Here is a 57671-nt window from a genome sequence, read left to right on the forward strand (position 1 = left end):
AGCTGACTAATACTAATCGGTCGAGGGCTTAACCAAAAGGTTTAGGGGAAAAGAAGGAAGTTTCAATTCGGTTTTCAATATGTGGTTTTGAAGGTATGTATGATACCTGATAACTAAATAATAAGTAAATGCGCGAGTGGCTCAGTGGTGGAGTATCGCCTTGCCAAGGCGAGGGTCGCGGGTTCGAATCCCGTCTCGCGCTTTTTTTGTTTACTGGAATTTCTTGATTATTAAGAAATTCCAGTTTTTTATTTGCCTAGTTTTCTTGCTTAATTCTTGCTCATTTGATTGCCCACGTTACCTCATAAAAATAATTTATTATGGTAGTTTTTCCTTCACAAAATCAATGGTTTACATAAATGTATAAGATGCATAAAATTTTCTTTTATTTGGTGATAATCAGAATTATTTGGTTTTTTGGTCAACAATAAAATATAATTTAAAGAGAGATGATATAAAAACGTAAATATTGCACATTTTCAGTAGACATAAACCATTTTTATATGGTATAATTTTGAACATAACTTTCATCATAAGAAGGGGCGAAGAAAAAGCTTTGTAACCTGCTTGGAAAAGTTAGAAGAAAATGTTTATTAAAAGGAGAGAGAGCATGAAAAAAAGATTACTGAGCCTTACACTGGCGGCCGCTATGGCATTCTCACTGGCAGGATGCCGTAGCGCAGAGCCTGCAGCAACTGAGGCGCCAACCACAACCGCAGCTCCTGCAACCACTGCAGCAGAAGGCGGAGAGACGGACGCAGCTGAGGGAACTGAGACAGAAGCGCCTGCTGCCGATTTTAAGATTGGTATCATCACAGGTACTGCTTCCCAGGGTGATGAGGAGATTACACAGGCCAACAAGATGAAAGAAAAGTATGGCGACATGATCGTTACCTCTACATATCCGGATAATTTCTCCACTGAGACAGAGACCGTTATCTCTAATGCGGTAGCGATGGCCTCTGATCCGGCTGTAAAGGCAATCGTATGGTGCCAGGCCATTCCCGGAACAGCCGCAGCCATTGATAAGGTACGTGAGACACGTCCTGACATGATCTTTATCGCAGGTACTCCAGGCGAGGATCCAGGCGTTATCAATCCGAAGGCTGATATTGTTTTACAGGTAGATGAGCCGGGATGCGGCATCGTGATTCCTCCTCAGGCAAAGGCACAGGGAGCCAAGACCATGATCCATTATTCCTTCCCCCGTCACATGAGTTATGCCCTGATCGTTGCACGTCATGAGAACCTGAAGAAATACTGTGCAGAGAACGGCATTGAGTTAGTTGACGTAACTGCTCCGGACCCGACCGGTGATTCCGGTATCACAGGCGCTCAGCAGTTCATCCTTGAGGATGTTCCGCGTCAGATTGAGAAGTATGGCAAGGATACCGTATTCTTCACAACCAACTGCGGTATGCAGGAGCCATTGATCCGTTCCGTATTTGAGCAGGGCGCAATCTACTCCTTACAGTGCTGCCCATCCCCATTCCATGCATTCCCGGCTGCACTGAATATCGATATGGCCGGACATGAGGCTGATGTGGATTACATGTTAGATCAGCTTCAGGCAAAGGTTGACGAAGCCGGCATGAACGGAAGAGTTTCCACATGGGGTGTTCCATGTAACATGCTGTTTGTTGAGGCCGGTGTGGAGTATGCTAAGAAGGTATTAGAGGGACAGACCAATGGTGTTGTACTGGATGATCAGGTACTTCGTGATACCCTTCAGGAGTGCGCAGGTGAGATCCAGATGACCATTGACAATTATGTAGATGACAGTGGTAATGCAAAAGACAACCATTACCTGGTAATGGCAGACTTCGTTACATTTGAGTAATTCATACATATTGTAAGAATTCATTGTATCTGTGGTTTCGCCGTCCTGCATTGGCAGACGGCGAAACCTTTTTAAGGCGGCGTGGAGTTTTTAAAGAAGTCCGAAGGAAAAGAGGTTGTGAACTTGGATAATACACAGTATGTCCTGGAAATGGATCATATTACAAAAGAATATTCCGGTAACCAGGTACTCAAAGGAGTTAACCTGCACATTAAGCCAGGTGAAATCCATGCTCTCATGGGTGAGAACGGAGCTGGAAAATCTACACTCATGAATATTTTATTTGGAATGCCGGTCATTCACTCCACCGGTGGATTTGGCGGATCTGTGAAAATGGCAGGCCAGCCGGTGAATATTGATACTCCATTAAAGGCAATGGAGTTGGGAATTGGAATGGTTCATCAGGAGTTTATGTTGATTCCTGGTTTTACCGTAACGGAGAATATAAAGATTGGACGTGAAATTAGTACCCCGAATCTGGTCAGCCGTATCTTTGGCAAATCCATGGAAAGCCTGGACGCTGAAGAGATGGCAAAGGATGCAAAAAAAGCCCTTAAGACTATAGGGTTACAAATAGAAGACTATGTAAAGGTAGCCGGCCTTCCGGTTGGCTACATGCAGTTTATTGAGATCGCCAGGGAGATTGACAAGACCGGCATCCGTTTGCTGGTATTTGATGAGCCCACCGCAGTACTTACAGAGTCTGAGGCGGACCGTCTGCTGGAAGCCATGCGTGTGATCGCTTCCCAGGGGATTGCTATTATTTTTATCACCCACCGCCTGGACGAGGTGATGGCAGTGGCGGACGGCATGACCATTCTCCGCGATGGCGAATTTGTGGCTCACAGGGAGATCAAGGATACCAATGTGGTGGAGATAGCAGAGCTTATGATCGGCCGCAAGGTGGAGAAGCTGGTGGATACAAGCGAAGAGGACAGGCGCATTATCAATGACACGAACATTGCAGTGAGCATGAAGGACTATTACGTGGATATGCCGGGCGAGCAGGTAAAGGGGATCAACCTGGATATACGCAAAGGGGAGATCTTTGGGATTGGAGGTCTGGCAGGCCAGGGAAAACTGGGGATTCCCAATGGTATTATGGGACTTTATAAGGCCGAGGGACAGGTGATGATCAATGGTGAACCGCTGAACCTGGAAAAGCTGGGATGCGCCCTGGAGCATAAGATTGCCTTTGTATCAGAGGACCGCAAGGGGGTTGGCCTTTTGCTGAATGAGAGCATTGAGCACAATATCATTTTTTCAGCCATGCAGACCAATAACAAATTCCTTAAAAAGGTTCTATGGATGCGGCTCTTTGACGGCAAGACAGCCAGAGAGCATGCGCAGGATATGGTTAAGCGCCTGGATATACGCTGTACAGGTATCCGCCAGGCAGCCGGAAGCCTTTCAGGCGGTAACCAGCAAAAGGTATGCCTGGCCAGGGCGTTAACCCTGGAACCGGATATCCTTTTTGTATCCGAGCCCACCCGCGGTATTGATATCGGTGCCAAGAAGCTGGTGTTGGAATATCTGTCAAAGCTGAACCGCGAACAGGGAATGACGGTTATCATCGTATCCTCTGAACTGGTGGAGCTGCGCTCCATCTCTGACAGGATCGCCATTATCTCAGATGGGAAGCTGTCCAGGATCTTAAGTCCTGATGCTCCTGATGCGGAATTTGGTCTGGCTATGTCAGGCACAAAAGTGAAAGGAGGGGAGGATCATGAGTAGTAATCCTGTAAAATCAGCAGTGCAGAAGTTTGGTCTGCCCCGTATCATCATTGTAGGCTTTTTTATCTTTTTGGTGATTGCTGCAGGCGGATTCCAGATGAACCTAATGCAGCTCTTAAGCGACTGTGTCCGCAGATGGGGAATGTTCGGTATCCTGACACTGGCCATGGTCCCTGCGGTACAGTGCGGAATCGGCCTGAACTTTGGTATTTCCATGGGGATTGTAGGCGGCCTGTTGGGCGGTCTGATCGTGATTGAGCTTGATGTGGCCAGGATCCCCGCCCTGGTGGCGGTTAGCCCCATGTTTGGAATGTGGGTGTCCGTGCTGGTCGCCATTGTGATCGGTGTGATCCTGGCCACCGGGATCGGATACCTGTACGGCCTTCTCTTAAACCAGGTAAAGGGTTCTGAGATGACTGTAACAACCTATGTGGGTTTCTCGATCATTGCCTTCATGAACATGCTCTGGATGCTTCTTCCCTTCCAAAACGGCGAGCTGAAATGGCCCAACGCAGGCAAAGGGCTGAGGAATACCATCTCCCTGTCCACATCCTTCAGCGGCGTCATGAATGATACATTATCCTTTAAGATCGGTAAATTCACAGTGCCTACAGGCCTGCTGCTGTTTATGTTTTTTATGTGCCTGTTAGTGTGGCTGTTTATGAAATCCAAGACAGGTATGGCCATGTCGGCAGCAGGTTCCAATCCCATGTTTGCAAAAGCAGCCGGTATTAATGTTAACCGGATGCGTCTGGTGGGAACCACACTTTCAACCGTTCTTGCCGCAGTCGGCATTATTGTATATGCCCAGGGATTTGGATTCATGCAGCTTTATAACGGCCCCATGATGATGGGCTTTAACTCGGTAGCAGCCGTGTTGATCGGCGGCGCCTCACCAAAGAGGGCAAGGATTTCCAATGTACTTATTGGCACATTCCTGTTCCAGGGAATCCTGGCGCTGGGGTTGCCGGTGGCAAACCAGTTTATCCCGGAAGGAAACCTGTCGGAAGTAATGCGTCTGATCATCTCCAATGGTATCATCATCTACGCATTAGCACAAACGAAAGAAGGTGATGGACGTGAATAGAAAGAAAACATTGGACGTGTTATTTAAGAATAAGGTAGTCATTCTGTTCATCATCCTGTGTGTGGGCGGAACCATTGCCTCCAAACAGCCCCTCACTTTTGTAATACCGGAGTTGTTTACACGTATTGCCCGTAACTCATTTCTGGTGCTGTCCCTGATCATACCGGTTCTGGCTGGTATGGGACTGAACTTTGGTATTGTAATCGGAGCCATGGCAGCACAGGTAGCCATTTTCCTGACCACTTACTGGGGGTTTGTGGGAATTGGCGGCTTCCTGCTGACCGTTGCAATCGCCACGCCCATCGCTATTTTCTTCGGCTTTTTGGTTGGAAAATTGTTCAACCATATGAAGGGGGCGGAGATGATCGGCGGTCTGGTCCTTTCCTACTTTGCGGAAGGTCTGTACCAGCTGCTGTTCCTGTTCATATTCGGCGGAGTGATCCCCTTATATAATCCCACGCTGATGATTGCAACAGGCGTTGGCGTTAAGAACACCATTGACCTTAAGGATACGGTCAAGTATGCACTGGATACGGTTCCTATGCTGACCATCATCGAGATCGGGTTCTATCTCTGTGTGATTGGCATGATTGCCTCCGTTATCATTAAGAAGTCAAAGAAACTGGAGATCAACTGGAAGGCAACCACGATCAAGCTGGTTCTGGCAGCTGCGGTTTACGGCATGACCTTTGTGCCCGTGATCGAACAGTTCCTGGCAACGGACCGTCTGCTCCTGCTCAACGCTATTGAGCTGAGCTGTGCCGGAACACTGATCTGGCAGGTGTGGAAGTTCCTGGCATCCAGGTTTATCTATAAGAAGGAGTTTAACGGAAAGAAGGCAGTTGTCAACTGTGTGCTGGCAGCCGCTGTATACGGACTCACCTATATACCCGCTATTTTCAAAGTCCTGATTGTGGTGCATCTGCCTGTTATGACCTATCTGTGTATTGCCGGTCTGTGCTTCTTTAACACAGCCCTTATGCGCACACGCCTGGGGCAGAATATGCGTACGGTTGGACAGAGCCGCACGGTTGCCAATGCAGCAGGCATCAATGTTGACAAGACGCGTATTATTGCCATGATCTTCTCAACCGTGCTGGCAAGCTGGGGACAGCTGATCTTTCTTCAGAACGTGGGAACATTTTCCACCTACGGCGCACATACCCAGGTGGGACAGTTCGCCATTGCAGCCCTGTTAGTTGGCGGCGCTTCCGTACAGAAGGCCAACAACAGGCAGGCGATACTAGGTATCATCCTGTTCCACACACTGTTCATCGTAGCGCCTTTGGCCGGCAAGGAACTTTTTGGAGATCCGGTGATCGGAGAGTATTTCCGTGTGTTCGTATCTTACGGCGTGATCGCTATGGCACTGGCAATGCATGCCTGGAAAAAGATTGTGAAACCATCCACCATGCCGCCGCCACCTGCAGGCGCCCTGGGAGGGACGGGAGGCAATCCCAGCCCGGGAACAGGCGCTTAGATCCGGGCGTATTAAAAAAATTAAACATCAAAGGGACAGGAAGTTTCCACCAGGAGGCTTCCTGTCTTTTCCTGTCTTGTCATATTTGGAAAATTGTACTATAATAGGCAAAATGGGCGGTTGAATCTAAAAAATGCGCAATATTACCTCCAAAAAGCATTTTGCCTGCCCCAACAAGATAAAAAGATGAAGATAAAAAGAACAGGTAGGGATGATGATGGCTGGATTAGGGACAATCGTGAATGTAGGGGCGATCCTGGCCGGATGCCTGGTGGGCATGCTGTTAAAAGGCGGGCTGCCAAAGCGTCTGCAGGACACCATTTCCAGCGCAGTGGGACTGTGTGTGGTATTTGTGGGAGTAACCGGGGCCATACAGGGATTGATGACAATATCCGGTGACGGCTTTGAGACGCGGGATACCCTTGTGACCGTTGTTTGCATGGTGGCGGGAGCTGCCCTTGGAGAATGGATCAATATTGAATATAAACTGGAGCAGCTGGGAGAGTGGTGCAGGTCCAGGATTCCCGGCGGTCAGAAGTCAGGAACCTTTACAGAAGCCTTTGTCAGCAGTTCCCTTCTTTTTTGTGTGGGAGCCATGGCTATTGTAGGTTCCCTGGAGGATGGGCTGAATCACAATTACAGTACATTGTTTACAAAGGCCGTCATGGACGGAGTGCTTTCCATTGTATTTACGGCAGCCCTGGGGATTGGAACAGCTTTTTCCGTGTTTCCCGTGGGCATATACCAGGGAAGCATGACGGCCCTGGCCGGGCTGGTAAAGCCTTACCTGACGGAACTGATGATCGTCAGGATGTCCTGCATCGGCTCCATCTTAATCTTTGGCCTGGGACTTAATCTGGTCCTGGGAAGTAAAATAAAGATCGGAAACCTGCTGCCGGCTGTATTTTTGCCGCTTTTAGTATGCCTGCTGGGATTTTAAGTATAGATACGGATATAATAGGGAGGATGAAAAAGATGAGATTTGCAAAAAGAATGGATTGTTTCGGGGAGGGGATTTTCTCCAAACTGGCAGTGATCAAAAAGGAAAAGATGGCAAAGGGGGAGGAGATCATTGACCTGAGCATCGGTGCGCCCAATATCCCTCCGGCTCCTCACATAAGGGAAGCGCTTTGCAAAGGGGCGGCGGATCCCTCTAATTATGTGTATGCCATCAGCGACAGGAATGAACTTTTAGATGCCATTGCAGGCTGGTACAAAAGCAGATATGGGGTGGAACTGGATCCCCAAAGGGAGATATGCTCCCTGCTTGGATCCCAGGAGGGCCTGGCGCATATTGCACTGACCATGGTGGACGAGGGGGATATGGTGCTGGTTCCGGATCCCTGTTACCCTGTATTTGGCGATGGGCCAAAGATCGCGGGAGCGGACCTGTATTACATGCCCCAGAAAAAGGAAAATGGTTATATCATTCAGCTGGATGAGATTCCTGAGGATGTGGCTCAAAAGGCAAAGCTTATGGTGGTTTCATACCCTAATAATCCCACCACTGCCATGGCTCCGGATTCGTTCTATCAGGAACTGATCGCATTTGCAAGAAAATATGATATCATTGTGCTCCATGACAATGCGTACAGTGATCTTGTGTTTGATAACAGGACATGCGGAAGCTTTCTGCGCTTTCCCGGCGCAAAGGAAGTGGGGATCGAGTTCAACTCCCTGTCCAAAACCTATGGACTGGCCGGAGCAAGGATCGGTTTTTGCCTGGGCAATGAAAACGTGGTGTCCCGATTAAAGCTGTTAAAGTCCAATATGGATTACGGCATGTTCCTCCCCATACAGGAGGCGGCCATTGCCGCTGTTACCGGCGACCAGGGCTGTGTAAAGACAACCATGAAGGCGTATGAAACGCGCAGGAATAGTATGTGCGATGGGTTTACGCGGATCGGATGGAAGATGGAGCGCCCTGTGGCCACCATGTTTGTGTGGGCTGCCATCCCGAAGCATTACAAGACTTCGGAGGAATTTGTCATGGATATGGTGGAGAAAGCAGGGGTCATGGTGACTCCGGGCAGTGCCTTTGGTCCCTCCGGAGAAGGATATGTGCGCCTGGCTTTGGTACAGGATGAGGAAGCTTTGAACAGGGCAATTGAGGCCGTGGACCGAAGCGGGATTTTGAAGGAACAGGAGTGAGGGCCGGATGGCGCAGGGGGAACAGAGACGGAAGGAAATGAACAACAGGAAAACATCCGGCGGGCTGCGGAATGCATGGCTGTGGGTGCTGGTTGTGTATATCGGAATTATTTACGGTAATTCCCTGACACCTGCCAGTATTTCCTCCCGGCAAAGCGGATTTTTGCTGGAACAATCCCACCGCTTTCTGGAACTGCTGGGATACGACAGCGCCTGGCTGACGGAACATATCATAAGGAAAACAGCACATTTTGTAGAATATGCAGGATTGGGCTGTATTCTCTGCGCCTGGTTAAGGACATGGATCCCAGGCGTCAGGAGATTGAGGACAGCGGGGGAAATGGCCTTTATAGTCCCCTTTGTGGATGAGACTATCCAGCTTTTTGTTTCCGGCAGGTCCGGACAGATCAGCGATGTGTGGCTGGATTTTTGCGGGGTGATGTGCGGCCTGCTCCTTGCCGCTGCTTTGGCGGGATGGAGGGGAAGTAAAACAGATCGTAGTAAAAAAGACCGAAGTAAAAAAGATAGGAGTAATACAGGATGAACTATGTGATATGGCTGTCCTATGATGGCACCCGTTATGACGGATGGCAGAAGCAGGGGAATACGGACAGAACGATCCAGGGAAAGCTGGAGGAGATACTTAAGCGTCTGGATGAGACTCCTGTTGAGGTGAGGGGATCCGGCAGGACGGACGCCGGTGTCCACGCCCTGGCACAGGTTGCTGATTTCCGGCTGAACCGGGAAATGGCGCCCAGGGATGTGATGGAATATCTGAACCGGTATCTTCCCGAGGATATCGGGGTATGGAAAATAGAAAAAGCTCCAGAGCGGTTCCACAGCCGTCTGAACGCGGTGAGAAAGACCTACCGGTATCAGATTGAGATGGGGCCGAAAAAGGATGTGTTCCAGAGGGGATATTATTATGGACTGGGCCTGGAACTGGATGTGAAGGCCATGGAGCAGGCAGCTGACCTTCTCACAGGAACCCGGGATTTTAAAAGTTTTTGCGGCAATAAGAAAATGAAAAAATCCACGGTGCGCACATTGGAGTCTGTTCAATTTGAGCGCATTGGAGATACAAAGCTTCATATATCATTTACCGGAAATGGTTTTCTCCAGCAGATGGTGAGGATCCTGACCGGCACATTGATCGAAGTGGGGCTTGGAAAGCGGCAGCCCGGTGATATGAGCCGGATTCTGGAGGCAAAGGACCGGCAGGAGGCCGGATTCACGGCACCCTCCCAGGGGCTGTTTCTTGAAAAGGTAGAATACGGAGAATTGAGATGACAGATTTTTTAGTAAAACATTTTGTGAAAAATTATGACCAGGTGGACGAGATCCAGGTGCGGACACAGTACGGCACGCTGGCCAGCATGGTGGGAATCGGCTGTAATATGCTATTGTTTGCAGCCAAGCTGTTCATCGGAGTGCTGGTGAACAGTATCTCTGTTATGGCGGATGCATTTAACAACCTGTCTGATGCGGCTTCCTCCATCATTGGTTTTATTGGGGTGAAAATGGCGGAAAAGCCTGCAGATGACGATCACCCCTTCGGACACGGAAGGATTGAGTATATCGCGGCATTTATTGTGGCCTTCCTGGTTATCCAGGTGGGATTTTCGCTGTTTAAGACATCCATCGGCAAAGTATTCCATCCGGAGCTTATGTCCTTTAGATGGATATCCATCATTATCCTGCTTCTCTCTATCGGCGTAAAGCTGTGGCTTTCCCTGTTTAATAAAAGGCTGGGGAAGAGGATCAATTCCAAGGTCATGCTGGCAACTGCGGCGGACGCCATGGGGGATGTGGCAACCACTGCGTCCACCATATGTTCCATTGGCATCTATGGGGCCTTTGGCCTTAATGTGGATGGCATTGTGGGCCTGATTGTTTCCGTGGTGGTCATGGTCGCGGGAGTGAATATTGCAAAGGATACCCTTGCTCCTTTGATCGGGGAGGGAATCGACCCTGAGGTCTACGAGGAGATCAGCAATTTTGTGGAGGGATTTGACGGTATTGTGGGAACCCATGATCTGATCGTACATAATTATGGGCCCAGCAGAAGCATGGCTTCCATCCATGCAGAGGTCCCCAATGACTGTGATGTGGAATACAGTCATGAAATTATCGACCGGATCGAACGCGAGGCCATGCGGCGTTTCCATATGCTGCTGGTCATCCATATGGACCCTGTGGAGACACATGATGAGAGGGTCATGGAATTTAAGGATATGGTGGCGGAGGTTCTGGAAAATATTGACAGCCGCCTGGCGTTCCACGATTTCAGGATGGTAGACGGGCAGGAGAGGATCAACCTGATCTTTGATTTAGTGGTTCCCTGGGAATATAAACAGGCTGTCCAGGGTAAACTGAAGGCAAGGATTAGCGATGAAGTAAAACAGCGGGACAGGCGGTGCGAGTGCGTCATTACCGTGGAAAACAGCTTTATGTCGGGTAACAGGGAGTAACGGTACCAGGCTAATCCCCGGAAGGGGGACGGGTAGATGTCACAGGAAGAAATGATAAAGGCCATGGGTGAAGGGGATCGGGAGGCTTTCAGGGAATTTTACCAGGAAACAGTGCGTCCGGTCTACAGCTTTATCCTATCACTGACCAAAAGCCCTTATGAGGCCGAGGACCTGGTGCAGGAAACCTATTTGAGCGTATGGACCAAGGCGGACTCCTATGTTCCCCAGGGAAAGCCTTTAGCCTGGGTATTTACCATTGCCAGGAATCTGTGCTATATGAGATTCAGGCAGCAGAAAATGATGTCGGACATGGCCCTTGATGACCTGGAGGGAAAGGAAGAGGGAGTATACTGCGAACCCCTTGAACAGGCGGCTGACCGAAAGGTGCTTCTGGACGCCCTGGGAAGGATCAGCAGGGAGGAACGTCAGATCGTGCTTCTCCACGCAGCGGCCGGCATGAAGCACCGGGAGGTGGCGGAAGCGCTGGAGCTGCCGCTGGCAACCGTGCTGTCCAAATACAACCGGTCCATGAAAAAACTTCAGCATATCCTGAAATATCCCAACTGACATCCTGCTGACATTCCGGCTGTATGATGTCCGAGATATATTGTCCGAACTATATTGGTCCGAAATATATTTTGGATAAATTTTCAAAATATACTTGACGAAATCAAATCTGTAGTATATAATAACCTTCGTTGTGTTGATGGGCTATCGCCAAATGGTAAGGCAACGGACTCTGACTCCGTCATTTCAAGGTTCGAATCCTTGTAGCCCAGCTCGCGTTTATCATCCCGTAAGAGAACCTTCTTGCGGGATTTTTTGCTATATTCCCGGTATTGTCCGGGGTGACCGGGAAAAGGGGAAGCCTATGTCCAAGAGAAAGAAGAATATGATCAATGGGGCATTTTTGCTGATCGTATTTCTGCTGACCATTTACAGCGTGTTTAAAGGGGAAGATTTAAGCGATATCGCAGAAACCATTACCGAGGCCAAGACGTTTTATTTGATAATGGGAGTTGCATGTGTGGTATTTTTCATATGGGCTGAATCCGCGATCCTTCACTATCTGTTCGGCACCCTGCATATAAAAACAAAGAGAAGGACCTGCTTTATGTATTCTTCAGTGGGGTTCTTTTTCAGTTGCATCACTCCTTCCGCAGGAGGAGGCCAGCCGGCCCAGGTGTATTACATGCGAAGGAACATGATCCCGGTGCCTGTGGCTACCGTGGTGCTGATGGTGGTCACCATTACATATAAATTAGTGCTGGTTATAACGGGATGTCTTCTGGTCCTGTTTGGCAGAGGATTGCTGAACCGCTATGTCTGCGAGGCCATGCCCGTATTCTATCTGGGACTCACATTGAATGTTGTATTCTGTCTGGCCATGCTGATCCTGGCCTTCCATACTTCCCTTGCCAAGAATATTGTGATGAAGCTGCTGGGATTTCTTGTCAGGCTGCACATTCTGAAGGATAAAACTTCAAGGACAGAGCGGCTGAACATGACCATGGATCATTACAATGATACGTCCGCCTATCTGCGGCAGCACAAGGAGGTTTTGATCCGTGTGATGTTTCTCACCTTTTGCCAAAGGACGGCCTTATTTTCTGTTACATATTTTGTGTATAAGGCATTTGGACTCACAGGAACACATATGGCTGCCCTGATCCTGCTTCAGTCAGCCATATCCATATCCGCAGATATGCTGCCCCTGCCCGGGGGCATGGGGATCAGCGAGCATTTATTCCTGACCATCTTTGATCCCATCTTTTATGGGGACCTGCTGCTTCCTGCCATGGTCCTGTCCAGGGGGATCGCCTATTATGTGCAGCTGGTTTTCAGTGCAGCCGTGACACTGATCGCCCATATCCTGATTGATAAAAGGCAGAGAAGGGCCTAAAAAAATTTTAGGTATCATAAAAATATTTGCGAATATTGCTGAAAATCAAGAGAGAAGTTGGTCAGTATGCCAATTGTGGAGGGGATTTGAACGTGCTATGATAAATATATAAATAATTTTTGGCCATGCCAAAAAAATTAGAGGTGCGGGCACGTGAAAAATTCAGATATGTTAAAACGTTATGGAATGTTTATCGCAGGAGTTATATTCAGTGCATTGGGAATTAGCCTTATTACAAAAGCAGGGCTTGGGACATCGCCGATTACCAGCCTTGCTTTTGTATTGACCTTTATTTTCCCCCACAGTCTGGGGGTGTTTACCATGATGGTGAATTCCGTCATGTTCATCATACAGGTGGTCCTTTTGGGAAAATCCTTCCAGAAGATCCAGCTGCTCCAGCTTCCGGCCGCTCTGCTTTTTTCCGTCTGTATTGATGGCTGGCTGCGTCTGCTTACCTATTGGCAGACCGGCGGATATGTGGGAGAAATACTGATGCTGCTTCTGGGCTGTGTTTTTTTGGGACTGGGGATTGCCCTTGAGGTTATACCAAATGTCCTGATCCTTCCGGGAGAGGGCCTTGTGCGCGTGATCGCAGGTCTTACAGGCTGGAGATTCGGCCATGTAAAGACAGGTTTTGATATGAGTATTGTGGCCAGCGCAGTTGTGGTGTCAGTCCTGGTCAAGGGTCAGGTGCTGGGAATCCGTGAAGGCACCGTGATCGCCGCCCTGATTGTGGGAAATATTTCCCATTTCTTTATTGAAAAGGTTTCGGCTGCTTTGGCAGGCTGGATTCCGGATTATTCCGAGGCCACGGACGCAATGACCTCATAAGGATCAGGGCTGTTGTAATGGGAACAGAGGACAAAACAGGAATTATTGAAAAAGGGTATTAAAAAAATATCAGAAAAATTAAAAAAGTGCTTGACTAAATGGCACAATATGGGTATAATAAACTCCGCAGCTGACAGTTAGGCGCCAGGCAGTAAACTGGTCCCGGAGATTGGAAGGTGCGGGGAATTTTATAATGGGCTATCGCCAAATGGTAAGGCAACGGACTCTGACTCCGTCATTTCAAGGTTCGAATCCTTGTAGCCCAGCTCAGGCAAAGTCTTTAAATATAAGGGAGGATCCTTGTATTTAAAGGCTTTTTTGATGATTGTTTTTGACACCATCCAGAAACTGGTATATAATTTTTTTAACCATACATTGTTTGTACAACCAGGGGGAAGGTGGGATTCACATGAAGATTCTTGTTATCAACAGCGGAAGTTCCTCACTGAAGTTTCAGGTCATTGATTCGGAGACTGAGAGGGTACTGGCAAAGGGGCTATGCGAGCGGATTGGTATTGACGGCCGGTTTACCTACAGGACGGATACCGGCATTTCCCTAAAGGAACAGACGGCCATGGAAAACCATACCCAGGCTGTGCACATCATACTGGACACCTTAACAGACCCTGAACAGGGAGTGATCAGTAAGTTCGGGGAGATCGATGTGGTTGGGCACCGCCTGGTCCATGGCGGGGAGAAGTTTACCGGTTCCGTGGTCATTACCCAGGAGGTCATCCAGGCCATGACAGAGTGCAATGACCTGGCGCCTCTGCACAATCCGGCCAATCTGGTGGGGGTGGAGGCCTGCCGCACTTTGATGCCGGATACCCTGATGGTAGGGGTGTTCGACACGGCATTTAACCAAACCATGGAACCCAAGGCGTTCCTGTACGGACTGCCTTACCAGTATTATGAGAAGCATAAGATACGCAGGTATGGATTCCACGGCATCAGCCACCGATATGTGTCCCGCAGGGCGGCCCAGTTCATGGGGCAGGATCCCGGCAGGGTAAAGACCATTGTCTGTCATCTGGGCAATGGAGCCAGCATCTGCGCTGTAAAGTACGGGCAGGTGGTGGACAATTCCATGGGCTTTACGCCCCTGGAGGGCCTGGTGATGGGAACGCGGTGCGGGGATGTGGACCCGGGTGCCCTGGAATTCCTCTCCAAGAAGGAAGGGCTGGATTTCCAGCAGATCATGACCATTCTCAATCAGGAGTCCGGCGTGCTGGGCATTTCCAAGAACTTTTCCAGCGATTTCAGGGAACTGAAGGACGCGGAGATCAAATACCATGAAAAGGCTGCCCTGGCAAGGGAGATATTTGCGTATAAGGTGGCCAAATATGTGGGCAGCTATGCGGCTGCCATGAACGGGGTAGACAACATTGTCTTCACAGCGGGGATCGGGGAAAATGATTCCGATATCCGTGAGGAGATCTGCAGCTATCTGGAGTATCTGGGCATTGCTATTGACGAGTTAAAGAACCGGGAGGAGGGGGAGGCCGTGAGGATCTCCGATGCCTCCTCAAAGGTGAATGTGCTTGTGATCAAGACCAATGAGGAACTGGAGATCGCCAGGGAAGCGGCAACAGTGGCAAAGGGACTGAAAAAAAGGCCTGAAAAGGTTGGAAAAGGTTCCTGAAACCCGCTTGTATTAAAGGCCATATGTATGATACAATGGCCAGAGGAATGATTCCGGTGTCAGACCGGTTTGGACAACGAGGTAACTATGTATACATTTAACAGCAGGGTCCGTTACAGTGAGACGGACGAATACGGACAGCTTTCCCTTGTGGGAATCATTAATTACATGCAGGACTGCAGTACCTTCCAGTCGGAGGACGCCCGGGTGGGGGTGGAGTATCTGGACAGCAACCACAAAGCGTGGCTTTTGTCTTCCTGGCAGATCATGATCGACCGTTATCCGCGGCTGGGAGAAAAACTGGTGGTGGGCACGTGGCACTGCTCCTTCAAAGGCATTTACGGGTACCGTAATTTTGTCCTTCTGGACGGGGAGGGCAGACATCTTGTGAGGGCCGGGTCTGTGTGGTTCCTTTATGACACAGAAAAGAATACGCCCATCCGGGTGCATCCCGAGGATACGGCCCCCTACGGAAAAGCGGAGGCGCCCCTGATTCTGAGCCCTGCGCCCAGGAAAATACCGGTGCCTGATCACTATGGTGAGGGAAAGCCCATTGTGGTGGCAAGGCACCATATCGATACAAACCACCATGTAAACAATGCCCAGTATGTGGACATGGCCAGGGAATCCATACCGGAAGGGCTTAGAATCAGGGAAATACGGGCAGACTATAAGAAAGCGGCAGTTTTGGGGAATGTGATCATCCCCCGTGTAAGCCAGGGGAGCGCTCATGAGTGGACGGTATCCCTGGACGACAGTGCAACACAGGATACTTATGCAGTCGTATGGCTGCGGACGGAGCCGCAGATGCAGGAAAAACTGCGTTAGACGAAAGACCAGAGGGAGAAAAAGATGATTGAATTAGGCAAAGTACAGGAGTTGGAGATACTCAGGACAAAGGATTTTGGCGTATATGTGGGAGAGCAGGCTGAGGACGAGCCCGCAGTGCTTCTTCCAAAGAAGCAGGTGCCGGAGGGCGCTAAGATCGGGGACAAGGTGAAGGTGTTCATCTATAAGGATTCCTCAGACCGCCTTATTGCCACCACGGGCATGCCCAAGCTGCAGGTGGGAGAGACCGCCATGCTGGAGGTGAAGGACGTGGCAAAGATGGGGGCGTTCCTGGACATGGGACTGGAGAAGGATCTGCTGCTTCCCTTTAAGGAGCAGACACACCCCGTGCGCAAGGGGGAGCGTTGTCTCGTGACCCTCTATGTGGACAAGAGCAAGCGTCTGGCAGCCACCATGCGGGTGTATTCCCACATGAGCAACCAGTCTCCTTACAAGGAGGAGGACTGGGTTACCGGTACAATCTATGAGATCAATGATACTATTGGGGCTTTTGTGGCAGTGGATAACAAATATTACGGCCTGATCCCCAAAAAAGAACTTTTTGGTAAATTCAGGGAAGGGGATACGGTGCAGGCCAGGGTGACCAAGGTCCGGGAGGACGGCAAACTGGATCTGTGTGCCCGCGAGAGGGCGTACGTGCAGATGGGAACGGATGCGGAAGCCGTACTTAAGGTTATGGATGAGTTTGACGGGGTCCTGCCTTTTAACGACAGGGCAAACCCGGATGTCATCATGCGGGAGTTCCACATGAGCAAGAACGCGTTTAAGCGCGCGGTGGGGCGTCTGCTAAAAGAGGGAAAAATACGGATCACGGAAAAGACCATTGAGCGTATATAGAAAAGCGCGTATATAGAAGATATCCGGCAGTCCCCTTTTTATGGTGGCTGCCTTATGTTTGACTGAAATGGAAAGGAAGTTGGGGTTATGAACAGGAGAAGTGTGGCTGGGGATTATGGCCTGATCGTGGTGGGGACGTTTCTTATTGGATTTGCTATTAAAAGTATTTATGATCCGGTCAGTATGGTAACAGGAGGTGTGTCCGGCCTGGCCATCATTGCCAAGGAACTGTGGTCCGTACCGCTATGGCTGACCAATACCCTTCTCAATATCCCGCTGTTTGCAGCGGGGCTGTATGTCATGGGCTGGAAGTTCATCAAACGCACCCTATTTTCAACCGTGATGCTGTCCGTATCCCTTTATGTGCTGCCTGAGGCTTCCTATATGGGCAATGACATCCTTTTGTCAGCCCTCTTTGGCGGTATCATAAGCGGCGTGGGGACAGGCATGGTATTTCTGGCCAGTTGTACCACCGGGGGCACGGATATGCTGGCAGCATTGATGCAGAAGCGGATGAAGCATTATACGCTGGCGCAGATCATGCAGGTGCTGGACGGGATCATTGTGCTGGCGGGTGCAACGGTGTTTGGCATTCCCACAGCTCTCTATGCCCTGATCGCCATTTTCTGTGTGTCCAAGGTGACGGACGGCCTGATCGAAGGCCTTAAGTTCTCCAAACAGGCATATATCATCTCCGACAGCTACAGGGAAATCGCGGACGCGATCCTGGAGCGGATGGGGAGAGGGGTTACAAGCCTGGAGGCAAGGGGGATGTACTCCAATGAGGAGAAAAAGATGCTGTTCTGCGTGGTTTCCAAGAAGGAGATCGTAAAAATAAGGGAGATCGTGTCTGAATTTGATGCAAGAGCATTTGTCATTGTGAGTGATGCAAGGGAGGTTTTTGGAGAAGGTTTTATTGAATATTGACACTGATTAACATAATAAACAAATTTTTAACGGGAATTATTGGAATACTTTGTGATTTACAACACTTTTTTTTTTTCGTATACAAATTAGCTAAATCCCAAAATTGTATTTTGTTGATTTACAATATGGATTCCTCAGAGGGTTTCATGTATGATATTAACAGTTACAAATGATGCTTCTGCACCGGGAAAACCCAGCGGAAACAGGCATTTTACCACGTTTTTTTTACATGCAAGCAAAGCGAATTTTAGGAGGAAAGAACAGAATGGCTAGTTTATTGCTGAAGAATGTAACCAAGAAATATCCCAACGGTTTTGTTGCAGTTAAGGATTTTAACCTGACGATCGAAGACAAGGAATTTATCATTTTCGTTGGCCCTTCAGGATGTGGTAAGTCCACCACCCTGCGTATGATCGCTGGTCTGGAGGACATCTCTTCCGGTGAACTGTATATCGATGATAAGTTGGTAAATGATGTTGAGCCTAAGGACAGAGACATTGCAATGGTATTCCAGAACTACGCCCTGTATCCACATATGTCCGTATACGATAACATGGCGTTTGGACTGAAACTGAGAAAGACACCAAAGGCTGAGATCGATGAAAAGGTACACAACGCAGCCAGGATCCTTGATCTGGAGCATCTGTTAGACCGTAAGCCGAAGGCTCTTTCCGGCGGCCAGAGACAGCGTGTGGCCATGGGACGTGCCATTGTCCGCAGCCCCAAAGTATTCCTGATGGACGAGCCGCTGTCCAACCTGGATGCAAAGCTGAGAGGCCAGATGCGCGTAGAGATTTCCAAACTGCACCAGAGACTGGAAACCACCATTATTTACGTAACACATGACCAGACAGAGGCCATGACACTGGGAACACGGATCGTTGTTATGAAGGACGGTGTTGTTCAGCAGGTAGACAGCCCACAGAACCTGTATGATAAGCCATGCAACAAGTTCGTGGCAGGATTTATCGGAGCTCCTCAGATGAATATGATCGAGGCAGTGGTTGGAAAGTCCGGTTCCGATATTACATTGACATTCGGAGAGCACACCGTGGCACTTCCGGAAGGAAAGGCAAAGAAGCTGGAGGGAGCGGGATATGTAGGAAAGACAGTTGTCCTGGGAATCCGTCCTGAGGATCTTCATGATGAGGAATCCTTCCTGGCCATGTCACCAAAGAGCGTGTTTGACGCAACCGTACGTGTATACGAGATGTTAGGCTCCGAGGTACTGCTGTATTTTGATATTGAAGATGCTGACTTTACTGCAAAAGTAAATCCGCGTACCACCGCAAGACCTGGGGATACAATCCAGCTGGCTATGGATTTAGAGAAGATCCATGTGTTTGACAAAGATACCGAACTCGTGATTCTTAACTAGTTTTTATAAAACGTAAATGAAAATTAAGGTAAAAAGGGGCAGGAGAGTGTACAACTCTCTTGCTTTTTTTGTAATTTTGCATTAAAATATGAAAATAGGGATATTAGTTACTCCGAATACGTTTGAAAAGGAGAGTATAGAATGATTTCAAATCAGATACTTCAGACCACATTAGATGGATTAAAAGCAATTACAAGAATTGATTTGGGTATATGCGATACAGAGGGAAAGGTGCTTGCATCCACATTTACGGATGCGGAAGATTCCGAGAGCTCCATCCTGGTATTTGTGGACTCCCCAGCAGACAGCCAGGTAATTCAGGGATACCAGTTTTTTAAGGTGTTTGACGAGCACCAGCTGGAATACATCCTCCTTGCCAAGGGCGCAAGTGATGATGTGTATATGGTAGGGAAGCTGGCTGCATTCCAGATCCAGAACCTTTTGGTTGCATACAAGGAGCGTTTTGATAAGGACAACTTTATCAAGAACCTGCTGCTTGACAACCTGCTTTTAGTGGACATCTACAACAGGGCCAAGAAGCTGCACATTGACACGGATGTTAAGCGTGTGGTATTCATTATTGAGACCCACAACGAGAAGGATGTAAATGCACTGGAGACAGTGAGAAGCCTGTTTGCATCCAAGACAAAGGATTTCATCACCGCCGTGGATGAGAAGAACATCATCCTTGTAAAGGAAGTGCGCCAGGGAGAGTCCTACGGCGAACTGGATAAAACAGCCAATACCATTCTGGACATGCTGAACACAGAGGCCATGACCAAGGTGCGTGTTGCTTATGGAACCACGATCAATGATATAAAGGAAGTTTCACGTTCCTATAAGGAGGCCAAGATGGCTCTGGACGTAGGAAAGATTTTCTATGCCAGCAAGAACGTGATCGCTTATAATAATCTGGGGATCGGCCGTCTGATCTACCAGCTACCCATTCCGCTGTGTAAGATGTTCATCCGCGAAGTGTTTGACGGCAAGTCGCCGGATGACTTTGACGAGGAGACACTTGCAACCATTAACAAATTCTTCGAGAACAGCCTGAACGTGTCTGAGACTTCCAGACAGCTGTATATCCACCGCAACACCCTGGTATACCGTCTGGACAAGCTTCAGAAGAGCACCGGGCTGGACCTGCGTATCTTTGAAGATGCCATAACATTCAAGATTGCACTTATGGTTGCAAAGTATATGAAGTATATGGAGAGCCTGGATTATTAAACCGGAGTGACAGATGATAGAGTTAAGTCGCGTAAGCAAGACCTACGAGACCGGCAGCAAGGCGGTGAAGGATATTTCGCTGACCATTGAGGACGGGGAATTTGTTTTTATCGTGGGCAGAAGCGGTTCCGGCAAGAGCACTCTTATGAAGCTGCTCCTTAAGGAACTGGAACCTACAAAGGGGCGTATCGTGGTCAATGATATGGACCTGGGAAAGATGCCGAGAAGGTATATTCCCAAATACCGCAGAAGATTAGGCGTGGTCTTTCAGGATTTCAGACTCCTGAAGGACCGCACTGTGTTTGAGAATGTGGCATTTGCCCAGAGGGTAATCGGAGTGCCCACCCGGGTGATCAAAGAGACCGTGCCTGAGATGCTCAGGCTGGTGGGGCTGTCTTCCAAGTACAAGGCATATCCCAGACAGCTTTCCGGCGGGGAGCAGCAGAGGGTGGCCATTGCCAGGGCACTGATCAACAACCCGGAGGTACTCCTGGCAGATGAGCCCACAGGCAATCTGGACAGCTTCAATACCCACGGGATTATGAAGCTTCTGGAGGAGATCAACCAGAGGGGGACAACGGTGATCGTGGTCACCCACAGTCAGGAGATGGTGGATGAGATGAATAAGCGTGTCATCACCATGGAACGGGGGGCGGTTATCAGTGATGAGGGCGGATATTACAGCAAGTATTAGGGCCTGCTTGAAACAGGTCCTGGTTTGCTGGTGCCGGGGCAGGTAAGCCTGTACCGCAGAGCGCGGATCCGCCGGAAAGGCAAATGAACAGGAATGAGAATCAGTACATTTTGGTATTGCCTGAAACAGGGCATCATAAATATATGCAGAAATATTTTGTTTTCGCTGGCTTCCATAGCGACTATTTCTGCGTGTATTTTTTTATTCTGCCTTTTTTTTGCCCTGGTGGCAAATGTGCAGAATGTGGCAAAGACTGCCCAGACAACGGTGGGGATCACCGTGTTTTTTGATGAGCAGATGCCGGAGGAGCAGATCCTGGCAGCGGGGGACACCATACGCAGCTGGGGCGAGGTGCGGGAGGTAAATTACGTATCCGCTGCCCAGGCATGGGAAAATTTTAAAACGCAGTATTTTGAGGGCATGGAGGAGTTGGCGGAAGGGTTTGCAGATGACAATCCTTTGTCCGGTTCCGCGTCCTATGAGATATTTTTAAATGAACTGGATGATCAGGATGAGGTTGTAAAAAGGCTGGATGCCATGGACGGTGTGCGCAAGGTGCGCTATTCCAGCGCGGCGGTTGCCGGTTTTACAAGCGTGGGCAGGATCATCGGCGCCCTTTCGGTTGTGATCATCGGAGTGCTGCTGGCAGTTGCCGTTTTCCTGATCAGCAACACCATTTCCGTGGCAGCCTCCTTTAGAAGGCGTGAGAATGAGATCATGCGTTATATCGGGGCTACCAACTATATGATACGCGCCCCCTTTGTGGTGGAAGGGGTGCTGTTAGGCGCATTGGGCGCGGCAGTGCCTTTGGCCGGTATGTATTTCCTGTATCAGAGGGCGGTGGTTTATGTGAATGAGCGGTACCAGATGATCACCGGACTTTTTCAGCCCATTGCCCTGGAAGAGATTTTTCCTTATATGGCAGGCGCGGCCGGAGTGCTGGGGATCGGGATCGGTTTTTTTGTCAGCTTTATTACCATCCACAGGCATTTAAAGGTTTAATATTACACACCGGAAAGGGAGAGGACCATGAAAGGAAATGGTTTCATAAAACCGGCGGCAGTTGCCATTGGCCTGGCGCTTGGCGGAATGGCTGCATTTTCCTCCTACGCTACCAGTGTGGAGATCGACAATGCGAAAAAGCAGGTTTCCGCCCTGGAAGAAGAGAAGAAAAAGGTGGAGAGCGCCCTGAATCAGCTGGAGGCCCTGAAGGCCGATACGGCAGCCTATGTAAAGCAGCTGGATAACAATTTGGCCACATTGACAGATGAACTTTCCCAACTGGAAGTCCGGATCGGCGACAAGGAGGCTGAGATCGAAACCGCCAGGGCAGAGCTGGAGGAAGCAAAGGATGTGGAGGAGCACCAGTACAGCACCATGAAGCTGCGTATCAAGTATATGTATGAGAACGGAGAGAGCAGTTTTGTGGATATGGTCATGGAATCAGGCAGCATATCGGAATTGCTGAACCGGTCGGAATACGTGAGCCAGATAGCGGAGTATGACAGGAAGATGCTGCGGCAGTACGCCGAGGCCAAGGATGACGTGGCTGCCAGGGAGAAAAACCTGGAGCAGGAGCGGCAGGGTCTGGTGGAACTCCAGGAGACCACCCAGGCAAAGCAGTCTTCCGTGCAGAAGCTGATGGATTCAAAAAAAGCGGAACTGGACTCCTATAATGCCAAGATCGCATCGGCCCAGACAGAGATAGACCAGTACAATGCGGATATCAAGGCCCAGGAAGACCAGATGAAGCGCATTGAGGCGGAGATGAAGCGCCGGGAAGAAGAAGCCAGGAAAAAAGCAGAGGCGGCCGGCAAAACGTATACAGTACAGAATTTGGGGAATATTAGTTTTAAGTGGCCCTGTCCGTCCAGCAGCCGGATCACATCGAACTTTGGAGACAGGGAGTCGCCTACAGAGGGCGCTTCCAGCAACCATAAAGGGATAGATATCGGCGCGTCTACCGGCGCGGATATCATTGCGGCAGCGGACGGCGAGGTGGTGATCTCTACATACAGCTATTCAGCTGGCAATTATATCATGCTTGACCATGGAGGGGGAGTGAGTACGGTTTACATGCACTGCTCCAAGCTGCTGGTAGGAGTGGGGGAAAAAGTAAAACAGGGCCAGGTGATCGCCAAAGTGGGGTCCACCGGGTATTCCACCGGTTCCCATCTGCACTTTGGGATCCGCTCAGGCGGAACATATGTGAATCCCCGAAGTTATGTCAGCCCATGATGTATCATAAGTATAGAATAAGACGTGTTTTAAATTCATAGAGCCCGGTACACTGTGCTGGAACGGACAGATAGGAGATTTTAAATTGGATAATCGTGAGTTTGATCAACAAAAAAACATGAATGACCCGGACCGTCAGATGCAGGGGCCGGCTGGTGGAAACAGCGGCTGGCAGCCGGATAACGCAGGTCCGGACTGGCAGTCGGAGGGACCGGATAGCAGCCGCCAGGGAAATGGGAAGAACCGTTTCTGGACCGGTGTGCTGGCCGGAGCGCTGGTCACTGCATTTGTGGGATTGATCGTGGTGGGAATGTCTGCGGGCATTTACATTTTCGGAAAAAAGGTGATGAGCCGTCAGCCCGGAACACAGACCGAAGGGCGGGCGCCTGCTATCTCTGACAGCAGCAAGGATAAGGAAGGCGTGGATTTTTCTAAGGTCACGGCTAAGATGGATCTGATCCAGCAGATCATAGGGGAATATTTCCTCTATGAGGAGGATGCACAGAACGTGGAAGATTTTATCTACCGCGGTATGCTGGCCGGTTTGGATGACCCGTATTCCGTGTATTATACGGAGTCTGATTACAAATCCCTGCAGGACAGCACCAAGGGGACTTATTCCGGTATCGGAGCCATGATCAGCCAGAACAGGACCACGGGGCTGTGTACCATTGTTAGGGTGTTTGAGGGTTCGCCGGCCCTGGAGGCAGGAATGCAGCCGGGGGACATCATCTATAAGGTGGAGGATACTCTGGTTGCCTCAGAGAGCCTGGATGTGCTTGTGAATAACTACATCAAGGGCGAGGAGGGCACACCTGTCAATATTACGGTTTACCGTGCGGATAAAGATGAATATGCGGAGCTTACCATGAAACGGCGCAAGATCGAGGTGCCTACGGTGGAGCACCGGATGATGGAGGACAACATTGGATACATTGCGGTCACGGAGTTTGATGTGATAACAGTGGAGCAGTTTAAGGCAGCTGTGGATGAACTTGAAAAGGATGGAATGAAGGGGCTGATCATTGACCTGAGGAGCAATCCGGGCGGTATTCTGGACGGAGCTGTGAAGATGGCCGATTATCTGCTGCCGGATGATATTTCCAGATATGATAAGGGAGATGGAAAAACCCTGATCGTGTACACGGCCGATAAGAATGAGAAGGGGGATGTGTTCACTGCATCCGACAAACATGAGGTGGATCTCCCGCTGGTGATTCTGGTGAACGGCGATTCAGCAAGTGCGTCTGAAGTCTTTACCGGAGCCATGAAGGACTATAACAGGGCCACCGTGGTTGGAACCACCAGCTACGGCAAGGGAATCGTGCAGAACCTGATTCCTCTGGGGGACGGCTCTGCCATTAAAATCACCACTGCACATTATTATACCCCAAGCGGCTTTGATCTTCACGGAAAAGGAATAGAGCCGGATGTGGAAGTGGAACTGGATGAGAAGCTGAAGACCCAGGCAGTGGTGAAGCCGGAGGAGGATAATCAGATCCAGAAGGCGGTCCAGGTGCTGAAGGATAAGATACAGTAATCATATATAGATAAAGACCATGACCGAAACAAAGGAGCAGACTCCCAAGGGCCTAAACAGCCCCCGGGAGTTTTGTTCGTTTTTTCCGTTTACGATTTTTAAATCCCCGCAAAACGAACAAATCAGGCCAAACCGTTGACTATGGAGGGGTCAGCCATTAGAATGTGGCTATAAACATTGAACAGGGCCCATGGAGTTTATAAGAGGAGAAGAAAAGGATTTTGTCTGAGGAGGTTTTACAATGATAAACACAGTTATAATTGCGGACGATCTGACCGGAGCCAATGACACAGGCGCCATTCTGTCGCAGAATGGATTTAAGGTAGCCACTATACTGAAGACAGGCCATATGGAACAGTTTGAGGATTATGATGTGCTGTGCATCAGTACCAACAGCAGGGGTATCAGCAGGGATGAGGCTTATGACAGGGTACAAAAAACAGCCGCCCTTTTCCCAAAAAGTGATTCCATTCTTTACAGCAAGCGGATTGATTCCACTTTAAGGGGAAATGTAGGAGCGGAGATCGACAGTATCCTGGATTATCTGGGGGAGGATTACAGGGCTGTGGTGGTGGCCTCCTTTCCCGGGTCAGGGCGGACCAGTATTGGTGATATCCTGCTGGTCAACGGAGTTCCTCTTCAGATGACCGAGGCGGCAAATGATCCCACTTCTCCGGTACATACATCCAGGATTACAGAGATCGTAAAGCAGCAGTCCCAATATCCGGTGGGATATATCGGACTGGAACAGGTGGTGGAGAGTTCCGGAAAGCTGCTGGAAGAATTGTTAAAGCAGGCGGAGGAACACAGGATCATTGTGGTGGATGCCCGGACTGCCCGGGATATTGATGCCATTGCAGCCTGCTGCGCGGCCAGCGGATTAAAGATCGCGGCCATTGATCCCGGCTCTTTCACAGCGGCCCTGGCCGGCAATTTGTTCAAACGCAAAAAAGAGGCAATCCAGAAAAAGCTGTTGTGCGGTATTGGCAGCGCCAGCGATCTGACCAGACAGCAGCTGCAGTATCTGAAGAAAAATGCCAACCCACTGGTGGTGAGAATACGGGCAACAGAGTTTTTTGACGAAGACAGGCGCAGGGCGGAAATGGAACGTGTGATGGAGGAAGTGCGGGCAGCAGAGGAATCGCACGGCATTGTGGTCATAACCACCACAGAATCAAAGGACGATGTGGTGGATCTGTCCAAGATAGATGGAGCAAAACATAGTTCCATGAAAGAATGTGCCGGTGTGATCACAGACACCATTGCCCAGGTCCTCTATGACCTGATTGGGGAGATGGACGGCAGGATCGGCGGCGTTTATGCTTCAGGAGGGGATGTGGCAGCGGCATTTTGTGAGAAGCTGGGAATTTCCGGATTCCATGTGAAAGGGGAAGTGATCCCCTTGGCCATTTACTCCAATACCATTGGCGGCAGCCACCAGGGACTGCCCATGATCACAAAAGGCGGTCTGGTGGGAAGGGAGGATACTTTGATGCAGTGTATGGAATATTTTGAGACAGTGGTCTGAGGTTGTGGTAGAATGAAAGTTAATTATGGCAAGCTGTCCTGAACAGCTGCGAATATAGTAATAAAACAGATGGAGGATAAAAGATGAAACCAATCATTGCAATACCAATGGGAGACCCGGCAGGCATCGGTCCGGAGATAGTGGCAAAGGCATTGGCAAGGGAAGAAACATTTCAGTGCGCCAGGTGCGTGGTAGTGGGTGACAAAAAGGTGATGGAACAGGCAATCAGGATCGTGGACCTTCCCATGGCCATCCATGTGGTCAAGGAACCGGGGGAGGGAAGATTTGAGGAACATGTGATCAATCTCATGGACCTTGACAATGTGGATATGGGGCGGCTTAAGCTGGGGGAGATCAGCAGCATGTGCGGTCAGGCCGCGTATGAATATATTGCGGAAAGCATTTCCCTGGCAAATGAGGGAAAGGTGGCGGCCGTGTCCACCACGCCAATCAACAAGGAGTCCCTTAGGGCTGCGGGAGTGCCCTTTATCGGTCATACGGAAATATTCGGGGCGCTTACGGACACGCCGGATCCTTTGACCATGTTTGAGGTGAGGAATATGAGGGTATTTTTCCTCACAAGGCATGTATCCCTGAGAAAGGCATGCGACATGATCACAAAAGAGCGGGTCATGGACTATGTAAAGCGCTGCACCCAGGCACTGCGCCAGCTGGGGGTGGAGGATGGGACCATGGCGATCGCGGGGCTGAATCCCCACAGCGGGGAGCACGGTCTGTTCGGAGATGAGGAGATGGACGCCATCTATCCGGCGGTTGAAGCCTTGCAGGCAGAGGGATATAAGGTGGTGGGACCTGTGGGAGCTGATTCCGTGTTCCATCTGGCGCTTCAGGGAAAGTTCAACAGCGTGCTGTCCCTGTATCACGATCAGGGGCATATTGCCACCAAGACGCTGGACTTTGAACGGACCATTGCCGTGACAGCGGGAATGCCCATATTGCGGACCTCTGTGGACCATGGAACAGCCATGGACATTGCGGGAACAGGGATTGCAAGTGATGTGAGCATGGTGGAGGCAATCAGGCTGGCTGCCAAGTATTCGCCTGCGTTTCTCAGAAAAGATGGAGATTAAGGGAAAGATTTCAACATGACAAATGCCGGACGCGGAATATGCGGCCGGCATTCTGCGTGTGGTATTGACAGCAGCATGGAGAGATAGTACCATTGGTTTAAACAGGTGGAGAAAGGCGGGGACAACATGAGCGCAGCAGAGGAGCGGCAGAACCGGATCGTGGAGCTGGTCAGTGAAAAGGGCAATATACAGGTGGAGCGTCTGGCCGAGATCCTGGATGTGAGCCGGATGACGATCCGGAGGGATCTGGACAAGCTGAAGCAGGAGGGGATCATCGAGCGCCGCCACGGTGCGGCGGTTATCAAGCATGAGGCAACCTATACGGAAAAGATGGTCACCATGATGGAGGAAAAGCAGCAGCTGGCGTCAGCCTGTGCGGCCATGGTAAAGCCCGGGGACACGGTGTTCCTGGATTCCGGTACCACGATCTGCGAGATCGCAAAGCGGATCATGAGCATACCGGACCTGACTGTCATTACAAATGATATTGAGGTGGGATTTCTTCTCCACAGAAGCAATGTGGAGCTGATGATCTGCGGTGGCACGGTACAGAAGGAGACAGGAAGCATATTCGGGACATTTTCCAATCAGATGATGTCCTATATTCATGTGGGGATCGCATTTATGGGGGCAATGTCTATTGATTCCAATTTTAATGTACTCACCCCCACCATGGACAAGGCATCCCTAAAGCGCATGGTTACAAAAAATGCAAACAGAAGTTACCTGGTGGTGGACCATTCCAAATTTAACCGACAGGCCCTGATGAAGATCAACAACCTCCAGGATTATACAGGCGTGGTGACCACAAAGGTGTTTGATGAAAAGGAGCTGGAGCGGATCCAGGAGCGGGATATCCATCTGATCATGGTGGGGGATGGGACGGAATAGACGGCCGCCTGGTTATGAATATAATGTTCGTAATGGGTAAAATCTGAGTATATTGCATATGCTATCAATCAAGGATTCCTGAAATGAAGAAAACTTAAATCAGATTGTAGAATCAATGGAACAGCTATATAAATAAGGCAATATTGTTATGTGTGCAGCAGGAGGATATTCAAATGTATGATATGATTATTATTGGAGCCGGACCAGCCGGTATCAGTGCAGCTATTTATGGAAAAAGCAGAGGAAAAAAGATTCTGATGTTGGAAAAGGGTCAGGTTGGCGGTTTGATTGGAACTGTCTCGACAGTTACGCACTATACGGCAATCATGAAAGAAGAATCTGGTAAGACATTTGCTGAACGTATGAAAGAGCAAGTACTTAGTGCCGGTGTAGAGATTCGCTATGAGAACGTGACAGAAACAAAGTTAATAGGTAAAATTAAGAAAGTCGTTACGGATCAAGAAAGTTATGAATGTAAAACCGTGGTTCTCGCCAATGGTGGTTCTGGCCGTATGTTAGGAATTCCAGGTGAAAGTCTGAAAGGTGTCCGATTAAACGCACCAAAAGATGGTCCTGATTATAAGGGTAAAAATATCTATATCATTGGTGGAGCAGATGGCGCAGTAAAGGAAGCCATTTACCTGGCTGGAATTGCTGGAAAAGTAACAATCGTATGCGTGGAAGATGAACTTGTATGTATACAGGAATTTAAAGATAAGGTTGCCGCACACCATAACATTGAAATCATGCCACATTCAAGTCTCACAGCAGTATATGGCAACGAAATAGTTGAGGAACTTGAATTTACCGACAACAAAACAGGAAATAAACAGATTGTAAAAGATGGAGAGTGCGGAGTATTTGTTTATGCAGGAATTGTTCCGAACACTCAGATCTACACGGAATTGAAGTTAGAACACGGATATATTCCAGTGGATGAATTGATGCAGACAGAAATTCCGGGAGTATTTGCTGCTGGAGATATCTGTGTAAAGAAAGTAAGACAGGTAGCTACAGCAGTTGCTGATGGTGCAATTGCAGGAATACAGGCGGCATCAATGTGTTAATAAAAACAAACGGAAATGCATCCCAGTCGGCGATGGTTAGTGTTTTCAATTCCGAAGAAACTCAATATACCATCTGCCGAACCGGCATCAGGGCAATCTCTTTCAAAAGATACCATATATGTCAAAAAATGAACTGGTGGCTATGGCTGAAGATATGATCGATTAGCTATATCCATTATAGCTAGTACAATTAAGAGGAAAAATAAGAATAGGAAATGGGAATTCCCTACTCTTATTTTTTTGTGCCACGGTAAAAATAAACCGCCTGCTCTGCAGGTGGAGGGAATATCTTCAGATAAAAGCAACTCCTGTGCTAAACTAAATGTAGGTCTGCAAACCACAAATAAAAAGCACAGGAGGTCCAAAATGGACAATAATAGTTTAGCTCATAGTGGATTGCAAGTACCATCTGTCATAACCGCGCCTGTGGAACACATGATGTGGGCTTAATGAGTAATATCATTAAGGAACTGTATGAGTTGGGGCGTTCTGACGCATGGATTTCCAAACACCTGGGGATGGATCGGGATAAGATTTTGAGGTTCAAGCAGATTATCGGTCTGGCTGCCCTGTTCCGCGGTGTGAAGTTTGGACAGGCATGGCGGCCTGGTGAGGATGTGGTTTTGGCCGAAGAGTCCTCTGATAGCGGGAAAACGCATATTATCTGCACCTTAGGAAATGATTAATAAATTCTTTAGCATTAAATAATACAATCATTCCACAGACCCAGTATAATGTTAGAGGAAATAAGTCTGTTGGGACAAGTATAAATTCACTTCAGCTGAATCGGATGCGTGTAAAGGACTTAAGGAGGTATCATGAAAGGATTTAAACGACAGAATCAATTTTTTTCCCTCTGTGGATTAAATTGTGGGCTTTGTCCCATGTTTTTGAATAAAACTGTCCTGGCTGCGGCTGCGATGAAGGAAACCAGGCATGCAAAATTGCAAGATGCAGCATGGAGCACGGCGATAGCTGGGGTCAACGGGTGATTCGGTTTTACGATTTGGACGGTCATATCGTAGAGGTTGGGGAGGATATGAAAATGGTGCTAAAGCGTTTTCTTGCTTCCGGTATGACAATGGAAGAAATCTCTGTGAAAATGGACGCTTCTGTGGAGGACTTAACAAAACTTATGAACAGCTAAATTCCAGAAAGAAAAAATGGGTTATATATTTATGGAATTTAATAAAAAACCACAGCAATTTAAAAAAGGGAAAATAATTGTCCAAATGCCATGTCCTGAACTTTGCTGTTTAGGGCTTAATAGAGGAAATAATAATGGAGCAGATGTTCCGGTCGTCATTGAAAATACCCGCATTCGTAAGGAAATGCAAAAAGGTGAAGTTCACAAATCGTTAATGGCCCAAGTTGATTATGTGATAAAATATGATAGGCATCAAAAGTACTGATAATATTCTTAATCAAGTAAAGTCTATTTGCGGTATAATGTATATGATCTAAACTGAAAGGAGTGTCATGCTTTGCTTGAAAAGATACTTGTTGTTGATGATGAGAAAGAAATTGCGGATCTGATTGAAGTATATCTTCAAAATGAAAATATGGATGTATATAAGTTTTATTCAGGAGAGGAAGCACTTGTCTGTATCGGGAGTACAGACTTTGATTTGGCTATACTGGATATCATGCTTCCGGATATCAGCGGACTTTCGATATGTCAGTCCATACGAAGTAAGGAGTACACATATCCGGTAATTATGCTTACGGCAAAGGATGGAGAGACGGATAAAATTACCGGACTTACGCTTGGTGCAGATGATTATATTACAAAACCGTTTCTGCCTCTTGAGCTGGTAGCAAGGGTAAAGGCCCAGCTTCGCCGTTATAAGAAATATAATGTAGGCTCAGCGGTTCCGGCAGCGGATGAAATCTTTAAATATGCCGGATTAACGATGAACATTAAGACATATGAATGCCGGCTTAATGGAGAGACGCTGTCACTGACTCCTACGGAATTTTCCATACTAAGGATTCTTTTAGAGCGCAAGTGCAGTGTCGTCAGTGCCGAAGAATTATTCCATGAAGTCTGGCAGGAAGAATATTATACCAAGAGTAACAATACGATTACCGTACACATCCGACATCTTCGCGAGAAGATGAAGGATACCGGGGAAAACCCCAGATATATAAAAACGGTATGGGGGGTTGGATATAAAATTGGGGAAATTTAAAAATACAAAATACAACTATTCAAAGCTCGGCCATATTACATTTATCAGAGGATTATGGATTACAGTGGGAGCAGTTGCTGCAGTCTTTGCACTGCGGATGCTGACGCGTGGACATTTGGCAGATGCGATTGTTGGGTGGTTTGCACGCAGTCTTTCAATCAGTGAGAAGGAAGCTGATTTGATATATTTCAAGATAGTGACTGTCAATATGCAGTTTATTCTTGCGTTGGTCATTATCATATTTGTTTTTTTGTTGTTCCACATGCTGTTGGACACATATAAAAGATATTTTGATGAAGTAGTAACAGGGATTGACAAGCTTATGGAGGAAAGGGCGGCGATTTCACTGTCTCCGGAACTGGAGAGTGTGGAGCATAAACTGGCTGACGTAAAGCGGACACTTGCAGAACGGGCGGATAAGGCTAAGAGGGCAGAGCAGCAGAAGAATGATCTTGTGGTATATCTGGCTCATGATATCAAGACCCCACTGACTTCTGTAATCGGATATCTTAGTCTTTTGGATGAAACACCGGATATGCCTGATGAGGAGAAAGCAAAATATATCCACACCGCATGGGAAAAAGCCAATCGGCTCAGAAACCTGGTGAATGAATTTTTTGAGATCACCCGCAGCCACTCTGAAGCCCTTCCGCTTCAAAAGACAAAGGTTGATCTTTACTATATGATTGCACAGATTTCAGATGAATTGTATCCGCAGTTGAATGCATGTGGAAAGATCATAGAGAATCATGTAGATGAGGACATATCTGTATATGGAGATTCTGATAAGCTGGCCAGAGTATTTAATAATATCCTTAAAAATGCCATTTCTTATAGTACGGACAATAGTGTTATCAAAGTATCGGCCAAAGAACTTTCAGAATGGACTGTGATTCAATTTGAAAATGACGGGGAAATTCCGGAGGAAAAGCTCAATGTGATTTTTGATAAATTCTGCCGTTTAAGCAATGCGAGATTAAGCGAAACAGGGGGCTCCGGCCTGGGGCTTGCTATTGCAAAAAATATTATTGTACTGCATGGCGGACAGATAAAGGCTGAAAGCAGTAATGGACGCACTGCTTTCATCATTGAAATCCCATTAGATTCATCCAAAATCCCTGTCACAAAACCTTAGAGATTTGCAACTGAATGAACTAAAACAGTTTGGCTTAGTCGAGAAAAAATCCTACGCCGGTTATCCTCTCAAAGAAGAATATTTTTACAGCATTGCAAGAAAAATCAACCTCATTGTCAATAAAAAAATTGGTAATGAGGTAAAATTTTTGTCAGACAGACGAATGCTGATCATTGCCATATCGCCTTAGGAATTTCTTAATCATTCATTTACCATTCCATAGAAAATCAATTATCTCAAATTAAAAAACTGCCTGCTCATCAATGGTATGCTTAAACTGCCTGATAGAGCAGGCAATATTTATATGAAAGGAGGTAATTTTAGAAAATGGAGGTGGCTATGAGAAAGAAGATAAAACGGATCTTTACAATTCTGGGAATAACAGCAATGATTTTTACCGTAACAGCCTGCGGGAACCGCATGGATACCATGCAGCCTGCTGCTTCCTATGTTGCAGACTTTTTTGATATTCCAGACACCGTGACAGGAATTGAAAGACTTCTGCTCAAAGATGATATGGCCTATCTGTGCTGCCTGGAGGAAGATGGCACGTCCTATTTGGCAGCAATGGATATTGATGACGGCAAGTTTTTGAAACAGAATCTGGATCTGGATGCTTCTGTCTCACTTCTGGATTTTGGCTTTGCCCCGGATAACAGCATCTGGGCGGTTTGCCTGGAACAGGCAGGCGGTTATAGTTTAAGGAAATTTGACAACAGTGGTTCACAGGTCCAATCGGTTGGCCTGGCAGGTGTGATGGACAGCCCGGTCATATCGGCAGTTGGAAGAGATTTGTTCCTTAGCATTGATATGGAGGGAAATATCTGTGTGGCTGCAAAAGGAGGAAATACGCTGGTCTATCTGTTCGACAACAACGGCAGTTTCTTATTTGCTCTCGATTATGAGGGAAATCTTATGACAACGACAACGACTGCCAAGGGACAGATAGGTATTTGTGCGACTTCCTCGGACCGTATGAACTATGACCTGCTTACAGTGGACATGGAGAGCCGGGATTGGAGGAAAGATAAAATCTGTCTGGGAGCAACAGCAGGACTGTATGGAGGAGTGAACAAAGATTTCTATCGGTTTGATTCTTCCGTTTTGTATGGGTATGCTGCGGGAGCACAGGAGGGCATCCCTGTCTTTAACTGGTCGGATATGGGACTTGGCACATCAGAAGTTCATCTTGGAGAATGCACGGATGGGCGTTTTGTGGTCCTGGCGGCCTCATCCAATCAGACTGGGGTATTATCGTATGAAATGGCGGTTCTGGCCAAGGGGGAGGATGAGAGGGAGATTTTGAGTATGGTGAGCCTGACTGCGACTCCTGGCATTGTCCAGGCCGTATCCGATTTTAACAAAACAAACGACAGGTATAAGGTTGAGCTGACAGAGTATTTTCCGTATGCACAAAATGTTTCCAACGAGGAATGGGATAATGCCATTTTGAATCTTAATACACGGATCATCTCCGGCGATATGCCGGATATCCTGGATATGAGTAATTTGTCTGTACAGATTTATCTAGGTAAAGGGCTTTTGGAAGATCTCTATCCATATATGGAACATGATCCGGAAATCCGGACAGAGGATTACTTTGAAAATGTCTTTGAAGCTATCAGCCTGGATGGAAAGTTACCTTATCTTACAGACGGAGCAGCCATATCCACTATGCTGGCCGGCGCGGATGTTGTGGATGGAAGCAATGGCTGGACCGTTCAGGATCTGGAAAAGGTCCTTGATACTTACGGAGCCAATTCCATAGACAATCTGTCCGGAGCTTCCTTTTTGAGAGACATGCTTCAGACAGACGGCAGTTTTATTGACTGGAGCCTGGGTAAATGCTCATTTGATTCGCCTGAATTTGTAAAAATGCTGGAATTTGCCGGTAAAATACAGGAAAGCAGCCAGAATGGCTTTGGAGGAATGGAGATAAGTGATACCTATGCAGCAGCCTATGAGACTGTGCTGAGCGTTTACCACATCACCCGGTACAGAAATTACTACAACGGAAACCTGAGATTTCTTGGACTTCCCGGAGGCGGCGGTGAGTACCATGTAATCAAACCGGAAGTGAAGGTTGGAATCTCCTCGTCCAGCACCCGGAAGGAAGGGGCATGGGAATTTGTCAGAACACTATTGACAGAGGAGCATCAGATGTCCTGTATGATGCTTCCGATTCATAAGAGGGCGTTTGATAAGGTCACGCAGGCGGCGGTGGATGGAAAATCTGTCTGGACGTGGATTTACGAAGACGGCAAGGCAACAAAAGAAGATGCGGAGCTGACAAAGCAGCTTTTAAGCAGCGCAGCCTATGTGGAGAATGACAATCAGACACTGGAATCACTGATATTGGAGGAGGCCCGGGAATATTTTTCAGGGGCCAGGAGCGCCCTGGAAGCGGCTGAAAGAATTCAGAGCCGGGCCAGTCTTTATATCAATGAACAAATGTAAAAATTTTATATGCAAAGGAAAGAATTCAAAACGATGAAAAGACAGCTTATGAAAAGAGGAATGATGGGGATATATGCAGCTATCTGCGCGGGGATGCTTTTGGTTACCGGCTGTGCAGGTACGGAGACAAATGCAAAAACGGAAACAGAAAGAATGGAAGCGACAGAGCGACAGGAAAGCAATCCTGTAAATACTGCCGGTAAGGCGGAGAAGGAGGAAGTCCCTGAAAAGCAGGAGGAAGCGGTCCAAAATGATTCACCTCTGCAAAGTCCGGATGATGCCGGGAACAGGGATTCAGATACAATGGATACCTTTGCAGATGCGAATGACATGATGAAGTCTGCTGATTTGAGCGGCACAGCCGGCAAATGCTCGAATACCGGGTGCGTGATTAATACATCACCCTTTGCGGACGGCACTTCATCTTCAGGAGATGGGGGCAGCATGACGGTTACTTATACAGAAGACACAGTATTTCAAAAGGGAACCGTGAAATCGGATGGCAGCAGCTACTCTTTGGAGGACAGTGAAAAAGACAGGATAGGGGACAGTGATTTTGTACTGTGTTTCGGGAAACAGCAGGCGGACGGTTCTTACCTGGCAGACAAAATCATTATGATTGTGTTCAATTAACCTGACAGGAGATGATACAGCTATGCGTTTACATATTGGGGAAAAAATCAGACAGCAAAAGGCCATGCTTATTTCCGGAAAGAAATACAGGCCCCTTATAGAAGAACGTGTACAGCGCATGGCTGTATATCTTATGATTGGATTTTTCGCATTTATGTTTGTATGCACAATCATTTCCCGTGCATCCCATTCTTTTACAACTGCCCATGTTGCAGTGTCTTCCATGACAAGCAAAACGTTAATGAACAGGGCTGAAATGGAAGGGATTATCCATGCGGCAGCAGAGAAGGGGATTAGCCTTCCGGATGGCCTTAAGGTCGTGTCCGTCAATGCAGGGGAGGGCAAACCGGTAGACAGAGGTGAAATACTGATAGAATTTGATAAACCTTCCGCAGAAGAACAGATTAAGAAGCTGGAAGAAGAAATCCATATCCTTAACCTGAGAATCGATCTTTCAGCAGACAATGGCGGCAATGATGTGATTGAGGCACAGCGTACGCTGGAGGATGCCCAAAAGGCGTATGAGCGCATTGCTGCAAAGTATGCCAGGGCAGAGATGCGGCTGAAAGAAGATTATACAAAGCTTGAAGAAACACTGGCAGATGCGGAAAAGAATCTTATTAATAAGGCAGAAGCGCTTGTGAAGGAAGCGAGGGAAAACCTGCAAAACGTAAGGGAGGACGCGGAGGACGCCATCCGTGCCGCAGAACAGGCGCTGGATGAGGAATCAGAAAATCTTGATGATTCAGAGGATGGTTATCAGCAGGCATTAGAAACGTATGAGCAGGCGAAAGATGAACTTAATATGGCAAATCAGAGAGTCAGCGAAATAAAGGAAGCGATTGCAGGGAAGCAGCCGGATGATGCCGCGGATTATACGGAGGAGCTGAAGGAGGCGGAGGAAGAACTTTCCATTGCGCAAAAGGCATTTAACCAGGCAAAAAAGGAACTTTCAAAAGCAGACTATACCTCATCGTCCTATGACAGGGCAGACGATAACCTGGATTCCATCAAGAGATGCTGGAGACGTAACATTGATAAAGCCAAAGATGCTCTTTATAAAGCAGAAACAGTGCTGGAAGCAGTCAGGGAAGGCAACGATTTTTCAACTGAGTCTGCAGTCAGTGAGGCCCAGTCTGCCATTGATGCTGCAAGAGAAGCGTTAAACCGTGCCCGGCGTGAGTCAGAGGATAACCGATATTCTGAGGAGGAAGAACTCTATGCTGCGGGAAGGGCAGTTGAGACCGCCCAGGCAGCATTGGAAGATGCCCGGAGACAGGCTGATGTATTGCAGAAGGAAGGTGAGATTGACAGAATCACCTGTGAATCTGAGCGGTCAGATAAGGAGAAATCGCGTGCTGCATTACAGGAAATTTTGGATAATGGGGGATGCCTTTTGGCTCCGGCCCCTGGTACGGTGGTGAGGACGCTGGAACGCGGGGATAAAACAAAGGAGGGGGAAGATGCAGTCATACTTTCCTCTGCTGACAGAGGATTTGTTTTTGAAGGAAAACTGGATAAAGATTCAGCACGCCGCTTTTCAGCCGGGGACAAAGGAGAGCTTCATTACAAATTGGACGGAAGCACACAAAAAGCAGATGTGGAGATTCATTCCATCAGCACACCGGACGAGTCGGACCAGGTTTTAGTAACTGCGGTTCTGTCGGAGGGAGGTTATACTTCCGGTATGCCGGCACAGCTTTTTCTGAGCAGAAAAAGCGAGACGTATCAAAATTGTCTGCCTCTTACCGCACTCAGAAGTGATTCCGCCGGAGATCACGTATTCGTACTCCGCAGACAAAGCTCCGTACTGGGAACAGAATGGGTCATTGCAAGGGTAGATATAACCGTTAAGGAAAGGGACAGTCAGACCATGTATGTTGATGGCGCGCTTACGTATTCGGATCAGGTAGTTATAAGCTCAAATAAGATCATATCGGAAGGAGACAGGGTCCGTATTGAAAAATAACAGGTTTGCCCATTACCGGGCGTTGACAATTTCAGCAATACTGGCAGCGGTTCTTTGGTGTACCGCTTGTTCTTTCTATAGTACGGCCATCAGTCACTGTACAAGTGTGAGCATTAAATGGGAAAAGAACGGTGTCAGCCCCTCAGAGCTTATCAGGCAGCAGACGTATGCAAGGCAGGATGGAGCAGGAAACCAGCCGGAGGTCACTTTATGGCAGATATACCCGGAACAGGAGATAATGGCTTCAGACAAAAAGAAGATGAAGGCGGATGTTGTTGACGTCTTTGGAGACTGTGGGGATATATCATCCTCCATGCTGGCGGACGGCGCTTATCCGGCCAGATCGGATGCCTCTGGCTGTGCCGTCAGTACCGGTCTGGCATTCTCTCTGTGGGGAAGTACCAATGTGATTGGGGTGCCGGTAAAGGCGGAAGGAAAGCAGTTCTATGTCCGAGGCATATTTGAGGAGGAAGAACCAAGGTTATTCTTACAGGCGCAGGTGGAATCGGAAGAACCCTTATCCAATATGCAGCTGACGTTTACAGGTCCGGGAGCAGGGGAGAGGGCCGGTCAGTATCTCTCATCGGCAGGTTTTCCGATGGGACGGATCCTTGACCTGACATTATTTGCATGGGTACTTGGCATGATACTCCGGTTCCCTGCGATCATTCTGGCATTTGGAATCCTTGGGCGCGTGATCAGGCATGGAAAAAGGCGTTACCGTTATCCCCTGCTGCTGGCTATTTATCTTTTAATGGCTTTCGGTATATTGGCCGGATTATGGGTTTGTATGGACCTGCCAGAATTTCCTTCCGAGTTTATCCCTGCAATGTGGTCTGATTTTGAGTTTTGGGAAAATTTGTTTAAGGAACAGGGAAAAAATATGGTCTACTGGATGGCCGCGGGGCCTTCCTTCCGGGATATAGAGCTTTGGATCTCGTCATTTATGGCAGTGCTGCTTTCTGTTTGCGCCTCTGCCTTTACGGCAGCCGCAGCAATGCTGGTATCCATACGCTCTTACAAAAGAATGATTTTCTATTGTGCGGCATATACACTGACTCTTGGCCTGATTTCATTCAAGATAGCCTCTGCTCACAATATGACCTTTTGCAAAGCAATGTATTTTCTGCCATGCCTGTGGATATGTGTGGATTTTCTGTTTTACTGTCTGAAAGAAACACTTGCCGCCGATGTTCGTGAAGGGAGGATTTTGGATGAGGAAAAAACGTGAATACAGTGTTCCGGTCCGGGAAGAAATGGTACCATGGCTGTTTTTGCTGCCGAGCCTGCTGTTCGTGAGCATTATGGTGCTGATTCCCATGCTGGATGCTCTGCGCTGTTCCTTTTTCCTGGCTGCCGGTGACCGCTTTGTGGGATTTCAAAATTATCTGGCAGTCTTGAGAAACCATGCGTTTAAGATGGCGGCAGCTAATACAGCAAAATTTATCTTAGTCTGCATACCGCTTCTGTTACTCTTTTCCCTGGCTGTTTCCCTGATGCTGGCCTCCTTCAGGGAAAAACGCGGCATTTTTAAGACCTCGTTTCTTGTGCCCATGGCGGTTCCCGTTGCTTCGATTGTGCTTTTGTGGCGGGTGTTCTTTCACAAAAATGGACTTCTCAACGCGTTCTTTGCGCTTTGGGGTATGGATCCGGTTGACTGGATTGGAAGTAAGGCAGCCTTTGGCGTGTTGGTGTTTGCTTATCTGTGGAAGAATTTCGGATATAATATGGTGCTGTGGCTGTCAGGACTTAGCGCCATAAATCCGGCATTATATGAGGCGGCCCAGATAGACGGCGCCGGAAGCCTTCAGCGGTTTGTGAGGATTACACTCCCCAATCTTATGCCCACATTATTTACCATTACAGTACTGTCGCTGCTCAATTCCTTTAAGGTGTTCAGGGAGGCTTATCTGATTGCGGGAGGTTATCCGGATGACAGTATTTACATGCTTCAGCATTTATTTAATAACTGGTACGGCAATCTGGATGTGGATAAAATGTGTGCCGGAGCTGTGATGATGGCAATTCTGGTATTTATTTTAATACTACTGCTGCAAAAAATCATGGACAGAGGAGATAGGATATGAGAGAGGATATGAAAAAATGGCTTCTTGGCGTACCCCTTGTTTTGATTGCGGTCTTTATATGGATGCCTCTTTGGATGCTGATATCCGGGACCTTTATGGGAGGAGCAGAGTTGTCTGAAAACCTTGCGCCTGTCCTGGAAGGAAGGGGAGGAACGGCTGTATGGCCCGTAATTGCTCGTTATCCGACACTGGCGGCATATGTGGAACTATTATTGGATACGCCCCAGTTCTTTACGGTATTCTGGAATTCCTGCAGGCAGGTTTTCCCAATCATACTCGGTCATGTCCTTTTGGGCGCTCCTGCGGCATGGGCGTTTGCAAAGTTTCACTTTCGCGGAAAAAAGATACTCTATACTTTGTATATTGTCCTGATGCTCATGCCATTTCAGGTAACCATGGTTTCCAGCTATCTTATCCTGAATAAGATGGGCCTGATTGATACCGTATGGGCGGTCATACTGCCCGGTGCGGCATCAACGCTTCCGGTATTCATCATGACACGTTTTTTCATGGACATACCGGCGGCGGTCATGGAGGCGGCGGCCGTGGACGGGGCTTCCTCATTTCAGACATTTTTGCGGTTTGGGCTTCCGCTGGGCGCACCGGGCATTCTGTCGGCTGTGGTATTAGGGTTTTTGGAATACTGGAACGCAATAGAGGCGTCTCAGGCATTCTTAAAAAACCAGGCGCTCTGGCCGCTGTCATTGTATATGCCAAACATCACAGCGGATAACGCCGGGGTATCATTAATCGCGTCACTGATTACGCTGATGCCTCCTCTTCTGATATTCCTGTCCGGTCAGAAATATCTGGAGCAGGGCATTATATCTTCCGGAATGAAAGATTAACACAGAGGATTAATTTATGGAAAACAGGAATTTTGCAGGCGATCTGCAGATAAGCAAAGTGAATAAATGGTATCCTGGTGATGTTCATGCTGTTAAGGATATGGACATGGAAATAAAGAAAGGGGAATTTATAGTATTTGTAGGCCCTTCCGGATGCGGAAAGACAACACTGCTGCGTATGATTGCAGGACTTGAGAGTATAAGCAGCGGTGAGGTCGTTATGGATGGCAGGATTGTGAACAAGGTTCCGCCAAAGAACCGCGATATTGCCATGGTATTCCAAAATTACGCCCTTTATCCCAATATGAAGGTAAAAGATAATATCGCATTTCCCCTTAAAATGCAGCACATCGGAAAACAGGAAATAGAGGGAAGGGTAGCAGAAACAGCCCAAAAGCTGGAGCTGGATGCTCTGCTTGAAAGGAAGCCGGGGGCCTTGTCCGGCGGTCAGCGCCAGCGTGTTGCCCTTGCGCGGGCCATGATAAGAAAACCCGGACTTTTTCTCATGGATGAACCGTTAGCCAATCTGGATGCGAAGCTCCGCACAGAAATGCGCCGGGAGATTATAACGCTCCAACGGGAGCTGGGGGTAACCACCATATATGTTACCCATGATCAGACGGAGGCAATGACGATGGGGACGCGCATTGCCGTGATGAAAGGCGGTGTTCTGCAGCAGTTCGGAACACCGCAGGAAATATACAGAAATCCGGCAAACCTGTTTGTTGCAGGATTCATAGGCTCCCCCAATATGAATGTGTGGGACACAGAGCTTATTTCAAATAACGGACAACATTATCTGACCCTGGGAAATGCCCGTATTCCAATGGATAAAGGCGGTCTGACCACAAGAGGACTGCAGGGGCCTGTTAAGGCCGGTATCCGTCCGGAACACATTGTGCCGGCTGCACCGGACGAGCCTCATGCGGTGCGGATGAAAATCAGCATTTTAGAAAATACCGGGCGTGAAGTGGCGGTTTTCCTCACCGGGGCTGACATACCGGATATTACAATGGTAACAGGCGCGGATTACTCAGGCCAGGTCGGGCAGGAGGCATATATTCGGTTAAAGCCGGAAAAGATACATCTATTTAGTACAGAGACAGGATATGCATATGGAGATGTTTATGTATAGAATATATTCAACAGGGATAGAAACTGCGGCTGCATCAATGATACTGATACCGATTCTTTTTTTATATCAAATATTTATTTTCCACAACATAAAAAAGACGGCTGCCTATATTATTTTAATTTTATATTTGACTGCAATGTGCTTTTTGGTGGGGGTTCCCAGTGTGACAGGGATTAAAATCGGTTGGTCTTATAATTTTATTCCTTTTTATGGTATGCTGAACGATATAACCAACAGCTATCTGAATGTTTTACTTTTTATCCCATTAGGTATATTTGTTCCATGCTTATGGCCCGAATACAGAAGCATGATGAAAACAGTGGGCTTGGGCCTGATGACATCACTGGGTATTGAAATACTGCAGATATTTACCTTTCGCGCAACCGATATAAATGATGTGATAACGAATGTGGCAGGTACAATGATAGGATATTTAATAGGCAGATTGATTATTAAACGGTTTCCACAATTAAACTGGCTTGGCTGCAAGGAACGTGAGTTATATCTTTTATATGCAACGGTTGTCGTAGTAATGTTTTTTTCCCAGCCGTTTATTCAGTTTGTATTAGGTAATTTCTCTTTATAGGGAATTGCCTGGCAGTACAGGAGATGTTACAATGATAAAAAACAAGGAAAGAGGGAAACACAAGTGTGTAAACCGTTTAGGGAGGCAGTATGAAAGGATTCCATCGACAAGGCGGTGGGTTGGACGAGTCTGTAATTCAGGAGCTTCAGGAGAAGGGGCATCAAATCAGACGGATATACGATGCCGGTCGTATGCTATTATGTAAAATCGCAGGATATTTATCTGATTGTGGACGGTTTCCACCGGTATCAGGTGATGATGGATCATCCGGATATCTACGAGAGAGAACAAGGATTGCTGCCGGTTTCTGTCATTGAGAAACCGATTGATAAACGTATGGCCAGCACCGTTCGCCATAACAGGGTACGAGGCACTCACGATGTGGATCTGATGAGCAACATCGTAAAGGAACTTCATGAGTTTGGGCGATCAGACGCCTGGATCTCAAAGCATTTGGGAATGGATAGAGATGAAATTTTGCGTCTCAAGCAAATTACAGGTCTTGCCGCTCTATTCAGGGATATAAAATTTGGAGAGGCGTGGTGCCCTGTAGAGGAAGAGACGAAAAAAGAGTAAATAATATTAATGAGTGAAAGTAATAAACGCCCTTTGGCAGAAAAATAAGTGATGTTCTGCAAAGGGAATCAGATATTAATTATGGAGGTATGCTTGCAAATGGATAAATGGTTCACGATTGATCAGATTGATGAAGATACATATATTATCAGCGAATACCGGCATTGGGAGGAGACGCATTGCTATCTGTTAAATGGCTCCAGCCGCAGCTTATTGATTGATACGGGTCTGGGAATCTGCAATATTTATGATGAAGTAATGAAGCTGACAAATAAGCCTGTTACGGCTGTTGCCACCCATATTCATTGGGATCATATTGGCGGCCATAAGTATTTTCCGGACTTTTATGCCCATGCGGAAGAATTGAGCTGGCTGAACGGTGAGTTTCCTCTGACAATAGAAACAATCAGAGAGATGGTGGCAGACCGCTGCGATTTACCAGACGGTTACGATACAGGTACTTATGAGTTTTTCCAGGGGACGCCAACAAAGGTACTGGAGGATGGAGAGAACATTGAATTAGGCGGACGGAATATACAGGTATTGCATACACCGGGCCATGCTCCGGGGCATATGTGTTTCTGGGAATCAGACAGAGGTTATCTGTTTACCGGAGACCTGGTTTACAAGGACACTTTATTTGCCTATTATCCGTCAACAGACCCGGACGCATACCTTGCTTCTCTTGAAAAGATTTCGGAGCTTCCGGTCAAAAAGGTTTTTCCTGCGCATCATAGTTTGGATATTCAGCCGGAGATTTTAATCAGAATGAGAAATGCGTTTAGGCAGTTACGGGAAGATGGTAAATTACATCACGGCAGCGGTACATTTGACTATGGAGATTGGGCAGTATGGCTATAAAAAGAAGGAAGCAGTATAATTTCATTTAGTTGTGTGCTATACAAAAGGATTTATCAGAAATAAAGAACAGCTATAGATTGAGGAGCGTTTATATGAAGTATGTATGTACAGTTATATCGGTAGCGGACATCAGCGCCGCAAGAAAGTTTTATGAGGAACTGTTCGGGTTAGAGGTCTACCAGGATTACGGAAGGAATATCGCTTTTACCTGCGGTCTGGCATTACAGCAGGATTTTGACTGGCTGGTAAGTATACCAAAAGAAAAGGTATTGAAGAAATCCAACAACGCGGAGATCGTCTTTGAGGAACAGGATTTTGACGGTTTCCTGAATAAGCTGAAAGCATACTCGGACATTGAATATTTGGGAGAAGTCATTGAGCATAGCTGGGGACAACGTGTAATCCGGTTCTACGATCTGGACGAGCATCTCATAGAGGTTGGCGAGGATATGAAAATGGTGCTCAGGTGTTTTCTGGCGTCAGGTATGACTATGGAAGAAGTCTCTGTGAAGATGGATGCTTCTATTGAGGATTTGACCAAACTTCTGAATACCTAATACGTGGTGAAGGAATAAACTAGTGGAAAGTTGAGAGGTAGGACAATGGATTCAGTGGAGAAAATAAAATATTTCTATGAAACTATCATATCTGAAAATCAAATTGGAAAAGTAGCAGAGTTTGTCCATGAAAAATGTTGTGTGAAAATGGGAGAAAGACTGATTCCAGTTGGCGTTGAAGGTATGAAAGAACACATACAAGCAACAAAGCAGACATATCCCGATTATAAGATGAAGATTATTAAGCAATTTTGTGATGGTGATTATGTCATCTCTGAATTTGTAATGGAGGGTACACATAAAGGTGAATGGCTAGGAATGAAGCCAACCAACAAACGATTGGTATTTACTGGCATTAATGTTGATAAGGTAGTTGATGGGAGGATTGTGGAGCATGGAGGTGCAGTAAATACATTTGAAACTTTATTTGAAGCAGGTATGATAGGAGCAATATAATTTTGAAACGTGAAATCGAAAAATAAGAATAGGGGATAATTTCCCCACTCTTATATATTACGAAATTTGTAAGAGGTCAATTTATGAATATCGAGTATAAGAAAACAAAAGTTTTTACTGCGGCAGAGTTGCAAGGATTGTTTTTGTCTGTCAAATGGGAATCTGGAAATTATCCAGAAAAACTTGTTCGTGCAATGCAAAATTCCTCTCATGTAATTTCGGCATGGGATGGAAAGAAAATAAGAAGTTGTGTGGCTTGAAAATTGTAAGTTGCTTTTATGCGTTCTTGGCATAAAAAGGTGTATTTTAAATTGAAAGGATGGGCGGGTGCTAATGAAAGAAATCATCAACTTCATTGAAGCGAATGTGGATGGCAAAACGCTGTTTACAAAGGAATTAGTTTACGAACTTGAAAATGGTGCGTTACAGGGCGTTTACTCAGATCAAATATCTTTCTCTAATCTAAAATATTCTCAGAGCGGATTTCAGTTGGATATGTTTATTGTATCTAATGAGAAGATATGGCTCATGGGAAAGGATGGAGAACGTGAAAAATTGCGAAAAGATTTCAGCAGTGTATCCCTGTTCCGATTTGAACTAGCGGAGCGAAAAAGCACCAATAGTTTGACTGGCTGTTTTCGTTTCATTTCAGCATCAGGGAAAAATGTGGCAGCAGAGGCTATCGTAAGTGGGATTTATGATGTGCATCTTGAAAATGATGTGCTGAAGTTATCGGAAGATCAGGTCTTGTATCGGGATCAGCCGATACAAGAAGGGCATTTTAAGCCTGTTGCATTTCAATCGGAACATTGTTTTTATGTTAAGGCTAATAAGCTACACTATGAATACAACGGCAAGTGTTTTGATGTGGACTCAAAAACTATGCGGCGTAACGATAGCTCCGATACCTTTCCTCCGTTTATTTCAATCGAAAAGTAAGAAATGACGAATCAGTTTGACAGGAGCGCAGAGATGGATGTTAAGAAATTTTGGAATGCAGTTTTAGGGCAAGGTGCAGATAAGATCCGGCCTTATTTCAAGTAAACAACCTATATAAATTGGCATTGCATCATTGAGCATTTTTCCGTTGAAAAGTTGAATCCAGAATTTCCCATGAAATAGTCGAAGCGGTTGCGATTCTGACGCATTTGGCTTATAACAATTTAACAAATCGGGATTTTCAGAGGTGAATGGAATGATTCATTTGGAAAAGATAAATGGCGAAAATGTCTGGGATATTCTAAAGTTAAAAGTCTCAGATAGTCAGAAATCTTTTGTTGCTGGCAATGATATCAGCATTATTGAAGCGTATGCCACTATTACATCCAACGGGTATGCTTTTCCGTTTGGCTATCATATGAGCCAGAGAACACGGTTGCCAAATCGCTGTATGTCTCTTTTGGATTTATAGAAACCGGAGAAAAAGATGGAGAAGAACAGGTTGCCGTATTAAAGCTCTAAGACAACTTCAGGCTTGTCGGTGAGTAACACAACAGAGATCTGGATGGGCATCTTATAGAGGTTGGAGAGAATATGAAAGTGGTGGTCAAGCGTTTTCTTGATTCCGCCCTGACGATGGAGGAAGTCTCTATGAAAATGGATGCTTTTATTGAGAATGTGACAAAACTTCCGAATAACTAATATGTGGTGGAGGAATAAACAAGTCGATATTTGAAAGGACAAAAGTAAAAATGATTTCTTCAATTTATAACAGACGAAGCACACGGAAATTCATTGATAAACCTATATCTCAAAAAGATATTATAGATATTATCCAAAGTGGAATAAAAGCCCCTTCTTCTAAAAATAGACAACCATGGAAGTTCATTGTGATACAAGGAAATGCTAAGGAAGACATGATAAATGTTTTCCGGCTAGGAATCGGGAGAGAAGAAAACGATAGCGCATTGTTACCGCAAAGCAGACAACACATAGCTTCTGCAAAATACACTATTGATATAATGGCAGAAGCACCAATCATAGTCTTTGTTGTTAATTCACTGGGGAAAAGTATTATGGAAGAATTAACAACAGAAGAACGTGTTTATGAAATCTGTAATATTCAATCTATAAGTGCTGCTATACAAAATATGCTTCTCGCCGCGACTGAGAAGGGAATAGGTAGTCTTTGGATATGTGATATTTATTTTGCATATCCAGAACTGTGTAAGTGGTTGGATAGTGACGGACAACTTATTGCGGCTATTGCATTTGGTTATCCAAATGAATTTCCTAAAGAAAGGCCACGCAAGAAGATTGATGATGTAGTGGAGTGGAGAAGGTAATTTGTCAGAATAACAACTTCCAGTTTGCAGAACTGGAAAATTTGAATTGATTTATCTGCAATGAATATGAAAGCAAAAGGACAGAAACCATATGAAAATAACACAAAACTTAATGCGGGTGAAGGAACTTTTGCTTACCCCACCCACATTTTCAGATAATCAGGCCCAACTCTAAAACCTAGCTTTACACGCTCATTTTACGTGCAACACAAACAGGATGCCTGTCTTAATCGGCAGACAACTTAATGAGTCAGTGCTTTGGAGAATAGGAAAGCCGCCCAAAGGCGGCTCTCTGTTCTCAGCATTTTACAAAATAATAGAACTCTATGTCATCTATCGTAATCCACACATATGGATTACCCAATATGTCCCTTACACCGTTTACAACCTGTGTAAAAGCTTCATGGAACTCTTCATAACTTCCAACCTCCACTGGATTCCATATGATTATAAAGTTCGCGGTCAGCCCGTCCAGATCGGGTCCCCGTTTATCTCCACAGAGGAAATAAGATTCGCTTAACCATGCGTTTACATATATGCCTGTACTCGCGTATACTTTTTGGGCAGCTTTTCCCCAAATCTTAACCAGAATGTTCTGAGTGACGATTTCCGGTATAAGTCCCGCAATGACAACGGTATATCGTTTTGTACGCATATGAATACCCTTTTTTATTAGTATATTCAGCATACAAAGAAAAAGTTATTGGCTATGGTTTCGCAGCCAGTTTATGGCATTTGATGCGTAAAGTGCACTGCCTAGGGAAAGAATCTCCTCATTAAATACAACGTGGTCATTATGCATCGGTTTGCCGAATAGAGGATTTTCCTCTGGGGTTCCGGCGCCTATTAACATATAGCAGCATGGCCTCTCATAAGTATAAGAGGCGAAATCCTCTGATCCCATACCGCCTTGTGTAAACAATACTATTTTATAAGGCTCATAGCATTCCTTCATGTAGCTGGCAAGCTCCTTGACCATTTCACTGTCGTTTTGCAGCGGTGGTGCGGAAGCAATTTCTTTCACACAAGCTTGTCCGCGAAAGAGAGAAGCTGTCTGAATGGAGATTTCTTCAATTCTGTCAAAGATATATTTGGATATCTTGCAATCCATTGCACGGATGGTTCCCTCCAGAATCACATCTTCAGGGATGATATTTGGAGCTTCGCCGGCAGAAAACCTGCCAATGGTAAGTGCGGCAGGCTGGGTGGGGGCAATTTCTCTTGCGATGATTTCCTGAAGAGACAGATAAATATGGGCCGCAATATTGATGGGGTCAACTCCGGTTTCCGGCATTGCGCCATGGCAGCCGGTACCTTTTATATGAATCTGAAATAAAGTACATCCTGCCATGCAGGTGCCTGAACCACACATAACCGTTCCGGAAGGAATGCCGGAAACAATATGGAAAGCAATGCCTGCATCTACATGGGGGTTTTCCAAAACACCGGCTTTTAGCATCGCCTTTGCACCTGTGAATCCCTCTTCGTCAGGCTGAAATACCAGTTTTACGGTTCCCACCAGATCCTGCTGGTATTGTCTTAATAATTTAGCTGCTCCCAAAAGCATGGCTGTGTGCATATCGTGTCCACATGCATGCATAGAGCCATTTTTGGAGGCAAAAGGAACAGGAGCCGCTTCCTGAATGGGCAGAGCGTCCATGTCTGCTCGAAGAAGGATGGTTTTGCCCGGTCGTTTTCCTGATATCGTGGCAACGACAGCACTTTTGCATAGTTTCTGAGGGCAATACCCATACTCTTCTAATTTGTTAAAAACAAACGACTGGGTTTTGGGTAAGAGCGAACCTATTTCCGGATATTGATGCAGAGTTCTTCTGATTGATGTAAGTTCCGGTTTCAACTGCTTTGCAGAATCAAAAATTGGTTTCATATTAATATCCTCCGGATTCATAATGATTGTATTTTAAGAATATGAAAATGAGTTCGCTTTGCACGTTTCTGTCCACTGAGGGTACCATAAAAATAATGAGAAACCATATGATACATAAAAATAAGAGAGGAAAGTGTCTGGAATAGTATGTATAAATAGTACGAGTTGTATACTTGTCTGAGCAGGATTCAATCTTCGTAGAGCGGTGCTTGCCGTCTTATGATTCACAGTCCTGTTTCTCGCGTTTGTTTGAACGTTCCACAGTAGTTCTTCTGCCATACTCCTTATCCCGCCCTTTGCTGCCTCTTGGCGGTATGTTAAATATGCGGGGATTATCCTTAAGCTGAATATATACGTTCGACCGTATTTAATTGTTGAGCAGGGAGCAGTAAGTGAATGTGAAAAAAATTGCTTGTTTGCTTTATGCTGCCAATCAGTGAAAGGTTTCTGAAATTCAGCATATACTGTTATCAATACCCTATATGAGGTACCTCATGGCGGACTGCCCTATTAATTCAGCCTCAGAGACCATTGCTGACTTTATCTACCGTTACGGAAGCCGGCAGCAACTTCCTGGTAATTCGGAAGATACTCTCTGTATGGACTTTGTAAGCACTGATTTCAGTATTATATATACCCCGCTAGATGCCGTAGAACCCATATCACTAAGAGAGTTTACCTATTACAGTATCCCTGGACTGTACACACTGTTGGATAGTTCCAGTATGGACGCTTCCGGCATTTTAGCAACCCACGCATCACCTGCCCTGAGCAATCAAGGGAGAGGTGTTATAATCGGCATTATAGACACAGGAATTGATTATACCAATCCCCTTTTTCGCAATCAGGATGGAACTACCAGAATCATAAGTATTTGGGATCAGAGCCTTCCGAAAGATAAAAGTATCCTTCCTACCGGTGTACCCAACCGCTATAATGCCAGCGGGGCAACCTACGGCACAGAATATACGCGGGAGCAGATTAACGAGGCACTGGAATCTGATAATCCTCTTACCGTGGTGCCGTCTACCGATACCAACGGACATGGAACCTTTTTGGCGGGTATTGCTGCTGGAGGAATCCTGCCTAATCAGGATTTTACAGGAGCCGCCCCGGAATGCGAACTTGTAATCGTTAAATTAAAACCAGCCAAACAATATCTGCGTGATTTCTATCTTGTTAGCAGTGATGCTGATGCTTATCAGGAGAATGATATTATGATGGGCATTAAGTACCTGCGCGTGGAGGCATACAGCCAAAGAAAGCCTCTGGTCATTCTACTGGGAATCGGCTCCAATCTGGGCAGCCATGAAGGGACATCTCCACTTAATGTGATGCTTCAAGATATCAGCCGAAATCTGGGAATGGCCACAGTAATTGCTGCAGGCAATGAAACTGGTCGGGGGCATCATTACATGGGCTCTGTACCGATAGGGGAAGAGTCCGTTGAGGTGGAAATTCGAGTCGGGAACGCGGAATCCCAGCGCGGATTTGTAGTAGAACTATGGGCTGCCGCCGCTGATACATATTCCGTTGGATTCGTCTCTCCCAGTGGTGAATCCATAGGCCGCATTCCTATTATAGGCAGAAACGAAACCTCTATTGGGTTCCTCTTAGAACCCACAGTCATTACTGTTAATTACCAGCTGATTGAGACAGGCGCAGGCAAACAGCTTGTTTTTATACGTTTTAATGCCCCTGCAAATGGAATTTGGAGAATACGCGTGTATAATACTCAGTATCTCACTGGGCAATTTAATATGTGGCTTCCGGCCCATAACCTGATTTCCGATGAAACCGTGTTTTTGGCTCCCAGTCCATATACTACCATAACCCTCCCGGGAGATTCTCCCTCTCCAATCACAGTAGGCGCCTACAATCATTTAAATAACAGCATCTACATTCATTCCGGCCGTGGGTACACAATAGGTGGATTGATTAAACCGGATCTGGCAGCTCCAGGGGTTAATGTAAGCGGTCCATCGATAGGGCGCAGGAACCAAGACTTCATTCCCATGACTACCCGAACAGGAACCTCGGTTGCTGCCGCCCATGTTGCTGGTGCAGTCGCTAATCTTTTAAGCTGGGGCATTATAGAAGGACATAACACAGCAATGAGTGAAGCCGCCATCAAAGCTTTTTTAATAAGGGGAGCAAAACGAAATCCAGCACTATCATATCCCAACAGGGAGTGGGGATATGGGGCTCTGGATATATATGAAACTTTTTTACGGTTAAGAGAAATAAGATGAATGAATTATCAAAAGCAGCAGGCCCTCATAATAATAAGAGTATACTAAAAAACAAATAACATGGTAAAGATAAAAGATGGATTGGCACAAGCCCCACAATGGCAAAAGCTTTTTGCTATCGTGGGGCTTGGTTTGTTTATAGTTACTCAGTAGTTCAGTCTATTGCTTATTCTAGATGTTTATCGTGTCTATTTTATAAAAGATATCTTCATTATTTTTCTGTTTTCATTTAGGATAACTACCAATGACTGGGGAATTATATTTGTAAAGACTATATTGATGTAAGGAGCAGGATTTGATGAAAGAAGAAAGTAGATTATTAAGAAGAACAATTACAGAAGAATCCGTTAACAGATATTGCGAATGGCTTTATGGATGCGAAAGGAGTAGAGGGACTATCAGGCAATACAGGCATTATCTGAGATTGTTCATGCAGTATATGAATGGGAAGAGCGTGGAGAAAAGGGACGTAATTATGTGGAAGGGAATACTGAGAGAGAGAATGGCTCCGGTAACGGTCAACAGTGCGCTGGCAGCAGTCAATGGCTTTTTTGCATATAACGCATGGCAGGATTGCCGGACCAAATTTTTGAAGGTAAGCCGCAGTGTTTTTTGCCCGGAAAACAGGGAAATAGGTAAAGATGAATATAAGCGTTTGGTGAAATCCGCTTACGAAAAGGGAGATGAAAGAATGGGTATGCTCCTTCAGACTATATGCGCCACAGGAATACGAGTTTCCGAAGTTCCTTTTATTACCATAGAGGCAGCAAAACAGGGAAGAGCAGAAGTTGAATGTAAAGGGAGAATAAGAACCGTTTTTCTGACTCCTCGTTTGTGTTCTATGCTGTTGGACTACGCAAAGAAAAAGCATATTGATAGCGGAATGATCTTTGTGACTAAAAATGGGAAAGCCCTCGACAGAAGCAATATATGGAGAAATATGAAAAAACTGTGTGAAGGAGCTGATGTATTATGGGATAAAGTATTTCCACATAATTTTCGCCATCTTTTTGCCAGGCTGTATTATGAGCAGGAGAAAAACCTGGTCGGGCTTGCGGATATATTAGGGCACAGTAATATTAATACAACAAGGATTTATACAATGGAGAGCGGCCGCAGCCATATGAGACAATTAGAAAAACTTGAAGTATTGTTTGATTTTTACAACAAATTATCTCTTTTGTTGTAAAGATGTCCGTGCAATAATAATAATTTTACTACATATTTAGAAAGAAGTCTACAGATATTCTTAATAAATATCATAAATATATGTTTTTCGACATAATAAAATGGCCAACTGATTTTTTAAAGGTTGGCCTATTTGCAATGCCTGAATCTGTGGTATTTAAGTTTCTCGAAAATTCTGCCAGTTAGGTTTTCACCTTCTTTCTATTAAAATCTGAAGTGGTTTTACAACAAAAGAGATATTTCGTTGTATATACACGTAATGAGGGGAACATGGCGAGAAGATATCATAGATTTTTTATTACAGTCATGACCGTGTTATTGGCAGGAACATATCCTACACTGAGTTTGATATCAGAGACAGATATGTTGGACGACCGTTTACATATTAAAAGAGGTGCATGATGAGAAAAAGGGAACGCTTAGATTTATTTCCGTCTGCTAACAATGGAAAACGGGGTGAAGTTTGGTAAAGCTAAGGTTTTCCCGCTGGGATGAGATATTCCGGTGGTTTATCATAGATATCAATGATGAAAGGAATATTTGGAATGAGAAGAAGAATAACGGCAATCGCAACTCTTATGCTGTCAATAGGATTTACCGCGATTTTGTTTTTGGTAACAGCACAAGCGGCAGAAGGCTGGAACATGTCGGGGGGAGAATGGAGCTATTATGACCAGAACAACCGGACAGTAACCCTGACCTGGAAAAAGTCAAAGGATTACTGGTATTATCTGTCGGAGGACGGAACCATATTGAAGCATTGTGTGTTCAGGGATAAGGATTCTGTTTACTATGTGGATGAAGAAGGGAGAATGGTACAGGATACATGGATATATGCGGATGCAGGAAAGACTGCCAAAGATGGGTTTGAAGAAGGATGGTACTATTTCGGCGCAGATGGGAAAGGTTACCGGCGTAAGAACAGCAGCTTTAAAAGAAATATAGGGGGCAATACCTACATATTTGACGAAAATGGGAAGATGATGTCGGGATGGTTTGACGAGGATGGCAATCCCATTGAGGATTCAGACACCCCATTTGTTGAAGGGGTTTATTATGCAAAAGAGGATGGAAGGCTCCTGACCGGAGAATGGCTGGATTATGGAGATATTGATGAAGGAATCAGGGGGGCCGACCTGGACAGTGAGGTTGCAGGGAGAAACTACATGGATTATGACAGGATGTGGATTTTTTTTGACAGCCATTCAAAGAAGGTTAAAAGCAATGGAGACCGTCTGAGACAAAAAACCATCAATGGCGCCAAGTACGGTTTTGATGAAAATGGCATCATGATTCCCTGGTGGAGTAAGGTAGCCAGTATCAGCAATGCAGATAAGAGTAATCCCAGCAGCGATGTTTCAGCCCGATATTATTCCGGCTATGACGGTGGCGTGCTTCTGAAAGATAGTTGGTTTTGGATGTATCCATCGGAGAATCTGGATACGGAAGATTATTATGACCAGGAATGCAGCTGGTGGCATACGGATGAAAGGGGCGGGGTATATAGGAACCGTATCCGAAAAATCAATGGGCGTTCCTATGCTTTTGACGGGATTGGCAGGATGCAGACAGGTTTTGTCCTCTTCGATGGAAAGTCTGAGTTTGTAGCCCGGTATGAAGTGGATGACTGGAGCTCAGAGGATTTTATTGAGGGAGCTATATATGGTATTGAAAAGTCGGATTTGTACCTGTTTTCTCCGGATGAACTTAACGATGGCTCTATGCAGATCGGGAAGGATATCGCAGTGGAACTGGAGGATGGGGTGTTTCATTTTGGGTTTGCCTCCAATGGAAAAGCGTTCGGCAACCGGAACCAACTTCAAAAAAAGGATGACATGTACTATATCAATGGACTCCGCCTGGAAGCGGATGAAGAATATGGATACGGGGTTGTAAAAGTGAAAGATGGAGCGGATACCTATTATCAGGTGGTGGATGCCCGGGGAAAAGTGGTTGAAGGAACAAAGAAGATTGTAAAGGATAAAGATGGCGGTTGGCTGCTCATCATCCGAAACCGTTTTGCGGCCTGGTGTGGAGATGAAGATAAGCCAAGGTGGAGAAGAGGAGCGGAAGGGACAGGATTCTACCATTATGATAAGGGAAATAAGGAAGACCACTTTGCCGAAGGGCTCATTGCAGCTGCCGATACAGAGCCTGATATTGACAGCCTGCCGGAGGAAGAACGGCTGAATTTTTAAAAGGAGATGAAAAATATACAAAGGAGATGAAACAAATGAACAGCGGCATACATAGATTCTATAAACGCCTGACCGCCATGTTGCTGGCCATATGCATGATAACAGGAATTGTTTTGGGACAGCCCAACATTCTGTCATATGCATCCACGGAGCTGCAGAATGAAAATCTGGGAGATGGGGCCAGCGAGGCAACTGCATATACATGGAAGAATGGTTCTGTGACTGGCCAGGGAGGGGGAGGTAATTCCTGGCGTTTCGACCTTAGGGGCCTGCAGGCAGGGCAGCATAATTATGCTCAGGCTGGTATTAAAACAACTTACAGTAACGGAGGGTATGCAACCTGGTTTCAGGTCGGGACTAATTCCAAACAGCTGATAGGAGGCAATACAAACGGCGGGGTACAGTCTTTGGATTCCTATGGCATAGAGGTGAAGATTGCAGTATCCCCGAGTCCGGATAATAAGTATGTGTTTGTTGATTACTACGTCTATGACAAAAATGGTCAGGGCGGATTAAATGGCAGGACCATAAGAATGGGAACCGGAACCGATGTTATGATTGGAGGCACCCAGGAAGATGACTATGCAACGGTATATAAAAATGACCGTGGCTTTCATATGGTAAACCAGCATGTCAAGACTACGTTTGACTGCATCACAAACGACAGCAGCCTTGGAGTAACGCCTCCTGATACCAGATGGATTGGAAACTATGGCGCTTGGGGAAGCAATGTGTTTAATGAAGGCGGAGGCAGTTCGGTAAGTGGTATTGACTCGGGGATGGCCTATTCGTGGGAGTTCCAGCTTCATCCATATGAGACGGTTCACAGGAGGGTTGCATTTGCCATCAGAGATACCTCCTATTATGTATCGGACCAGTACGGTCAGGATTCTTCCAACGCAGAAGGAACCTATAGCAGTCCTTTTAAAACCATTGAATATGCGCTTAATAAAATCGGAAATAATAAGGGATATATTTATGTAATGGATTATCCGGAGATTTCGTCCGCTATTGATGTGACGGGAAACAGCCAAAAGGATATTACCATTGCCAGTACGGATTATGACCATGAGGGGCATCCTATGAATGAGGATGGTGATTATATTAGAACCCTGACGCGTGCATCCGGGTATACGGGTCCGCTGTTTAACGTATCAGGCCCCACTTTAAAGTTTACTGACATTGTCCTGGACGGAAACCATGCGGAAAGTCAGGATCCCCTGATATCCGCTTCATCCGGAAAGCTGGAGATTAACAGCGGCGCTGTAATCACTAACTGCAGCGGCAGTGAGTCTGGCCAGGGAAGCGCGGTAAATGTAACGGGAAGCGCGGGACTGTCCATGAATTTTGGAACGGTTTCCGGAAATGTGTCCGCTGGAAAGGGAGCTGTTTATTACAATGGGTCAGGTGCATTTGAAATCAGAAACCGGAATCAGATATCGGACAACACAACTCCGTCCGGGAAGAAGGCAAACGTATATCTGGCTCAGGATAAATATATAACAGTTATGAGCGATTTGGACACGTCCCAGATAGGCGTTACAGCGGAGCAGCTTCCTCTGGCATCACCGGGAGGGATATCATCCCAGCCTAGTCAGGAAGTAAAGATAGCTGTGCCGTCAAGTAGTTATCCGGGGGCTGCAGGCTCCTGCCCCTTTGCGGATAATTTTAAAGCAGACCAGGAGGCGGGGAATTCCGGTGTGTATGTAAGCGCGGGAACGGAAATCCTTGGCAATGGGCGGAATGCAGTATTAAAGCGGAATGGATATACGGTGTCCTTTATATATCGGGATTCTGCCACAGGCGGAACTGTGAATGGTGCGCCGGCAAGCATCCCCCTGTCATATGCGGGAGGAGATGCGGTTGAGGTGAACGCGCCCGCCGCCATTACTGGATACGGCCTTATAGGCGTAACCATTGACCAGGGGACAGGCGGCACTCTGAGCGCCCAGGCAGATGCCGGTGTTGCAGATTTTGGCAAGGTAACGGGAACCATGCCGGGCCAGGATGTTGTTATCACATATGAATATACCAGAAACAGCGGTTCCATTGTATTTGAAGCCAATGGAGGGACGCCGGAGCCTCAGGCTCTGACCGGTTCTGTTGGAGGAAGCGTCAATGCGCTGCTGCCTAATATCAGCCGTTACGGCTACCAGTTTGTGGGGTGGAGTACGGTCAATGACAGGGTGAATCCAGATCTCATAAGCGGATTGCCATCAGAATTCCCGGAGGACCCGGTTACTTATTATGCAATTTTCTCACCGGACAGTAATGTGAAGTTTGATTATACGGTTGACTATGTCAATGCGGATGGTTCCATCGTATTCCAGTCGACCACGGCCGAGGATGCCTACAGCGTGGAGGCCGAGGTTCATTCGGGGAAGAAGAACATCCATGGCTATACCTGGAGTTTGGCAGATTCCTCCACGAATCCGGCCATCTACAATTACGGTGATGGGCACGGGCCCGTTCCGTTCGGAAACTTTAATGGAAATACCGGTGACTTCTCGGGGAAGATGCCGGGGCAGGATGCGGCCGTGAAATATGGTTATCAGGTAGACCGCAGCAATCCAAATGCGAAATCCGTATTTACGGTTAAATACATGACAGAAAATGGTACGGTTGTCCATGCGCCTGATGTGCAGGAGGTTTTTCCAGAGGATATAATTGCGGCGGCTCCGGCGGATGTTTATGGCTTCCGGTACCTGTCAGGCAGCATCACGGCGGGAACTGCTGCAGATGATACGGACGGGCATCTGGTAAGCTCTGTCCAGGGCGGTTTTGACAGCGATGGAAGGTTTACGGGAACCATGCCGAACCAGCCGGTTGAGATAACGTACCTGTATGAAGCCACGGAAGAGGGCTATGAGTATAAGATTCATTATTTGGATAATGGCACGCAGGATGAAAGGCTGAGAAACATTACAGGACCGGACATCCAAAATGTAACAGCGGATAC

The 57671-nt window shown here is 46.8% G+C and carries 50 protein-coding genes, 3 tRNA genes and 5 pseudogenes (1 of these 58 running past the window's edge); 56 read left to right on the forward strand and 2 right to left on the reverse strand.

All coding sequences use genetic code 11. From position 1 onward, the window contains the following. The first annotated feature begins 130 nt into the window (after nt 1-130). The 52 genes and pseudogenes from CLFS41_RS24120 (at nt 131) to CLFS41_RS24360 (ending at nt 47186) form a co-directional block, all read left to right on the forward strand. Nucleotides 131-202, forward strand: a tRNA-Gly gene (locus CLFS41_RS24120). A 408-nt stretch (nt 203-610) separates the two neighbouring features. Then, a complete protein-coding gene (locus CLFS41_RS24125) occupies nt 611-1840 on the forward strand; it encodes a DUF3798 domain-containing protein (protein WP_007871485.1) in 1230 nt (409 codons plus the stop codon). Between the two features lie 123 nt (nt 1841-1963). Beyond that, nucleotides 1964-3574 carry a sugar ABC transporter ATP-binding protein gene (locus CLFS41_RS24130; RefSeq protein ID WP_082082682.1) on the forward strand — a complete coding sequence of 537 codons (1611 nt, stop codon included), beginning with the start codon at nt 1964-1966 and terminating at the stop codon, nt 3572-3574. Continuing rightward, nucleotides 3567-4661, forward strand: coding sequence for an ABC transporter (locus CLFS41_RS24135; protein WP_007871481.1), 1095 nt, complete (start codon nt 3567-3569; stop codon nt 4659-4661). Before CLFS41_RS24130 ends, CLFS41_RS24135 begins: the two co-directional genes overlap by 8 nt. Then, nucleotides 4654-6141, forward strand: coding sequence for a hypothetical protein (locus CLFS41_RS24140; protein WP_007871479.1), 1488 nt, complete (start codon nt 4654-4656; stop codon nt 6139-6141). Before CLFS41_RS24135 ends, CLFS41_RS24140 begins: the two co-directional genes overlap by 8 nt. A 217-nt stretch (nt 6142-6358) precedes the next feature. After that, a complete protein-coding gene (locus CLFS41_RS24145) occupies nt 6359-7081 on the forward strand; it encodes a DUF554 domain-containing protein (RefSeq protein ID WP_040417839.1) in 723 nt (240 codons plus the stop codon). Nucleotides 7082-7116: 35 nt separating this feature from the next. Next, nucleotides 7117-8292 carry an aminotransferase class I/II-fold pyridoxal phosphate-dependent enzyme gene (locus CLFS41_RS24150; protein WP_007871475.1) on the forward strand — a complete coding sequence of 392 codons (1176 nt, stop codon included), beginning with the start codon at nt 7117-7119 and terminating at the stop codon, nt 8290-8292. A 7-nt stretch (nt 8293-8299) separates the two neighbouring features. Next, entirely contained in the window at nt 8300-8836 is a 537-nt protein-coding gene (locus CLFS41_RS24155; RefSeq protein ID WP_117452087.1) for a VanZ family protein, read from the forward strand. Continuing rightward, the gene (gene truA, locus CLFS41_RS24160) at nt 8833-9582 is read left to right on the forward strand and encodes a tRNA pseudouridine(38-40) synthase TruA (RefSeq protein ID WP_007871471.1); all 750 of its coding nucleotides are present in this window, start codon (nt 8833-8835) and stop codon (nt 9580-9582) included. The genes CLFS41_RS24155 and truA overlap by 4 nt, the downstream gene beginning before the upstream one ends. Further along, nucleotides 9579-10763 (forward strand): cation diffusion facilitator family transporter, encoded by a 1185-nt coding sequence (locus tag CLFS41_RS24165; RefSeq protein ID WP_007871470.1) that lies wholly within the window; start codon nt 9579-9581, stop codon nt 10761-10763. Before truA ends, CLFS41_RS24165 begins: the two co-directional genes overlap by 4 nt. 36 nt (nt 10764-10799) lie before the next feature. Next, nucleotides 10800-11330, forward strand: coding sequence for an RNA polymerase sigma factor (locus CLFS41_RS24170; RefSeq protein WP_045093751.1), 531 nt, complete (start codon nt 10800-10802; stop codon nt 11328-11330). A 140-nt stretch (nt 11331-11470) separates the two neighbouring features. Beyond that, nucleotides 11471-11542, forward strand: a tRNA-Gln gene (locus CLFS41_RS24175). A 92-nt stretch (nt 11543-11634) separates the two neighbouring features. Beyond that, entirely contained in the window at nt 11635-12666 is a 1032-nt protein-coding gene (locus tag CLFS41_RS24180; RefSeq protein WP_007871467.1) for a lysylphosphatidylglycerol synthase transmembrane domain-containing protein, read from the forward strand. 153 nt (nt 12667-12819) lie between these two features. Beyond that, nucleotides 12820-13497, forward strand: a complete 678-nt coding sequence (locus CLFS41_RS24185) for a DUF6198 family protein (protein WP_045093752.1) — start codon at nt 12820-12822, stop codon at nt 13495-13497. Nucleotides 13498-13691: 194 nt separating this feature from the next. Then, nucleotides 13692-13763 (forward strand) — tRNA-Gln (locus CLFS41_RS24190). Nucleotides 13764-13906: 143 nt separating this feature from the next. Next, nucleotides 13907-15139 (forward strand): acetate kinase, encoded by a 1233-nt coding sequence (locus tag CLFS41_RS24195; RefSeq protein ID WP_045093753.1) that lies wholly within the window; start codon nt 13907-13909, stop codon nt 15137-15139. Nucleotides 15140-15226: 87 nt separating this feature from the next. Next, the gene (locus CLFS41_RS24200) at nt 15227-15967 is read left to right on the forward strand and encodes an acyl-ACP thioesterase domain-containing protein (protein ID WP_045093754.1); all 741 of its coding nucleotides are present in this window, start codon (nt 15227-15229) and stop codon (nt 15965-15967) included. 24 nt (nt 15968-15991) lie between these two features. After that, nucleotides 15992-16825 (forward strand): S1-like domain-containing RNA-binding protein, encoded by an 834-nt coding sequence (locus CLFS41_RS24205; protein WP_007871445.1) that lies wholly within the window; start codon nt 15992-15994, stop codon nt 16823-16825. A gap of 87 nt (nt 16826-16912) precedes the next feature. Continuing rightward, entirely contained in the window at nt 16913-17752 is an 840-nt protein-coding gene (locus tag CLFS41_RS24210; RefSeq protein WP_007871437.1) for a YitT family protein, read from the forward strand. Between the two features lie 265 nt (nt 17753-18017). Next, entirely contained in the window at nt 18018-19130 is a 1113-nt protein-coding gene (ugpC, locus tag CLFS41_RS24215; protein ID WP_045093755.1) for a sn-glycerol-3-phosphate ABC transporter ATP-binding protein UgpC, read from the forward strand. A gap of 141 nt (nt 19131-19271) precedes the next feature. Continuing rightward, nucleotides 19272-20360: a helix-turn-helix domain-containing protein gene (locus CLFS41_RS24220; RefSeq protein ID WP_007871433.1), complete on the forward strand. Its 1089-nt coding sequence runs from the start codon at nt 19272-19274 to the stop codon at nt 20358-20360. 13 nt (nt 20361-20373) lie between these two features. After that, a complete protein-coding gene (gene ftsE / locus CLFS41_RS24225) occupies nt 20374-21054 on the forward strand; it encodes a cell division ATP-binding protein FtsE (RefSeq protein WP_045093756.1) in 681 nt (226 codons plus the stop codon). Nucleotides 21055-21147: 93 nt separating this feature from the next. Next, entirely contained in the window at nt 21148-22056 is a 909-nt protein-coding gene (ftsX, locus tag CLFS41_RS24230; RefSeq protein ID WP_007871428.1) for a permease-like cell division protein FtsX, read from the forward strand. Between the two features lie 27 nt (nt 22057-22083). Continuing rightward, entirely contained in the window at nt 22084-23292 is a 1209-nt protein-coding gene (locus tag CLFS41_RS24235) for a peptidoglycan DD-metalloendopeptidase family protein (RefSeq protein WP_045093757.1), read from the forward strand. Nucleotides 23293-23377: 85 nt separating this feature from the next. Beyond that, nucleotides 23378-24832, forward strand: a complete 1455-nt coding sequence (locus CLFS41_RS24240) for a S41 family peptidase (protein WP_045093758.1) — start codon at nt 23378-23380, stop codon at nt 24830-24832. A gap of 241 nt (nt 24833-25073) precedes the next feature. Beyond that, entirely contained in the window at nt 25074-26360 is a 1287-nt protein-coding gene (locus CLFS41_RS24245) for a four-carbon acid sugar kinase family protein (RefSeq protein ID WP_045093759.1), read from the forward strand. 83 nt (nt 26361-26443) lie between these two features. Further along, on the forward strand, nt 26444-27451 hold the full coding sequence (gene pdxA, locus CLFS41_RS24250) for a 4-hydroxythreonine-4-phosphate dehydrogenase PdxA (RefSeq protein WP_045093760.1): 1008 nt from the start codon (nt 26444-26446) through the stop codon (nt 27449-27451). A 126-nt stretch (nt 27452-27577) separates the two neighbouring features. After that, nucleotides 27578-28342 carry a DeoR/GlpR family DNA-binding transcription regulator gene (locus CLFS41_RS24255; protein WP_007871419.1) on the forward strand — a complete coding sequence of 255 codons (765 nt, stop codon included), beginning with the start codon at nt 27578-27580 and terminating at the stop codon, nt 28340-28342. A gap of 173 nt (nt 28343-28515) precedes the next feature. Further along, nucleotides 28516-29409 (forward strand): FAD-dependent oxidoreductase, encoded by an 894-nt coding sequence (locus tag CLFS41_RS24260; protein WP_045093761.1) that lies wholly within the window; start codon nt 28516-28518, stop codon nt 29407-29409. A 395-nt stretch (nt 29410-29804) separates the two neighbouring features. Then, nucleotides 29805-30095 (forward strand): annotated as a pseudogene (locus CLFS41_RS24265) (chromosome partitioning protein ParB); the annotation flags it as partial. A 132-nt stretch (nt 30096-30227) separates the two neighbouring features. Continuing rightward, nucleotides 30228-30376 (forward strand): annotated as a pseudogene (locus CLFS41_RS30280) (DUF3795 domain-containing protein); the annotation flags it as partial. Next, nucleotides 30368-30556 (forward strand): annotated as a pseudogene (locus CLFS41_RS24270) (glyoxalase); the annotation flags it as partial. The pseudogenes CLFS41_RS30280 and CLFS41_RS24270, both read left to right, overlap by 9 nt. A gap of 31 nt (nt 30557-30587) precedes the next feature. Further along, nucleotides 30588-30821: a hypothetical protein gene (locus tag CLFS41_RS30285; RefSeq protein ID WP_143111242.1), complete on the forward strand. Its 234-nt coding sequence runs from the start codon at nt 30588-30590 to the stop codon at nt 30819-30821. Nucleotides 30822-30893: 72 nt separating this feature from the next. Further along, complete coding sequence (gene vanR, locus CLFS41_RS24280) at nt 30894-31601, forward strand: VanR-ABDEGLN family response regulator transcription factor (protein WP_045093762.1); 708 nt, start codon at nt 30894-30896, stop codon at nt 31599-31601. Further along, nucleotides 31588-32736 (forward strand): HAMP domain-containing sensor histidine kinase, encoded by a 1149-nt coding sequence (locus tag CLFS41_RS24285; protein ID WP_007871406.1) that lies wholly within the window; start codon nt 31588-31590, stop codon nt 32734-32736. The genes vanR and CLFS41_RS24285 overlap by 14 nt, the downstream gene beginning before the upstream one ends. A gap of 339 nt (nt 32737-33075) precedes the next feature. Then, complete coding sequence (locus CLFS41_RS24290) at nt 33076-35193, forward strand: extracellular solute-binding protein (protein ID WP_347468897.1); 2118 nt, start codon at nt 33076-33078, stop codon at nt 35191-35193. Nucleotides 35194-35226: 33 nt separating this feature from the next. Next, a complete protein-coding gene (locus CLFS41_RS24295; RefSeq protein ID WP_045093764.1) occupies nt 35227-35826 on the forward strand; it encodes a hypothetical protein in 600 nt (199 codons plus the stop codon). Between the two features lie 22 nt (nt 35827-35848). After that, nucleotides 35849-37795: a hypothetical protein gene (locus CLFS41_RS24300; protein WP_045093765.1), complete on the forward strand. Its 1947-nt coding sequence runs from the start codon at nt 35849-35851 to the stop codon at nt 37793-37795. Continuing rightward, nucleotides 37785-39026, forward strand: coding sequence for a hypothetical protein (locus CLFS41_RS24305; protein WP_045093766.1), 1242 nt, complete (start codon nt 37785-37787; stop codon nt 39024-39026). The genes CLFS41_RS24300 and CLFS41_RS24305 overlap by 11 nt, the downstream gene beginning before the upstream one ends. After that, entirely contained in the window at nt 39010-39882 is an 873-nt protein-coding gene (locus tag CLFS41_RS24310) for a sugar ABC transporter permease (RefSeq protein ID WP_045093767.1), read from the forward strand. The genes CLFS41_RS24305 and CLFS41_RS24310 overlap by 17 nt, the downstream gene beginning before the upstream one ends. Nucleotides 39883-39890: 8 nt before the next feature. Then, nucleotides 39891-40730 (forward strand): carbohydrate ABC transporter permease, encoded by an 840-nt coding sequence (locus tag CLFS41_RS24315; protein ID WP_045093782.1) that lies wholly within the window; start codon nt 39891-39893, stop codon nt 40728-40730. A gap of 16 nt (nt 40731-40746) precedes the next feature. Next, nucleotides 40747-41865, forward strand: a complete 1119-nt coding sequence (locus CLFS41_RS24320) for an ABC transporter ATP-binding protein (protein WP_045093768.1) — start codon at nt 40747-40749, stop codon at nt 41863-41865. Then, the gene (locus CLFS41_RS24325) at nt 41858-42451 is read left to right on the forward strand and encodes a VanZ family protein (RefSeq protein ID WP_045093769.1); all 594 of its coding nucleotides are present in this window, start codon (nt 41858-41860) and stop codon (nt 42449-42451) included. The genes CLFS41_RS24320 and CLFS41_RS24325 overlap by 8 nt, the downstream gene beginning before the upstream one ends. 159 nt (nt 42452-42610) lie before the next feature. Beyond that, a pseudogene (locus CLFS41_RS24330) lies at nt 42611-43027 on the forward strand (ParB N-terminal domain-containing protein); the annotation flags it as partial. 99 nt (nt 43028-43126) lie between these two features. Next, entirely contained in the window at nt 43127-43888 is a 762-nt protein-coding gene (locus tag CLFS41_RS24335) for an MBL fold metallo-hydrolase (RefSeq protein WP_045093770.1), read from the forward strand. 92 nt (nt 43889-43980) lie between these two features. Next, nucleotides 43981-44445: a VOC family protein gene (locus CLFS41_RS24340; protein ID WP_007871381.1), complete on the forward strand. Its 465-nt coding sequence runs from the start codon at nt 43981-43983 to the stop codon at nt 44443-44445. A gap of 45 nt (nt 44446-44490) precedes the next feature. Further along, nucleotides 44491-44901, forward strand: a complete 411-nt coding sequence (locus CLFS41_RS24345) for an ester cyclase (RefSeq protein ID WP_045093771.1) — start codon at nt 44491-44493, stop codon at nt 44899-44901. An 83-nt stretch (nt 44902-44984) separates the two neighbouring features. Next, nucleotides 44985-45161, forward strand: a complete 177-nt coding sequence (locus CLFS41_RS29615; protein WP_227884806.1) for a hypothetical protein — start codon at nt 44985-44987, stop codon at nt 45159-45161. 73 nt (nt 45162-45234) lie between these two features. After that, a complete protein-coding gene (locus tag CLFS41_RS24350) occupies nt 45235-45840 on the forward strand; it encodes a hypothetical protein (RefSeq protein ID WP_007871377.1) in 606 nt (201 codons plus the stop codon). Nucleotides 45841-46096: 256 nt separating this feature from the next. Then, nucleotides 46097-46312, forward strand: a complete 216-nt coding sequence (locus tag CLFS41_RS24355) for a hypothetical protein (RefSeq protein WP_007871375.1) — start codon at nt 46097-46099, stop codon at nt 46310-46312. Nucleotides 46313-46398: 86 nt separating this feature from the next. Further along, nucleotides 46399-46542 (forward strand): annotated as a pseudogene (locus CLFS41_RS30860) (glyoxalase); the annotation flags it as partial. A 50-nt stretch (nt 46543-46592) separates the two neighbouring features. Further along, a complete protein-coding gene (locus CLFS41_RS24360) occupies nt 46593-47186 on the forward strand; it encodes a nitroreductase (protein ID WP_007871372.1) in 594 nt (197 codons plus the stop codon). A 298-nt stretch (nt 47187-47484) separates the two neighbouring features. On the opposite strand, the gene CLFS41_RS24365 is transcribed toward CLFS41_RS24360, so the two are convergent. After that, nucleotides 47485-47841: a hypothetical protein gene (locus CLFS41_RS24365; RefSeq protein WP_045093772.1), complete on the reverse strand. Its 357-nt coding sequence runs from the start codon at nt 47839-47841 to the stop codon at nt 47485-47487. 45 nt (nt 47842-47886) lie between these two features. Then, complete coding sequence (locus CLFS41_RS24370; RefSeq protein ID WP_045093773.1) at nt 47887-49074, reverse strand: M20 family metallopeptidase; 1188 nt, start codon at nt 49072-49074, stop codon at nt 47887-47889. 494 nt (nt 49075-49568) lie between these two features. On the opposite strand from CLFS41_RS24370, the gene CLFS41_RS24375 reads away from it, so the two are divergent. The 4 genes from CLFS41_RS24375 to CLFS41_RS24390 all read left to right on the forward strand — a co-directional run. Continuing rightward, nucleotides 49569-51326: a S8 family peptidase gene (locus CLFS41_RS24375; RefSeq protein WP_045093774.1), complete on the forward strand. Its 1758-nt coding sequence runs from the start codon at nt 49569-49571 to the stop codon at nt 51324-51326. Nucleotides 51327-51624: 298 nt separating this feature from the next. Continuing rightward, nucleotides 51625-52515 carry a tyrosine-type recombinase/integrase gene (locus CLFS41_RS24380; protein WP_045093775.1) on the forward strand — a complete coding sequence of 297 codons (891 nt, stop codon included), beginning with the start codon at nt 51625-51627 and terminating at the stop codon, nt 52513-52515. 544 nt (nt 52516-53059) lie between these two features. Continuing rightward, nucleotides 53060-54712 (forward strand): cell surface protein, encoded by a 1653-nt coding sequence (locus tag CLFS41_RS24385; RefSeq protein WP_045093776.1) that lies wholly within the window; start codon nt 53060-53062, stop codon nt 54710-54712. Between the two features lie 35 nt (nt 54713-54747). Further along, on the forward strand, nt 54748-57671 hold the 5' portion of the coding sequence (locus tag CLFS41_RS24390; protein WP_045093777.1) for a hypothetical protein. Its footprint extends 3379 nt past the window's final position; only the first 2924 of its 6303 coding nucleotides appear in the window; its start codon is at nt 54748-54750; its stop codon lies off the right edge, out of view.

The sequence above is a fragment of the Clostridium sp. FS41 genome (assembly GCF_000954015.1).
In the GTDB taxonomy this organism is placed as follows: domain Bacteria; phylum Bacillota; class Clostridia; order Lachnospirales; family Lachnospiraceae; genus Enterocloster; species Enterocloster citroniae.

Coding starts and splice junctions, on each gene's coding strand:
- CLFS41_RS24125 (WP_007871485.1), top strand. CDS start 611: ATGAAAAAAAGATTACTGAGCCTTACACTGGCGGCCGCTATGGCATTC.
- CLFS41_RS24135 (WP_007871481.1), top strand. CDS start 3,567: ATGAGTAGTAATCCTGTAAAATCAGCAGTGCAGAAGTTTGGTCTGCCC.
- CLFS41_RS24145 (WP_040417839.1), top strand. CDS start 6,359: ATGGCTGGATTAGGGACAATCGTGAATGTAGGGGCGATCCTGGCCGGA.
- CLFS41_RS24150 (WP_007871475.1), top strand. CDS start 7,117: ATGAGATTTGCAAAAAGAATGGATTGTTTCGGGGAGGGGATTTTCTCC.
- CLFS41_RS24155 (WP_117452087.1), top strand. CDS start 8,300: ATGGCGCAGGGGGAACAGAGACGGAAGGAAATGAACAACAGGAAAACA.
- truA (WP_007871471.1), top strand. CDS start 8,833: ATGAACTATGTGATATGGCTGTCCTATGATGGCACCCGTTATGACGGA.
- CLFS41_RS24165 (WP_007871470.1), top strand. CDS start 9,579: ATGACAGATTTTTTAGTAAAACATTTTGTGAAAAATTATGACCAGGTG.
- CLFS41_RS24170 (WP_045093751.1), top strand. CDS start 10,800: ATGTCACAGGAAGAAATGATAAAGGCCATGGGTGAAGGGGATCGGGAG.
- CLFS41_RS24180 (WP_007871467.1), top strand. CDS start 11,635: ATGTCCAAGAGAAAGAAGAATATGATCAATGGGGCATTTTTGCTGATC.
- CLFS41_RS24195 (WP_045093753.1), top strand. CDS start 13,907: ATGAAGATTCTTGTTATCAACAGCGGAAGTTCCTCACTGAAGTTTCAG.
- CLFS41_RS24200 (WP_045093754.1), top strand. CDS start 15,227: ATGTATACATTTAACAGCAGGGTCCGTTACAGTGAGACGGACGAATAC.
- CLFS41_RS24205 (WP_007871445.1), top strand. CDS start 15,992: ATGATTGAATTAGGCAAAGTACAGGAGTTGGAGATACTCAGGACAAAG.
- CLFS41_RS24210 (WP_007871437.1), top strand. CDS start 16,913: ATGAACAGGAGAAGTGTGGCTGGGGATTATGGCCTGATCGTGGTGGGG.
- ugpC (WP_045093755.1), top strand. CDS start 18,018: ATGGCTAGTTTATTGCTGAAGAATGTAACCAAGAAATATCCCAACGGT.
- CLFS41_RS24220 (WP_007871433.1), top strand. CDS start 19,272: ATGATTTCAAATCAGATACTTCAGACCACATTAGATGGATTAAAAGCA.
- ftsE (WP_045093756.1), top strand. CDS start 20,374: ATGATAGAGTTAAGTCGCGTAAGCAAGACCTACGAGACCGGCAGCAAG.
- ftsX (WP_007871428.1), top strand. CDS start 21,148: ATGAGAATCAGTACATTTTGGTATTGCCTGAAACAGGGCATCATAAAT.
- CLFS41_RS24235 (WP_045093757.1), top strand. CDS start 22,084: ATGAAAGGAAATGGTTTCATAAAACCGGCGGCAGTTGCCATTGGCCTG.
- CLFS41_RS24245 (WP_045093759.1), top strand. CDS start 25,074: ATGATAAACACAGTTATAATTGCGGACGATCTGACCGGAGCCAATGAC.
- pdxA (WP_045093760.1), top strand. CDS start 26,444: ATGAAACCAATCATTGCAATACCAATGGGAGACCCGGCAGGCATCGGT.
- CLFS41_RS24255 (WP_007871419.1), top strand. CDS start 27,578: ATGAGCGCAGCAGAGGAGCGGCAGAACCGGATCGTGGAGCTGGTCAGT.
- CLFS41_RS24260 (WP_045093761.1), top strand. CDS start 28,516: ATGTATGATATGATTATTATTGGAGCCGGACCAGCCGGTATCAGTGCA.
- CLFS41_RS30285 (WP_143111242.1), top strand. CDS start 30,588: ATGGAATTTAATAAAAAACCACAGCAATTTAAAAAAGGGAAAATAATT.
- CLFS41_RS24290 (WP_347468897.1), top strand. CDS start 33,076: ATGAGAAAGAAGATAAAACGGATCTTTACAATTCTGGGAATAACAGCA.
- CLFS41_RS24295 (WP_045093764.1), top strand. CDS start 35,227: ATGAAAAGACAGCTTATGAAAAGAGGAATGATGGGGATATATGCAGCT.
- CLFS41_RS24300 (WP_045093765.1), top strand. CDS start 35,849: ATGCGTTTACATATTGGGGAAAAAATCAGACAGCAAAAGGCCATGCTT.
- CLFS41_RS24310 (WP_045093767.1), top strand. CDS start 39,010: ATGAGGAAAAAACGTGAATACAGTGTTCCGGTCCGGGAAGAAATGGTA.
- CLFS41_RS24315 (WP_045093782.1), top strand. CDS start 39,891: ATGAAAAAATGGCTTCTTGGCGTACCCCTTGTTTTGATTGCGGTCTTT.
- CLFS41_RS24320 (WP_045093768.1), top strand. CDS start 40,747: ATGGAAAACAGGAATTTTGCAGGCGATCTGCAGATAAGCAAAGTGAAT.
- CLFS41_RS24325 (WP_045093769.1), top strand. CDS start 41,858: ATGTATAGAATATATTCAACAGGGATAGAAACTGCGGCTGCATCAATG.
- CLFS41_RS24335 (WP_045093770.1), top strand. CDS start 43,127: ATGGATAAATGGTTCACGATTGATCAGATTGATGAAGATACATATATT.
- CLFS41_RS24340 (WP_007871381.1), top strand. CDS start 43,981: ATGAAGTATGTATGTACAGTTATATCGGTAGCGGACATCAGCGCCGCA.
- CLFS41_RS24345 (WP_045093771.1), top strand. CDS start 44,491: ATGGATTCAGTGGAGAAAATAAAATATTTCTATGAAACTATCATATCT.
- CLFS41_RS29615 (WP_227884806.1), top strand. CDS start 44,985: ATGAATATCGAGTATAAGAAAACAAAAGTTTTTACTGCGGCAGAGTTG.
- CLFS41_RS24350 (WP_007871377.1), top strand. CDS start 45,235: ATGAAAGAAATCATCAACTTCATTGAAGCGAATGTGGATGGCAAAACG.
- CLFS41_RS24355 (WP_007871375.1), top strand. CDS start 46,097: ATGATTCATTTGGAAAAGATAAATGGCGAAAATGTCTGGGATATTCTA.
- CLFS41_RS24360 (WP_007871372.1), top strand. CDS start 46,593: ATGATTTCTTCAATTTATAACAGACGAAGCACACGGAAATTCATTGAT.
- CLFS41_RS24365 (WP_045093772.1), bottom strand. CDS start 47,841: ATGCGTACAAAACGATATACCGTTGTCATTGCGGGACTTATACCGGAA.
- CLFS41_RS24370 (WP_045093773.1), bottom strand. CDS start 49,074: ATGAAACCAATTTTTGATTCTGCAAAGCAGTTGAAACCGGAACTTACA.
- CLFS41_RS24375 (WP_045093774.1), top strand. CDS start 49,569: ATGGCGGACTGCCCTATTAATTCAGCCTCAGAGACCATTGCTGACTTT.
- CLFS41_RS24380 (WP_045093775.1), top strand. CDS start 51,625: ATGAAAGAAGAAAGTAGATTATTAAGAAGAACAATTACAGAAGAATCC.
- CLFS41_RS24385 (WP_045093776.1), top strand. CDS start 53,060: ATGAGAAGAAGAATAACGGCAATCGCAACTCTTATGCTGTCAATAGGA.